We start from the raw sequence: 57,671 nt of genomic DNA on the forward strand, positions 1-57,671 counted from the left end.
GATGGACGGGCGGCTTAATTAAGCCGCGAGCGCGTAGTTTTGAGTGTTCGCGTTTATTTTTTTGCCGCTTTTTTACGAGGCCTGCGGCACCTCGGCTCGCAACCAAAGACGGCATCGACTAGGTCGACACCAATCACCCCCGTTTTCTATCAATACATATACCGTCCAAAAAGCGGAAATGTTCCGCCCGCTCCTAACTAGGGCGGAAATAGGTTAACGCCCCACTCACAAGCCGAAACAGGTAGCTTGCTCTTACCGTACCTGTCATGAGCTCCCGCTCAAGGCATGGGGGTGCTGTTATCTGCAATCTCGGCGACGCCACGTACAGCTGTTCAGAAGTTAATGAAGACCGCATCTAGGCTCCTTTCAAAAAACCTCAAACATTTTTGGCTTTTCGTTGTCTAAACTGCTAGCAGCTCGTTAGGGGATAACCCCTTATGCTCTCCTTCTCTAAAACATCGGAGAGGTTTGGCCGAAAGTCTTTATAGCTCGAGGCTTTCGGCCTCTTTTTTTGCCGGGTTAGGTGCGTTCGTAGAACCGCTTTAACAGAATAAGCCCTCCTATGAGCAGCAGCACGGCCAGCACGCTCACCAAAGTCCCTACAGCCTCCTGCACAAAGGCATGCTGCCCTTCGGTGGAGAGAGAGGCCTGCGCCCCCACCAACAGTATCTTCCGAATGAGCGAGATAATGCCTACCAGCAAAAACTCTTTAAGGGTGGCCTCTATCGAACGCGCAATGAGATAGGTAAGAATGGTGCGTAGCAGCTCCAACAGAATAACCGCAAAAAGCAGCCCGCTCAGCAGTTCCAGGCTGATGTGGAGGAAGCTGTTCTCATGTTGGGCGCTCATTCCCGCCGTATGAATACCGATGGCGATGTGCACCACCTGCAAGAGGAATAGGCCGAAGCTGTAGAGCAGCACCGAAGCTGCAGCCAGAATAAACAGCACGGCAACAGCGATATGGGCGAGGTTATCTAGCCATTCCAAATGGGCTACGGCCTTTAATGTGTTTTGGACGGACGGCTCGTCTTGGGTCAAGGCTGTTCTCCTACCTGCATCTCCATCTCTTTCTTCAGAAGGCGCTTCAGCACCTTGCCGGTGCTGCTACGTGGCAAGCTGTCGCGGAAGAACACCTTACGCGGCACCTTGTAGTCGGCCAGCCGTGCCCGACAGTGGCGAATCAGCTCGCGATCTAGCCCCTCTTGGCTCACCCCCTCCTTGCACACCACCACGGCGACGACCTCTTCTCCGCGTAGGGCATCCGGCAGCCCGATTACGGCCACATCCGCCACAGCCGGATGGGTGATAAGCACCTCCTCCACTTCCCGAGGGTAGACGTTCAGCCCGGCCGTAATCACCATGTCTTTCTTTCTGTCCACGATATAGAGATAGCCATCTTCATCTAAACGGCCGAGATCGCCCGTGTGGTACCATCCGTTGCGCATGGCCTCCCGTGTGGCCTCCGGCTGGTTGAGGTAGCCCATCATCACGTTATCGCCACGCACCACGATCTCGCCCACTTCGCCGGTGGGTAGGGGCCTATCTTCATCATCCACAATGGCGATCTCCACGCCGGGGAGCGGAGGCCCCACGCTGCCCGGCTTTCGTGGGCCTTCTAGCGGGTTGGCACTGGTAACCGGGCTACACTCTGTTGGGCCGTCGCCCTCGATAACGGGCACGCCAAAACGCTTCTCAAGCGCTTCCAACATCGCTACCGGTAGGGGCGCGCCACCGGAAACCAAAAACCGCAGGCTCGAAAGATCGAGGGTGGGATCGGGCGGTAGCTGTAGCAACGCATAGAACATGGCCGGAACGGCCGGCAACACGGTAACCCGATGGCGTGCCACCGATTCAAGCACTTTCCCCGGCGAAAAGCTGTCTAACAGCACACTGCTCGCCCCTACCATCATCGGCAGGTTCATACAGACCGTTCCGGCAAAGGCATGAAACAGCGGCAACACCGTGAGAAGCCTATCTTCCTGGGTAAACTGAAGCCGCCCTAGCACCTGCTCGATGTTGCGGGTGAGGTTGCGATGCGAAAGCATGGCCCCTTTGGGATGCCCTGTCGTTCCCGACGTGTAGAGGATAACCGCACAATCCTCCTCCTGAACCGATGGCAATGCCGCGGAGGATAGCGGCTCGTGGGTAAGCAGATCGGAGAAGAGGATGAGGCCGGGCACGGATTGAGGCGAGATCGGCGTCGAGGTTGAGGCCGGAGCGGAGGCTCCTGTAAGGCATACAATGTGATGCAACTCCGGAAGCTCCTTACGGGCTTCAAGCACATTGGGCAGCAGAGGTTCTGCTGTGAGCACAAGTTTCACCCCGGCGTCGCCCCAAATGTAGGCAAGCTCAGGCGGTTTTAGCATCGGGTTGGCGGGCACAGATACCGCCCCCAAATAGGCTGCAGCATAGTAGCCCATAATAAAGGCCGGGCTGTTAGGTAGGAGGAGGGCTACCCTATCGCCGGCTTCCACTCCGAGCGCGGCATAGCCGGCAGCCAATCGGCGTGTCTGCTCGGAAAGCTGCGCAAAGGTGATGGGCTGGTCACGAAAAATAAGGGCCGTCCGTTCCGGTAGGCGTTGGGCACCGTTTTCTAACAGTTCACGAAGCAGCATCTTTCCTCTTCTCTCCTAGATTCGACATCAGAACAGAATTCTCTTGATAATAAGCGCATAAATCGGTTAGGGGACATACCTCACAGCGGGGACGCGAAGCCTTGCATACACGACGCCCATGTTCGATGAGGGCCACATGAAAGCGATAGATGAGTTCGGGCGGCACAAGCGCCTGCAGGGCATCGTGCGCCTTGGCCTCGCCAATGCGCTTCTCAATAAGCCCTAGGCGCCAGGCCACGCGAAACACGTGCGTGTCCACGGGAATAACCGGGCGCCCCAAAGCAAAGCAGAGCACGATGGCAGCTGTTTTTGGCCCTACACCGGGCAGGGCCATAAGCCATCGGCGGGCCTCGTCATCGGGCATCTGCTGCAAAAGATCGAGGGTATAACCCCCCACTTTTTCACGCAGTGTGCGTAAAACGGCCTGTATGCGCGCCGCCTTGCTGTCCGCCAAACCGCCGCTGCGAATGGTGTCGGCCAGCTCTTTCGTGGGCGCCTTCTCTACTGCCTCCCAAGTAGGAAAGCGCTCCTTTAATTTGCCAAAGGCGCGAAACGAGTTGGCATCGGAGGTGTGTTGCGAGAGGATGCAGGAGATAAGCTCATCCAACGGCGACATCCTCGGTTGCCATTTGGGAACGCCATAGCACGCTTCGAGACGATTCACGATCTCGCGAATGCGTGCTTCTAAAGACATCAAAGGGTTCTTTTGAGCCTCCATAATGCACATTCTACCTAAAGGCAGTCCAAAACCTAGGTTTGCTGCCCGATCTTTTCCCGGCCGCTTAAGGCCGTCTTGCCGTCGCAACCACTTTACGAAAAACGGCCTCTATTTTAGGAGCCTGTTTCTCCACCGTAAAATGGGCGCACACCGTTTCATAGGCTCGCTTGCCAAGCTCAACCCTCCTTTGGGGGTTCTCGTAAAGCTCCACAAGCGCCTTGACAATCGCTTGGGGGTCGGCCGGAGGAATGAGATAGATCGAATCCGGCTCGGCGGCGCACTCCGGTGTGCCTCCCACCGCCGTGGCCACAATGGGCTTTTGCGCCGCCATCGCCTCGAGTATGGCCACCGGAAACATTTCGTCTAGCGATACCAACGTGTAGACATCAAATGCCGCCAACAGCTGGGGCACATCCTGCCGGTAGCCAAGCCAAAGAATCGCCTCCTGCACACCGAGCCGGTTTGCTTCTCGACGTACCTTTTGATAATAGCTCTCCGTGCGAACGCTGCCGGCAAGCGCCAAGCGCAAACGGGGTATTCGCTCCAGAAGCTGGGGCAAAGCCCGAATAAGGTAGAGCTGCCCTTTACGCGGCAGAAAATCGCCAATAGCCCCCACCAAGAAGGTCTCTTCGTCCACACCGAGGGCGGCTCTGGTTTGCAAGCGCGTGAGAGCATCGAACCCGCGGAAGCGGGCCACATCCACGAAGCCATGCACGGTATCAATGCGGTTTGCGCGAACCCGGTTGAACCGTAGGTGGTAGCGCCGAGTCTGTTCGGAAACGGCGATGATGTGATGAGCAAACCACCAATGGGGATGGATTTTGTGAGAGTGTGCCGTCGTTACGCAGGGAATGCCGCTAAAGCGCTCCAGAAAAACCCCGAAGTTGTGGGCACGCGACATATGTGTGTTGATGACCTCGATGCCTTGCTCTCGCGCCAGGGTGGCCACCCGACGCAGCTCATCGGGTGGCCAACGGTGCATATCGCTTTCAACGACCGTTACGTTTGGGGTATGTGCCAACTGTTGGCCGATCCAGGCGTTGTGTCGGCACACCAGCATCACCTCGTTGCCCCGATGGGCCAGCTCTTGCGTGAGCAACAAGCAGTGAACTACAGCCCCGTTAACGCCCACGCCGGAGATGATCTCCATTATTCGCATACGGCCGTCCCGGCCTTATGGCAGGCCACCGCCTCGTCAAAAACCCGCTGGAGGTTAGCGAACGCACGATCCATCGTAAAGCAACACCTTACCCGCTCTTTACCGGCAGTGCCAAGCCGCCTGCAGAGGGCCGAATCTTGCTGAAGGCGACGCAAGCATTCGACCATCGCCTGCACATCGCCTGCGGGCGCCAGCAGGCCGGTCTCCCCTTCTATCACGATCTCCGGAACCCCTCCGGCTCGAAAGGCCACCACCGGCTTCCCCGCTGCCATGGCCTCCAACACCACCAGCCCAAACGGCTCTCGCTGAGAGGGCAAACAGAACACCGTGAAGCGTCGCATAAGGGCAGGCATATCTTCCCAAAACCCTAGCAGATGAAGACGCCCCTTCAAAGGGCCTCGTGCCATCTCCTCTAGCCAAGGGCGCATTCTCCCTTCACCGGCGATCACAAAGTGGGCAGTCTCCAATTGAAGGGCCACCTCCACCAACTCGGCAAAGCCCTTCTTAGGGGAAAGATGCGCCGCCGCGCCCACACAAAACGCCTCGGAGGGAACATCGCCCAACTCGGCAACCGGCCCCTCTTCGAAAGGAGCCGGGTCTATGCCGTTATGCACCACGCGTAGGCGCTCCCGTGGAAGCCCCTGGCGCTCCATATGCGCGGCTACGGCCTCGGAAACACAGACAAGCAGGGGAGCAAACCGGTAGCACAGAGCCGTGTTGAAACCATGAACCATCGCCACACAGGGGATGTGGCACCACCGTGCGGCCAAAGCACCCCATAGCGTCGCACTGGAAAGGTGGGTACATACCAAATCCGGCTTGAACTGCAGAATGGCCTCCCGTAAAACCCGCAGCGCACGCACATTGAATTTGCCCGATATCGGCACGGCCACACAATCTACTCCCTCTTTACGCGCCCTGCTTTCGTAAGCCGCATGAGGTTTCGTCAGCACACGAACAACATGCCCCTGCTGCATCTGGGTGCGTGCAATGCCAAGCACTAAAAGCTCCGCGCCCCCCACATGCGAGGGCGTAATAAGATGAAGAACTCGCATAGCTATCCTTAGTATCCAAAATGCTTCAAACGTTCTCTACAGACCCTGTAGACCCAATCCGGTTCTATGCCGCGCATGCAGTCGTAGCGCCCATGACACGTTGGGTGACGATAGCACGGACTACAAGAGAGACCTAGATGGAGAGTGGTATTTTGTGCGCCATAGGGTCCGAAGCGCTTGGGGTCGGTCGGTCCCATGAGAGCGACAATGGGCGTTCCCACCAGACTAGCGATATGGGTGGCGCCGGTGTCACCTCCCAGAAACAGATCGCAGCGGCTGATGGCGGCGGCAAGTTCGCGCGGTGTGGTACACCCCACGAGGGAGAGGGGTCGCCCTTTCATCTGGTCTCTGATCTCCTTATCGGCCGTGGCTTCGGCCTTGCCTCCAAACAGAATCACACTATAGCCGGCCTCCAAAAACCGATCGGCCAGACGTGCCCAATGGGAGGGTGGCCACGTCTTATTAGGCACCGAGGCGCCTATATGCATCCCGATTCGTGGGGAGGGTGCGCCCTCCAATAGCTCTTCTGCCCGCGCGATAAGCGCCGGATCGCGCGTGAGATAGGCCGGCGGCTCCTCCGGCAGTCTCTCCACACCTAAAAGACGCGCAAAGTTAAAAAGGCATTCCACCGCGTTGAGGTGTTCGGGTGCGGCGACAATAGGGTTTCCCGTCAAGAGGCCGCTGAACTCGCGCCCGCTCTCCCAAGTAAATCGCCGAGAGGCTCCTGAAAGACGCGCCAAACAGCCGCTGATGAACAGCCCCTGCATATCCAGGGTAACATCCGGTCGAAATCTCCTGATGGGCTGCCACATGGCCATAATGGCCTTTATTCCGCGAGGGGCGATAAACAACTCATCTATAGAGGGATTCCCAACGAGCAGATCGGCCAATCCGTTGCGCACCACCCAACCGATCTTCACATGCGGGTATGCCTTACGAATGGCATCCACCGTTGGCACCGTTCGTGCCACATCGCCGAGAGCGCTCATTTTGATCACCAAAAGGCGCTCGACGTTCTGCATATCCACTACCGGAGAGACCGACGTCACCGCTCTTCTCCTGTAAGGCGTTCTGCAGCCGAATTGGGGTGTTCTGGCACTCCCTCGCGCCTTTCAAAAACCCACGGAGAGGCACGCCACCGATCGTGCAACCAGAGCCACTGCGTGGGGTTTTTGCGAATCTGGTCTTCTAAATGCCTGTTTATCATGGTCATGATGGCCAAAATGTCGGCAGAGCGATCGCCTGTCGGCTCATAGACCTCCGGCGGCTCAAACAGAATATGAAAACGCCCATCTTCACGTCGTGTACACCAGCTGAAAAGGAGGGGCGCCTTGGTGTGGAGATGAAGAACGGCCGGGCCGTCCGTTGTGCCTGTAGGAAGCCCGAAAAAGGGTACCACAACATCGCCCGCATTTTGGTCGGGAAGAATGCCTACCAGCTCGTTCTTTCGCAATGACTGCAGCACCGGTCGCACGGCTTCACCGCGCCGGAACACATTCGCCCCGCTTTGGAGCCGCGTGTTGGTGAGCAGCTTCTCGGTTTCAGGGTCTTCCGATCTTCGCGCGATGACGTTGAGGGGGTAATCGTGAGTGGCCAGCCATCGCGCCAAAAACTCCCAATTACCGAAGTGCCCTGTAATGATGAAGGCGCCTCGCTGCCCCGCCAAGGCTTTCTGCAAATTTTCCTCGCCCTCAACCACGACCATGCGGTCTATGGCGGAGCGGTCGAGCTGAGGCAACTTTACAAACTCGGCCACCGCCATGCCGAAATGAAGAAAAACAGCGCGCGCCATGCGGCGCCGTTCTTTCGTCGGCAGGTCGGGGTAGACGAGCGCCAGATTCTTATGCGCCGTGTTCCGATAGCGCCTTAAGACACCGTAGAGCAGGAACCCAACGCCGCGTCCAACCCATCGGGCGGCCGGTAAGGGAAGCAGGCGAAAAAGGCCTACAACCGTAGGCAGTCCAACGCGCCCGGCCAGCCGGGTAAGGCGCTTCTTCATGGGCAGCGGAGAGAGGGCAGCTTCCGGATTTACCATCGCCTGTTTCCCTGTGCCTCCTCCACAGCTTTGAGTACCTCTGTCATGAACTCGTGCTCCGCATCAATATGCATGCTCACCTGCAAAGCGGCCAAAGGCCGTGCAGAGCGCAAGGGCATTAGCTTCACCGCATCCTTCTCGGTGGTAATAACGGCCTCCGCATTCACGGCACATGCCTTTTCCATCACCTGTTCGATCTCTTTAGGAGTATACACATGATGATCGCGAAAACGAAAGCTCGCAGCCAGTATACCGCCCAGTTCGCCGATCATGGTTTCAAAAAGCGTCGGGTCGGCGATAGCCGAAACGGCCACCACACGCCGCCCGGCAAGCCATTGTGCCGGCACATAGACCTGGTCGGCGAGAAAGCGAAGTTGGCCGGGAACGGGGTCTGCCGTGAAGATCGGCTTGCCCGGCACGAGGCGGCGGAGATGCGTCATAAGGGCTTCCAAAGCCTCGATCGCCAAGCGCCCCGCGTTGGTCAGCAAAACGATATGGGCGCGACGGAGGTGAGAGGGTGGCTCCCTCAACAGACCGCGGGGGAAAATCCAGCCGTTATCGAAAGGGTTGAGCGCGTTCACTAACGCAATTTCGAGGTCTCGGTGAAGCTGCCAGAACTGCATTCCATCGTCTAGCACCAACACATCCGGCTGAAACTGGCCGATGGCCAGCGCCCCCGTCACACGACGGTCTTTGCCCACAACAACCGGCACACCGGGCAGATTCCGTGCTAGAAGATAGGCTTCATCTCCGGCCTCTTGAACGCCCAAGCGAACCTTTTGACCATCCGAAACGATAGCGCTGCTGTGCTCGAATTTTCCTCGATAGCCCCTGCTTAGCACAACAGGCTGAAGCCCTTCTTCCTTCAACAGACGGCAAAGCGTGTGGACGGTGGGCGTTTTCCCCGTGCCGCCCACGGTGATGTTACCGATGCTGATCACCGGTCGCGGAAGACGGGTGCGCCGCCGTAGGCCTACACGATAGGCCATAAGGTACAACTCGAGGCCTAGCCGGTGGAGAAGCGCCAGCACGAGCAGCAAGCCTCTTAAAATGAGCGGCACGAACCCACGGCGGCCACGTATAACGGAGAGCACGTAGGCTTCTAAAGACTTTGTGGTTGAGGGTCTCTTTTCTTTCTTCATCGAGAGGCCCCCGCCCCCAGCAGAGGGATTAGGGCCTCAACACATCTTTGCGAGGCCCCACGATTGGCTTGAATGAGTGCCACAGCACGCTGAGCCAGTTTTTCGAGGAGACAAGTGTCTCCTAAAAGCTGCAGCGCCTTGTTTGCTAACTCCTCGGCGCTTGTCACCGGAAAGGCCACACCTGCCTCATTTGCCAATGCCACTTCGGCCCGAATCGTGGCGTAGTGAGGCCCGTGGAGAACAGGTATGCCGTGTGCAAGAGGTTGCAAAATGTTTTGACCCCCTCCCTGAACGACCGGAGGAAACGTGTTGCCGATGAAGGCGACATTGGCGATCGCGTAAACATCCGCCAGTTCTCCCATCGTATCGAGCACAAGACAGTCGGTTAGAGAGCCATTAGGAGATGTGCGCCGCATGGGGTTTAGGTTCGCTTGGCGGAGAATCTGCAGGGTCTCCTCCACACGGTTCAGTTGACGTGGTGCCACCACCAAGCATAGGGAGGGAAGGCGCCGCTTCATTTGCAGGAAAGCCTCCACAACAATTCTCTCTTCGTCGCTGCTTCGCGTGCTGCCGGCAATGAAAACCGGTGCCTCTAACGGCAATCGCAATTCGGCTCTCATCTGTTCTCGCCGTTCTCTGTCGAGAGGTTGTATCTCCTGATCGAATTTCGTGTTTCCCACCACCTTTACACGCCTCTCGATGGATGTTCCTCCCAACGCACATATCCTCTCTGCATCGGCTTGAGATTGCATCAGGAGAAGGTCTACGTGGCCGAGCATCCATCGGAACAGGCCCGGAGCGAAGCGGCGCGCGCGTTCAAAGCTTCGTGGGGTTATTCTGCCGTTGACGAGAGCCGTCTTTACCCCTTGGCGCTTTAGTGTGTGGAGGAGATTGGGCCATAGCTCACTCTCCAAACTAACGTAGAGTTGTGGGCGCAGCGTTCGGACGACGTGCCGTACTACCCAAGGCAGATCGAAAGGGGCGTAGAAAAGCCCTTCAAGTAACGGCGAGGCCTGTTTTACGGCCACCTCATAGCCGGCCGGCGTGATCACGCTGAGAAACAGGGCATAGTCCGGTAAGCTTGCTTTTAACGCACGCAGAATCGGCAGGCTTGCCACAACCTCTCCGGCCGACACCGCATGAACCCATATGCGGTTCGGGGAAAGAGGCTTAAAGGAGGGTAGGCGCCCCCAGCGTTCAGGCCAGCCCGGACGCGATTTGCCTGAAAGGAAACGTTGTGCCAGGTAGAGGGCGAGAAGGGGTGAGGCGGCAGCAAGCAACAGGTTGTAGCGATAGTAGGTAGCGTTGCCGTTTTTCAATCCGCCCCTTCCTCCCTTTCAAACACTCCGTTCCGCGCTCGGTTTCCATATGTAGGGGCGGGTTTGAAACCCGCCCCTACATGCGGTGGCTTGCAGCGGGTTCTATAAGGTCAACAGGCCCTCTAGGCTGTGAGCGATTCGTGGCGGGCCTCCTGAGCGACGGCCACGGGTTCAGGCTGCGGTTTGCCCAACAGATCGCGAGCAGCAGCGGCAAAGTCGTGAGCCGTTAGCATACAGAGCTGGTGGAGAATGGGGATGGCGCCGTGTTCAATGAACTTGTCGGGCACCCCAAAGAGCTTTGCCTTCACATTCGTTACTCCGGTCTCTGCTAACAGCTCGAGGATGGCCGATCCAACGCCGCCGTGAACAACCCCTTCCTCCATCACGAGAATGCAGCCGGTTTTCTTCGCATAGGCCAGGATGGTCTCTGCATCCAGAGGCTTTGCCCATCGCAGGTTAATAAGCGCGGCGTCTATCCCCTCCGCCCGCAGAGTTTTTGCGGCCTCGAAGGCTGGCACCACCATATTGCCGTAGGCAAAGAGGGCGATGTCGCCTCCGTCAAGCAACACCTCCGACTTCCCATATTCGATGGGCGCGCTCTCTACCGGCCACTCCACAGAGGGCGCATTCCCACGTGGATAGCGCACGGCGATAGGCCCTGCATGAGGCCCAACCACATGCTCCTGCACCATATAGCGCAGCATCTGAACCAGCTCCGGCCCATCCTTCGGCGCCAGGAGCGCCATATTGGGAATGGGGCGCATATAGGCTATGTCGAAGACGCCGTGATGGGTTGGGCCGTCGTCGCCTACCAGTCCGGCGCGATCGAGGCAGAAGAGAACGGGCAGGTTCTGGATGGCCACATCGTGAAGGATCATGTCGTAGGCCCGTTGGAGGAAGGTGGAGTAGATGGCCGTGATAGGTTTCATGCCTTCGGCGGCCAGCCCTGCCGCAAAACAGACGGCATGTTGCTCCGCGATGGCCGTGTCGAAATAGCGATCGGGGAACTGCTTGCTAAACGGTGTCAGCCCCGTGCCATCCGGCATGGCGGCGGTTATCGCCACGATCTTTGGGTCTTCCGCAGCCAACTCCAGTATTGTTTTGCTGAAGTAGTTCGTCCAAGACTGGCCGCTCGATTTGCTGCCCGCAGCGGTGCCTTCCGCAGTCTCTTTGAACATGGGCGGGGTTACGGCGTGCCATTTGCGGGCATCCTCCTCGGCCTTTTCATAGCCCTTCCCTTTCACCGTAAGCAGGTGCACAAACACGGGCCCTTTGATGCTCTTAATGGCCGTGAAGAGGTCTATAAGCAGATCGAGGTCATGACCATCCACCGGTCCGATATACTGATAGCCGAGCTGCTCAAAGAGAACACCGGAGTTCTCGGTGGAGACGAGGTGGGTTAGGTTGTGTTTTAATACGGAACCGGCCGCTCGGAAAACAACCTGCCCGGGGGTTTTGTCAATACGCTTTAGCAAGCCGCTTGTCCGGCTCTCAAGGCTTTGATAGAGCGGCGTGACGCGCAGTTTAGCCAGGTATTTGGCCAGCGCCCCCACACTCTCGGCGATGGACATCTCGTTGTCGTTGAGCACAACCACAAAGTTTCGCCCGCTATGGCCGGCATTGTGCAACCCCTCCAGCGCCAGGCCTGCCGTCATGGCCGCGTCGCCGATAACGGCCAGCACATGCTCCTCGTTGCTCTTTCCGGCAAAATCACGGGCGACGGCGAAGCCGTAGGCCGCCGAGATGCTCGTTCCGGCATGCCCTGCGCCGAACAGATCGTACTCGCTCTCCTCACGTCGGAGGAAGCCGCTGATGCCTCCGTATTGGCGCAGTGTGCTGAAGCGATCGAGGCGCCCCGTCAGCATCTTGTGGGCGTAGCACTGATGCCCCGTGTCCCAAATGATCTTGTCCTTAGGAACGGAGTAGACCGTATGCAGCGCGAGAATCAGCTCCACAGCGCCCAAATCGGAAGCGAAGTGGCCTCCCGTTTGTGAAAGATGATCCACAATGGCCTGACGCAACTCGCGGGCGACCTGTTTGAGCTGGTCACGCGAAAGCGTTTTGAGGTCATCAGGGCTTTTTATTTGAGAAAGAATCTCGTACATAGTGTTTATTCCTCGCGGCCCCAAAACCTAGGAGCCGACACTCTCGCCTTAATAACAGACAGATTTTTCTAAGTATACACGATTCATACGATGTGTCGTGCGCCTCCCTCCTCACTGTACGGGCAGAGTTTCAGAGAACTTCAAGGGGAAGGCACCGACAACACGCAACGGCGACAACGCTCAGAGTACAAACGATGATTCTACCTCTTTGTCTTCACGGTGTCAACGTACGGTATGGTTACAGAGCACGACCATACGGACTTCAGAGCCGTTAGAAACGGCCTCCACGGCGCCGTTCTGGTCTGTCCGATAGGTTTTTACCCCGGCCTCCGTCAATCGCTCTATCACGACCGGGGAAGGATGACCGTAGAGATTATGCGCTCCCACCGAGACAACAGCAAACTTCGGATGGGTTGCCTGAAGAAAATTGGGGGTTGTTGAGGTATCACTGCCGTGATGGCCGACCTTCAGCACGTCGCACCCTACGGCTTGACCATCGGCAAGCAGGGTGGCCTCCTCCGGCGCTTCCGCATCGCCCATGAGCAGGAAACGTGTCCTGCCGTAGTCCACACGCACCACAACGCTGGCGTTGTTCGGTGTTCCGGATCGCTCGACGGGTGTAGGTGCCAAAAAGTGCAAAGTTACTCCATCTCCACAATCTATTTGCTCCCCCGGAAACGGCGTTATGCGTGGCACATGGTGTCGGGATGCGGCAGCCACGTAGTTTGCCTCCTCAACGGAGTTTTCGTTTTGCCCGTTATCTAGGAGGGCATCGCAGGGAAAGGCATCGAGGAGAGTGGCAGCCCCTCCGATGTGGTCGGCATGGGGATGAGTAAGGATCATGGCGTCTATGTGGGTAAACCCCTCGGCATGAAAGAAAGGGATCACCACCTCACGTCCCATATCCTCACCGGTCTCCTCGTTGTCACGGCCGGTATCCACCACGAAAATCCGGCCGCTTGGTGTAGCGATAACGGCGGCGTCGCCCTGCCCCACATCGAGAAAATAGACGCGGAGGCCCTTTTTACCCCACCGAGCGAAAGCCCCCCAACCGAGCAGAATCAGGCAAAGGCTCAATAGGAGAACGAGCAGCAGAAGGTAGGTTCGCATCACGATGGAGAGCGCCAAGCTATGGACGGTAATTTTGGAAGGGGAGCGCATTTAAAACTCCTCTTCGACCGGCAATCGGCCTAGGGGTACGGTGTGCCTTAGGAAAAGGATGCCTGCCAAGATAAGCCCGTAGAGCAGCGCGATAAGGGCGACCGGTGGAGAGCCTACAGAGAGTTCGGCCCAGAGGGGTTTTGAGAATAGTGCCGATAGCCCGATAAGGGCTTTCAGACCAGGGGAGATGCCGAGCAGGAACGGCCGCGCCAGAAGAGGGTGGACGGCGGCGGCTAAAACGGCCGCATACCCCAAAAAGAGAAGCGGCAGGGCGATAACCAGCAGGCAGAAGTTGGCCATGGGCGCTATCACGGAGAGTGTGTGGAAGTGATAGGCCACCAGAGGAGTGGCGCCGATCTGGGCAGCAAGCGAGAGGAAGAGAGTGGCGTAGAGAAAACGCCCTAGGGGAATTAGCATCCGCTCGAAGCTGGTGTCCTTCCCCCCGTTGGAGGCTTTGCGAAGGCGGTTTTGGAGCAGATGTTTGAGAGGGTACTCGATGACCGGCGCAAGGAGCGCGATGGTGATGACGACGGCATAAGAGAGCTGAAACCCTGGTGTGAGCAGCATCTGCGGATTCCAAAAGAGCAGCAGCAACCCCGAAGCACAAAGCGCCCCGGTGAAGTCCGGCTCACGTTCAAAGAGGGGGGCTATTAGGTAAAGCCCAATCATTGTGGCGGCACGAAGCACGGCGGGGCGTCCGCCTGCCATAACCACAAACAAGCCAAGGGCACACACGGTGACAAGCAGCGCCATTTTGCGCGGCGCTCCTGCAACCCGTTGGAGCATCCAAAGCAGCAGGAGCGCGAACATCCCCACGTGTAAGCCGGCCGTTGCAAGTAGGTAGGTAGCGCCCGTGCGATCAAAGGACGAGGCCAGCGCCGGCGCAAGGTTCCTGCGATTCCCAAAGAGCAGAGCGCCCAGCAGTTCGGCCTCCGTATTCGGAAGAGAGGCTTTCATCGCGGCAAGAGCACGCCTCTGAAGGAAGAGAGCACAGCGTTGGAAGGGCGCTTGAAGAAGGCGCGGGGGAAGCAGCCTCCATGCAGAGTCGTCTCGTGCTATCAGCACAAACCGCGAGTCTGTGTCTGGATCGGAGTAACAGGCAGGGCAGCCCGGATCGCGAGGCGGTGTGGAGAGGGCGATCTTTCCGTGCACCTCGATGCGATCGCCGTAAAGGGGAAGCGTGATAAGGTTTGGAGGAACCGGAAGGTAAACGCGGATATTTTGAGAGACAGGGCACGAGCCGTGCAGGCCGTTAAGAAGCCGTTCCACCTGCACATCGGCCAGTAGCAAACGAAAGTGACTGGCCGTACGAAGGAGTTCTGGATCGGTTTGGAGGGTTCCCTGGAGGGTTACAAGGCCGCTATTGGGCAAGGGAAGGGATGCCTGTGCGAGCGTTTGAGATTGTCGCGCAGTATGGGCGCGAAGGCCCCCTAAGAGGAAAGCCACGGCCATAAAAGCCGCTAGGATGCCCGCAGAGCGGCGCCAAAAGAAAAGACAGCATGAAGCTACCCAAAACGCGGTAAAGGCCGTAAAAAGGGCGTTTAGAGGCCATAGAAGGCCTATTCCTGCCCCGGCTGTGAAGCTGACCGCGATGTAGGCGATGGGGCGCGGCCTCACGGCTCTTCTAACCTACAGAGGGGGCAGAGCGCATAGGGCGTTTTATGGAGCACCTGGCACTGTTTACAGGCTTTCCAACCGCGCTCCAAACGCCAGTGGTAGAGCCGCGCCTCCATTTCGAGCCGATGCGATATCGCCTGGCGCACGCGCAGATTCGGGATGCTTTCTAAGGCGGCCTGGCGCGCCCTCAACAGCTCCTGCTCCTCATCGGTGAGAACCACCTGGCGTAACTCCTCTGCCGTCGGCTCCTCCTCAGGAAAGGAGGGGTCCTCTCCGTCCACCCCCTGTGCGCGAAACACGATGTCTGTGACGACGCCGGGGCCTAGCAGCCGTGCTAATTTCTGCAGCAGCTTATGTTTGTGAAGGACCAGCTCTTGAGACCAGGTGGAGCTGCGGGTGCGCACAAAAAGCACCCCGTTGTGGATCATCTCTGCACGCGAGGCTTTGGCCGCCTGCTCCCCCACCACACGCGGCCAGCAGACCAAGGCAAGGCTCTGCCGAATGAGAGGCGCGCTCTCTAAAGGGGCGATGGCCTGCATGAGCGCTTCCGCCAAAGGACCTCCTCTCAGCAAAGGAATGAACGGATCGTCTGACTTATCGGGCCGCCTCATAGGGAATGCGCGCGAAACCTTCGGCTTTCAACACACAGAGGAATCGCACTCCTCCTTTCTCTGTGGTGTCTCCTTATGCTAAAACTGTCGGCTCGGCCGTTCCGCTAGGGTAGGCCGCTGCATAACACGGCGCAAGGCCACCTACTGCGCCTCTTTCTCCAAAACCACGGCACTTTCCGATACCGACCGTTCCGGTGCCTCTTTTTGGAGATGCGCCCCGAACCCTTCAAAACAGACGGTTCCCGCCCTCACCTGAAAGACGGCGGCATCCCGCAGCACCTCTTTTGGAAAACTCCGCAGGTTGGTGCAGGTAAGGAAAGTCTGACATCGTCCCTGAATCCATTTCAAGAGCCTGCGGCGCCGCACGTCGTCAAGATCGCTCATCACGTCGTCAAGCAGCATCACGGGAGGCTCTCCCACAAAACTCTCCATAAGGCAAAACTCCGCAAGCTTTAACGAGAGAGCCACCGTGCGCTGCTGCCCCTGCGACCCGTAGATGCGGGCATCCACACCGTTGATCAGAAAGACGAGATCGTCGCGCTGCGGGCCGATAAGGGTTGTGCCCCTTCGCAGCTCCTCCTCCTGCATCTGCTGCAGATGGCGCTCAAAAAGGTTCCTAAGCTGCCTCTCCTCCGCATCGTACACAACCGTAAAGGGCGAGACCTTTTCGGCAGACGCTTCGGCGGTCAGCATTGCAGTGCCGGCTTCCTGTGTTCCCAGAGCGGTATCCGACGCGAGATCGATTCCGGACTGGTAGCGCAGCTCGAGTCGCTCTTTCCCCTCGCTTAGCTCCTCATGGATTTGGGCCACTAAAGGGATGAGACGCTCGATGTAGAACAGACGCCTTCGGATAAGCGACGTTCCGTAGCGAACCAGCTGTTCATTCCATACTTCCAGCCCAGAATCCTTTCGCGCTAGGCGCATCTCTCTCAAATCGCGCAGCAGGCGGTTGCGCTGTTCCAGCACGCGACGATAGTGACCGAGATCGTAGACATAGCGCGGGCTGATCTGCGATATCCCCATGTTGAGAAAATGACGTCTGTCGGCAGGCTCGCCTGAGACGATAGCAAGTTCCGATGCCCCAAAGAAAACAGCGTTGAACTGGCCGAGCAAATCGAGCACACGTTCGCGCTTGAGATGGTTGATCTGCACGCTTTTGCGGTCGGTTTGAAAGAGGGTTAGAAACAGCTCCACTTCCCCTTCACGTTCTCGAACGACCTCGGCATGGATGTGAGCCTGCTCTGTGCCGGTGCGGATCATCTGCGAGTCGCGTCCGGCACGCATGGAGCGCGTGGTTGCCAGAAGCGCTATGGCTTCGAGCACATTGGTTTTGCCTTGGGCGTTCTTGCCGTAGAGGATGTTGAGGCCCTCTGCGGGTTCGAGCGTGAGTTCGGCATAGTTACGAAAATCGGTTAGGTGCAGGCGACGGATGTGCATAGCAACAGTAATTGTAGCAGAATGCGACGGTACAGGTTTTGGATGCCGTTTTTGGCTGTCTCGCTTGCGTCTCCCTGCGCTCTTATAGGACTGGCACTATTATTATATATAAAAAGAATCTTACTGTTATTATTATAGCGCCCCATTTTGGTGGAAAACTTTGTAATAAACTGTTCCTTTGTGTTCCTAAAATTTCGTTATTTACGCTTATTTCAACTCAAAGCACATTATTTTAACTTCGTAAATGTAGACATAGTTCAACTCACTTCTATCCCAGTTTTCCACCAAGATGCCCGATTTTTGGTGGAAAACTTGGTGGAAAACTGCCGATCTTGGTGGAAAACTGCCGATTTTTGGTGGAAAACTTCGGCCCAAAAATTAGGCCGAAAAACGTTTTTTTGAGGTTTTGGTGGATAGTTTTGTTGTACAACGACGTTTTCTTAATATAGTTTTTCTTTCCTTGTCTCATAATAGGGTAATTATGTCGTATTTTGGTTTATTGGTTATTGGTGGATAGTTTTGCTAGTTTGGTGGAAAACTCGCCAATTTTGGTGGAAAACTGCATAGGTTTTGGTGGATAGTTTTGTTATTTAGCTGAAAATGAGAGTAAAACTTCGTTCACCCCAGAATCTCGCTTCCTAACCCAATTATCGGCCTCCGAACCAGGCCTCTTTACCCCCCTTGAACTGAGCCAATAAGCCCCCTTTGGTGCCCTCCGATGAGCTTTTTCCGTAATCTCTTGGCAGAGGCGCTAGGTTTTTTAAACGATGACTCAAGCGCATGAAGCCCCTCAAAGCAGGATTTTGCCGAGAGAAAGAAGAACACCAAACTATGTTTTGCACCCGTAAAGCCCTTTTGCCCGTGCTCTTCCTGTTCGGCCTGTTCCTAACGCTCTGGCCGGTTGCAGGTCAGTCTAGCCCGGAGGGATGGAGCTGGATATGGAGCCCGGATGGAAACCATCCTCCGGAAACGCTTTTTTTCCGGCTCCGCTTTCGCCTACCACGTCGCCCGACCTCCGCAGTGCTTTATATAACGGCCGATGATGCTTTCGAGGCCTACATCAACCAGAGTCGCAAGCCCGTGGCCACAGGGGATGACTGGACGACCGTGCGAAGTTTCGATGTGACTTCCTACTTGCATACAGGGCTGAACCTACTGGCAGTGGAGTGTCAGAACCAACGCGGGCCGGGTGGGCTGCTTTTCAAATTGGTGGTAACGATAAGCCCTAACAACGTGCTTACCCTGGTCTCCGACGGCAACGTGCGGGTAAGTCGGCATCCACCGATCGCTTGGAACTCCCTAAAGCTGAACGACGCCGGTTGGCAGCACGCCTTGGTCGTCGCTCCGGTGGGAGGAGGAGTATGGGGGCCGCTGCACGGCTCACTCTCTTTCGACTACTCCCGCATCGTGCGTGTTTGGGACCTCGCTCAAGGGCTTCCTCAGGGCGCCGATCTCTACCAGGCTCCGCGCCCGCTTGGAGCGCGTATGCCCATGATGTCGAGCATGACGAGTGTGGACGACATGAAGCTCGTGGCCAATGCCGGCTTCACGCTGTTCCAATCCAACTCGGATAACCTCTCTACGGAGGAGGAAGCCCCTGGCAAATGGAACTGGACGGTGCCCGCACAGGCCTGCGCAACGGCTCATCGCCTTGGGTTGGACTGGAGCTATTTCGAGCATGAAGCCTTTCCACCCCCGTGGTATCGCGAGAAGGTGCCGTTTACCCGCATCGAGTGCATGGAGCATCACCTGCCGGTGCAGGCCTTCTCGCCATGGGACCCCACCTGGAAAACGTTTATTGAGCAGGGCTATGCCGCCTTAGCCAAGGAGTTTGGGGAGGCTGCCGAGCCGCAGGGGGCAGGCGCCGACGCCGGTACTCTTAACGTGCTCTGCGTAGGCGTTCACGGCGATTACGGGCAGGCAGGTCTGCTGACTGGCGGGAGGGTACGGGTTCCGGAACAGCGGGAGGACTGGATTAAGCGCTTTGGAAATGCGCATGACCACCTCGGTTTTTGGTGCGCCGACCCCTTAGCTCAGGCCGACTTCCGCAAGTCCATACTGGAGAAGTACCACACGCTAAGCGCCCTGAATGCGGCATGGCATACCCACTACCAAAGCACCGACGACATTGCCTATCCCTCCGATCTCTACGACCCGCCCGATTTTCCCGATCGTCAACACTACCTCGATTTCATCGAGTGGTATCGCGATAGCGTGGGGCGAGCCATTCGATGGAACCTAGAGGCCGCCCGAAAGAACTTCCCCAATACCCTCCTACTGCTGCCTGCCGGCTTCGCCGATGAAGACCTACGCGGTGGAAACGACAACAGCCTTATCCCCAAGTTGGCAGCGCGCTACAATGCCGCCGTGCTTTCGTATCATGGTGGCGCCAAGCCCTTTGCGCAGAATGCGGCCACAGAGTTAGGGCGCTTAGGAAGTGCCTGCCGCTTCTATGGAGCCCCGCTGTGGATAGCCACACCGGGGAGCCTTACACCCGATCAAACGGTGGCACGCATCTATGAGGCCGCATCGCAAGGGGCTGCCGGTTATTTCGACTGGGCGAGTAATGTGCTCTCCGATGCCAACAGGAACGTCTACTATCGTTACGGGCGATTTCTGCAGATTGACCGGCCCATCGTGGATGTGGCCATGTTCTATCCGGCGAAAGCGCAGGAGATAAGGCCTCAGGAGGGCTACAACGAGACCTTCGCACGTGCCTGCGCCGAACTTAGAGACTATGCCGACTTCGACATCGTGGACGATCGAATGGTGGACGATGGCTGTCTCAACAACTACCGCATTCTTGCCCTATGGGAGGGGACGATCTGCCAGCCGCAGACCCTACAAAAAATCAAGGAGTGGGTAAACAACGGCGGGGTGCTCATCGCCTACGATTTCGGCAAGGTGACCGATTTTAGCGGCGATATCTCCTGGTTTAAAGACCTGTTTGGGTATGTCCAAGACCTACAGCCCGCCTATATGCGAGAGCGCTATTTGGGCGATTTACCTAGCACCTACCGCATTCCCGTGGGAGACCCGGAAATGGCCGGATTTCTAGAGGGGCAGTGGGCCGAGCCGGACACCAACGAGGGAACCGCACGAAGGTGGACGGGTGAGACGGCCACGGTGCGCCTACCGCTCGATGTACAGAAGCGCTATGTGTTGGTTGTCCATGCCAGCATTCCACCGGAGGCAGCAAACCTCAAACATGAACTTTTGGTGAACGGCCGGAAGCTAGGCGACCTTGACACTGTAGGCGATGTGCGCTATCGCTTTTTGCTACCTACCGACCTCTTTGAGGACAACCTGCAGGATCGCGTTGCCCTGGTCAGTCTCACATTTCGCTCGCAAACTTTTCTGCCGCCCAAAAGCGCAACAGGTACTGCTGGGCCTGGCCCTTTGGGCATCCACGTGGAGTCGGTGGGTGTGATGGCGCTGGAGGGGGCCGGATCGGAAAGCCCGGAGGAGATCATCGAGAAAGCGCCTGTGCCTCCCGGCCGCATCCGCTCCTATATTGACCTAAGTCACCTCACCTCACCTACATCATCCCAAAGCTGGGTGCGACGCTATGGCAAGGGGCTAACCATCTACTTTCCTGCGACCCGCGATCTCCTCAAAGGCTATCTGCAGGTCATTCGTTTCGCTATTTACCACCTGAGCCAGATCGACCCCGGCCGGAAAGACGCTCTGCCGATAGATGATGCTGCGGACGGGGTCTATGCAACTCTCTTCCCCGACAAAATTCTCTATTACAACTCCACCGACACAGAGAAGACGGAGCATATCGTCATCCCCCCGGAAGATTTCGCCATGTGGAAAGACCAGGTGACCGTTCCTCTACAAAACGAGTGGACACTCCGCCTACCCCCGCACAGCATTGGTGCTATCTACTTCGGCACACCGCCGCAGGAGCTGCTCTACGAGTGCGAAGGCTTCACGCAGCCCAACGGCATGAAACCGCGTACTTCATCCGACTGCAGCCCCGGTGGCCCCGGCCCCACCTGTCTCTTTGTGGCCGCGGGAAAAAGCATCAGCACGCGTTTCCGCATCGAGGTGCCGGGAACCTATAGGGTTTTCTATCGTGCCCTCCATGGAGAACAAGTCGCCCCTGCCCAAATCCAGGTAGATGGCCAGCCCGTCGCCGGAGACGATAGCCTCCACGGCCAGACGCGACTGGCAGGAACGGTAAGTTTAACGGCCGGAATCCACACACTCACCCTAACGGCCCTACCCAATTTGGCCGTGCGGGCCGACTTTGTTCTGCTCTCTAACGACCCAGATGTGGCCGGCTACACGTTTGCCCTACAAGCCACTCCGGTGAACTAAACGCAACTTTCAAGGCAAAAGCTAGCTATTGAACCAAGGAGAATAACCATGTCATCTAGACGACGTTTGTATTCTATTTCAAGATGGTTCGCGATCGGTGTCGCCGCTTTACTCCTTCTCATCCCCTGCCTTGGTTGGGGACAGGGAGGGGCATCATCGCAAGCCCAACTTATCGATCCCTCGCAGCCCTACTGGTTGCAGTGGAAGAGCATGTATCCCGACCGGGTTGCAGCTATTCTACGAACTGCCGACGAGGTCATTGCCCACGGTCCGTTTCAAGCGAACTGGGTCTCTCTAGACCACTATCAGATTCCAAAATGGTACCTAGACGCTAAGCTGGGCATTTTCATTCACTGGGGAGTCTACTCTGTTCCTGCTTTTGGTAGCGAATGGTATCCACGGGAAATGTATCTTCAAGGCAGCGCCACTTTCAAACATCATGTTGCCACCTACGGGCCGCAAAATAAGTTTGGCTATAAAAACTTCATCCCGATGTTTGAAGCGGAGAAGTTCGACCCGATGGCCTGGGCGAAGCTTTTCAAGGCGGCCGGTGCCAAGTATGTCGTCCCCGTTGCGGAGCATCATGATGGCTTCGCTATGTACGACTCCGATCTCACCACTTGGTGCGCCGCCAAAATGGGGCCGAAGCGCGACATCATCGGCGAGCTGGCACAGGCAGTGCGCAAGGAGGGGCTTATTTTTGGACTTTCTACCCATCGGGAGGAGCACTGGTGGTTCTACAATGGAGGAATGCAGTTCGATTCGGATGTGAGAGACCCCAAGTACTATTCCCTCTACGGCCCTGCGGCTCCGGAGAACGTGCCGCCTACCAAAGCCTTCTTAGACGACTGGCTCGCACGTGACTGCGAGTTAGTAGATAAGTACCATCCACAAATCGTCTGGTTCGATTGGTGGATCAACACGCCCGCTTTCCGGCCTTATCTGCAGCGCTTTGCGGCCTACTACTACGACCGTGCAGCACAGTGGCACAAAGGGGTGGTCATTAACTACAAGTACGCCGCTTTCCCCCCACAAGCTGCCGTGCTCGATCTGGAAAGAGGTGAAATGGAGGGGATTCGACCACGATTCTGGCAGACCGATACCTCTATTTCAAATAACTCATGGGGCTATGTAACTCAGCAGGATTTCAAAACCCCAGAGCAGGTTGTGCACGAACTTGTTGACATTGTGAGCAAGAACGGATGCCTCCTACTCAACATCGGGCCGAAATCGGACGGCACAATCCCTCAGGAAGAGGTGGACGTTCTGTTGAACATGGGCAAATGGTTGAAAATAAACGGAGAGGCGATCTACGGCACCCGTCCGTGGGTGATCTATGGAGAAGGCCCCACGAGAGTCAAAGGAGGCGCTTTTAGCGATACCAGCCACAGCGCCTACACGCCGGAGGATATTCGCTTCACAACAAAGGGCAACACCCTCTATGCCATCGTTATGGCATGGCCACAGGACGGTGTGGTGCGCATCCGCTCCCTCGGCACCGATGCGCGCTTCGCCACGGGAAGCGTCCGCTCTATTCAACTGCTCGGTAGTTCGGCTCGATTGCACTGGGAACAGACATCGGACGCGCTTGTAGTTCAACTTCCTTCTCAAAAGCCCTGTGACTACGCCTATACGCTAAAGATAACGGGTCTCCGTCCAGCTCCCCAACTGCCCATCACCGCCAACGGCCTCCGGCTCGATGCCGAACACGCCCAACTCCACGGAAATCAGATACAGATAGAAAATAGCTACGGTGAGTCGGATATAGGGTACTGGGACGATCCTGCCGATTGGGTTTCCTGGAAGGTGCATTTGCCGGCCGGCGTTTATCGCCTAGAGGCGCGCGTTTCGGCGGTGGCTCCCTCGGCCATTACGCTGCAGATAGGCGATAAACGCTTTACCCTGGCGGTGCCCGCCACCGGTGGCTGGGGCGATGCCAAAGAGATGCCGGTGGGAACGCTTACCGTCGCACATACCGGAGATTATGAGCTTACCGTGCGCGCCGCCGATGCTGCCCATTGGAAAGCCGTAAACCTCTTTGAGGTGCGGCTTGTTCCCGAGAAAGGGGCTTCCTAGAGAGTCAAAAACTTTTTGAAAAAGTTTCCCAAAACTCTTGTCAAATCTGGCTAACTGTGTTATAATATCATTGTACATCGGCCGCACGGTGCGTTGGGGGGACGACCGTGAGGCCAGGGAGGCCTCGCTCCCGCAGACCGGATAGGGAGACCGGTACTTCGTGCGGAGCTGGAGCCAAGTGCAGGGCAGCAATTGGGGGGATTGCTGCCCTGCTTTTATGTGGTCTCTAAGATTTCCTTCGTCCGCCGATGCCGGTAAGCAAACAACGCCTCCACCCTGCGCCCCACAACCATGCGCTCCACCCTCGCTCCCAGCCCTCCGAGAGGAAGTTCGTACTCCACCAGGTCGCTAAGGCGGGTTTGATGGGGGCTAAGGGCCTCGAAACGATGGGTGTGCTGCCATCGGCGAAACGGCCCTGCCTCCTGCCTGTCGGTGAAACTGTGAGGTGGGTTGTACTCCACGATGCGTGTTTTCATGGTGATGGGGAGGAAGCCGAGGAGGGAGACGCGGATAAGGTAGAGTGCACCCTGTTGCATGGGGGGACGTTGTCCTAGAATGCGGGGTCGCAGTAGGGGCGGAGTGAGGAGAAGGAGGGAGTCCACTTTGTTGTGAAACTCCCAAACGCGCTCTAGGGGTGCGTTGATCTGGCAGACAAACAGGCGTTGGGGCATGTATGTTGTTCCTCTTTTCAAAGCAGGTACACTGTTGTTACGAACAAGAGGAAGGAAAATTGAGATGCCGGATCGCATTGCGGTTTTGGAAACAACAAAAGGCACTATTCGCTTTCGCCTTTACGAAAGTCTGGCGCCCATTACGACCAGGAACTTTATCGAGCTGGCGGAAAAGGGGTTCTACAACGGGCTAACCTTTCATCGGTATGTGCCCGGCTTCGTCATTCAGGGAGGTTGCCCGCTCGGCACAGGCACGGGAGATGCCGGGCACACCATCCCTCTAGAGGTCACGCCGGAACTAAAACATAACAAGGCGGGAATGGTGGCTATGGCACGTGCTCAAGACCCCAACAGCGCCTCCTGCCAATTCTACATCACGTTGGCACCGGCCTCCCATCTCGATATGAAATACGCTATTTTTGGGGAGGTAATAGAGGGTTTAGAGAACGTGATGGCTCTGCGCCAGGGCGACCGGATGCTGAAGGTGACGATTGAGCCTGGGAGCGAGGAGCAGCCATAGGCCCTCGGTAAAAGATGTCTATAATGCCGAGATTCACGGTCTGGTTCGCATAGTGTAAAGAGAAGGGCAGGGGCGGGTTCATCACCCGAATACGCGGGTCAAAGGGTGGGTTGAGCTGGATGGAGGGAGGTAGCGCCACCACCACACGATACTGCCCCTCCGTAAGGTTCTGTACGCGAAAGGCACCATTGCTATCCGTTACATCCGATCCGCTGATCCATCGAAAGGCGAAAGGAATAGGGTGGAAGGGTGGAAACAGAGGCCCGTTGCCGTTGGGTTCAAGTACCTCGTGAAATGCGTTGGCCAGTAAAACCTCTTGCAGAGGCGGTAAACCGTTGAGCCGCCAAGGCATAATACCCACCCGTACTCCCGCCAAAGGCCGTCCGTTAAGCCTAAGGATACCATAAACGGTTCCGGTGTGGAACAGGGGGCGTTCGGCCCGAATACGAGCCATAAAGGTGGACGGCATATCGGCGGCACGGTACCACTTCAAAGCGTTCTTCACATCGCCAAACCTCCGATAAAGGTCGCCGATCAGATGTTTGCTGAAACGGTCGGGGCAGGCGAAATTCCTCGGGTTTGCCCACTTATCGAGCAGGGCATGATTCTGCGGTGTCGCCGCACAGATGAAAAACAGCGTCGTCACAACCGCTCCCACTCGGCTAAGGTGAGGCCCGTTGGAAAGATCGCTCAACAGCACGTCGAGAGCACTTGTGGTATCAAAGCGCAGGGCACTGCAGTCGAAAAGGTGCTCGGTGGCAACCCACGAGAGCGCCGAATGGTAGTGTTTCTTCAGGAGGAAGTTCCTTACTTTCAAAGCCGATTCGCGAGTGGCGCTGAGGCCATTGATCGTATAGCCCATTTGCGTTACGTTGATGACGTTGCCGCCAGGCTGAAACAAAAGCACGCTGCGGGCCGGCCAGGCCGAGTTTTGTCCTATGGGAAGGTAAAGCCGTCGGGCTAAAGCCTGTACGGCAGCCAGCCCATCCGGCACGCCGGAGCCGGGGCGACGCGGGCTGTAGGGAACCGAGATGGCATTAAGAACGTCGGGCTGGAGGTCGAAACGCTCGGCCAACGTCGAGGCAGAGAAGGGCCGTTGGAGCCAGAACGAGATACAGAAAGCCAAGATGGCCAAAGCGGTTAGCCCGAAACGCGCCTTTGCAACGAGGCCATGTCGGCCCAGAACTAGTAAAAACAGCCCCGCGGCAAACCACGAGGTGCCAACGGAGAAGAGGTAGTGTGAAACCACCCAACGCCATTCCGCGGTATTGAAGGTCCCCAACGCCTGTAGACGGGTAAGCAGCGGCTCAAGGGAACTCGGCACGGTGAAATGGGCAAAAACCCAGGTAACGATTCCCCAAAGCGCCCCCTGCACAAGCAGTGTCTGGTAAGAACGAGAGCCTCTTTTCTCTTTACGAGAATCTTCCCAAAGAAGCCCTTCGGGATGCAGCCCAACCCAGAGCGCCATGCCAAGCGCCATGAGGCGCAATGCCCATAGGGGTGACCAGGGGGCAGCCGCCAACATGTATTTACGAACGGGCGCTGCCGGAGGCATGAACACCCCCACGAGAAGCCAGAATCCGAGCAGGGGCACCCCGCACAGAAGAACAACATGCCAAAACCTTTTCGGTCTGTGAAGGCGCAGTGTGCCCGACAGATGGTTCGTGCCGGCCGGGGAAGAGTTTGCGGCAGGTTCGAGCACGAGCGGACGGTAGGCTGGGTTGAATAGGCACAGGGCTATGTAGAGCAACAGAATGCTTCCCACCAAACCGAGAAGGATGAGGAAAGGGAGCGGCATGTCTCGTAGATCGATAAGGTTTTGAATAGTGGCGAGATCCCAGTTGAGTAGGGCCGGAATAGGAAGCCTATCTGTGACCTCTTGGTAGACGATGCCGGGGTCGGGTGTAAGGATGTGAGGAAGTGTGGCGATGGCAACCGTGCGAAGCCCAATGAGCAACCCAATGAGAGGCAACAGCATCAAAAGCAGGCCATCTCGTAGCCTTAACCGATCGGAGAACGCAGAAGCGATTGTCTCTGGTGGTTTCGATTCGGCGGTTTCTCCGATCTCTAGGCTAGATTCTACATTTTGGGCTGGGTCTATTTCCATGGGAAAGGCGGCAAGAAAATTGCACCGTGCCAAGCACGACGCGGAATCGCCGCGCCTCCTTTCTGCAAGTAGGTGTGCACTCTTTTAAGGGATTCTCTTCTTATACGGCGCCCCCATTGTTTTACCACTCGAACCCTCTCTCGTACAATGCGGTCTTGCTTTGAAGCTACCACGACAGTGCACCTGCACCTTTTAGCTAACCTCGCAAATTCACGGTGCATGAGGTGCTCAAGTTTCTGCAAGCTCCACCCCCTATCAGGAAGGTGGCACCTCGCGGTGGGCGTCCTCGCGGACGGCGCCTTTGCGGCCAGTACAGTTCCCATGATCGTCTATCTCACTGACCGCTGCATCGCGGTGCGCTAGTACCTCCCTAACCGGCAGGAATTGAAATTCAAGATTTCTCGCCTTCGGCTCGAAATGACAGTTGTTCATCTCGTCTTCACCTCGAAATGACAGGCATCTCTCTTACCAGCTCTTCACGGCCACCCCCTACAAGCCCCCACCCCTCAAGGCCGACGCCCTCCCCCTATCAGGGAGAGGGGCACCTCGCAGTGGGCAACTCAGCGGCCTGTGTCGTTTCCTGCATCGCCTATCTCGCTGGCCGCTGCACTGCTGTCTGCTAAGACCGCTGCAATGCTGTCCGTGAGGACGGAAAGGACGGGATAGGGGGCGCACAAAGTAGGCTTGCTTGCTGAATTGCCCCTAGAGCCGCCGAATTGGCAATCTCTACAGCTCCTCACCCCCCAGTCAGCAAGGAGGAAGACCTATTCAAAATAGTCCACGTTCGGCAGCGTAGCGTCTTGCGATAGCTTCAAGCAGGTCGGCAAACTGCAGTTGATAGTAAATTGGGGTATCTATCTCTAGTTTGGCAAGGAGGGGACGTGCGAGTCTATCCGCTGTGCCTGCAAACGCCGCCAACGGCATCGTTTCGCGCCGTGCGAGGAAGCGGCGAATGAGTCGGTACTCCTCCGGGGTAAGCCGATCTAAGTTTTTCACCGCGCCCATAAACCGTTCAACCTCATTCGAAACGGTGTGGGGGGTGTTGGGGGCTAGGTTAAGGTCTTCTTCAACGATCACGAGGGTTCCGGCAGCATAGTCCCCGATTCGTTTGCAGGACGGGCTAAGAAAGAAAAAAAGGAAGGCCGGAAACCCCACAACATATATGGGCGGCAGGATGCCGAGGTCCACAAAAAGCAGGGCATTGCGTATGACGCTGGCCAATAAGGTGATGGGGCGCCCGCCGTCGCGAACAACCCGCAGCCCAAGAAGGCGTTTTCCTGGAGTTCTTCCTCCCCAAAGCATCTCAAAGAAAACGGCATAGACAAACAGGATGGCGAAACTAAGGAGGGCGGCAACCGCCTCGGATATATCGGCAAGTCCTAAGTGCAGCATGTTGAGCCGCCTCTCCACCAGAGAAAAAAGACCGATAACAACAACGAGAAGGAGGACTTGGATGAGGACATCTATGAGCCGTGCAAGAAATCGGGAGGCCAAACCCGCCACACGATAGCGCACATAGATGTTCTCTGGGGTTAACAGCGCGACCTCACGCTGCATAGTCCATTACTCCTCTTTTTGCCCCTTTTGAGGCATCTGGGCACGGCGCACTCCAATAGGCTCGCCCGTTAGCTCAACCGAGACTTGAGGCGCTTTTTGGGGGGCGGTAGAGACGGGCACATTGTGCCAGGCGCGGCCATCGCGCGCGATGAGGGCATCCGCCGCCGCCGGCCCCCAGGTGCCGGCCGCATAGTTGGGAAACGGCTGGAAGGGGCGTGTCGCCGACCAAACCTCCAACAGCGGCTCGATGATGGCCCAAGACAACTCCACCTGATCGGCACGGTTGAACAGCGTGGTGTCGCCGATCATGGCATCCAGAAGAAGCGTTTCATAGGCTGTGGCCGGGCTTACCTTAAAGGTTTCGGAGTAGCTGAAGTTCATCTGAACGGAACGAAGCACCATTTCGGGGCCGGGCACTTTGGCCTCGAAACGCAAAGCAATGCCTTCATCCGGAGCAATGCGTATGATCAACAGGTTCGGCTCTATCTGGTCGTCGGCAGAGAGCTGGAAGAAGAGGTGGGGAACGCGCTTGAACTGAATAACCACCTCAGTGCATTTGGCGGCGAGGCGTTTACCGGAGCGGAGGTAGAAAGGCACGTCGGCCCAGCGCCAGTTATCCACGAAGAGCTTGAGGGCGACATAGGTCTCTGTGTTCGATTGTGGGTTCACGCCCGGCTCTTGCCGATAGCCCACCACCGGCTGCCCGGCGATGAAACCCGGCCCATACTGCCCTCGCACCGCGATGTCGGCCAGGTTTTCGGGGTTGATGGGCACCACGGCGCGCAGCACATCGGCCTTGCGATCGCGCAGGCTTGTGCCCTCATAGCGAACCGGAGGCTCCATGCAGATCACGGAAAGCAACTGGAACAGATGGTTTTGAACCATGTCGCGTAGACAGCCTGCCGATTCGTAGTAGGCGCCACGATGCTCCACACCCAGCGTCTCCGCTGCGGTAATCTGAACGTGATCAATATAGCGACGGTTCCAGATCGGTTCGATGATGGAGTTGGCGAAGCGGAACGCCAAAATGTTCTGTACCGTCTCTTTGCCGAGATAGTGGTCAATGCGGTAGACCTGCTCCTCTTTGAACACCTTATGAATGCTGGCGTTGAGGGCTTGAGCGGAGTGCAGATCGTGCCCGAAGGGTTTCTCCACCACGATGCGCGTCCATTGCGTTCCACTGGCATAGTCGGGGGTTACAAGGCCGTGCTCTCCTAGTTTGCTGACGATCAGCTCGTAGAAAGTGGGCGAAGTGGCAAGATAGTAGAGGCGATTGTCGGGGATGTTTTTCTCTTTCACATAGGAGGTTATTTTCTCTTGAAGCTGCTTATAACCGTCGGGCGCCTCAAAATCGGCGGTAATGTAGTGCAGCCTCTTTGCAAATCCGTGCCAAACCCGTAGGTCGAAAGGACTAGCCTCCTTGCTGTTGCGCACGGCCTCTTCCATATCTTTACGGAACGATTCGTCGTTCATTGGGGTGATGGCGAAGCCGTAGACCTGAAATTCGGGAGGGAGCAGGTTGTCGCATGCGAGGTTATAGAGGGCAGGGATAAGTTTGCGATGGGTGAGGTCGCCGGAGGCGCCGAAGATGATAAAGCTGCAAGGCTCTTCCGGTCGCTTCATAATGGAGCGCGCGTTCACAACGTTGACGTTGAAACCATCTTGCGGAGAAGGCACTTGAGCAGCAGGCCTATCCATAAGCCAAACGTCCTTTCTCTTAGGGCTAAACCCTGTCTGGTAAAGTCAGGTCATCAAAATTATCGGTTTTTCGTCCACACTTCCTATTTTACCATTCTGATAAGCCAACTGCTTAAAGTTGATAGACAGCTACGGATGGTCATTAGCGCCCAAGCTAGTTTCGATAACAGCGGAGTGGCGTATCAAGAGTCCTTTAGAAATTTATTGTCTATCCGATGATATAATTAATATTACATTTATCGAAGTGTCATGTGGTTGGCAACGAAAGCAGCAGAGAGAACACTGTTGGTAGAAGCTTCATGTGACACATTAGCAATTACAACATCTCTTAAAAACATTACGAAAGGAACCTAGTTCTATGCCGTCAACAAAGCGCCGCACCGGGTTTACGCTCATCGAGCTGCTCGTTGTCATTGCCATTATAGCGGTTTTGGCAGCGATTCTCTTTCCCGTTTTTGCCAAGGCACGCGAGAAGGCGCGACAGATAACCTGTCTCTCCAATATGAAGGAGTTGGGGCTGGCCTCCCAGATGGATCTACAGGACTAGGACGAGGACTACGCTCCCTTTGTAGACATCTATTAACGTGCAGCATCCACTGACTCCACGATACGCATGGGCGAGCCTTCTCTACCCTTACATTAAGAACCTCCAGATATACCAATGCCCCTCCAATCCGAATAACGGCCTAACCAACACTCTCGTCTCTTTCAGTTTCAACGTCTCCTATGCCGTTAACGTGCGGATACATCCGGATAGCTGGCTGGGGGTAATAAGGAATGAGGCCTACATACAAGAGCCTTCTCAGAAGATCGAGTTTGGCGAGTGCAAAGCGCAAGGTTACTATGAGATCGGCTCGCATTGGTTTCTCATATCGAGTAGCCCTTCAAGCGACCCTTGGCGTGACGTCGGTTTTGCCGGACATAATGGCACCTTCAACTGCACTTTTGCCGATGGGCACGCCAAGCCGCTCAAGCCCACTGCCACCAACGCACCTTTCAACATGTGGGGCACCTATACCGACATCCTCTCCAACACGGTGCCGTTCTGCGGTGACTACTACGATCCAAACTGTGATGAGCCTTCACCTGGGGCTGCACAAGGCCTGCAAGACCTCGAAAACGCCTATAACTAGTCTGCTGCACCCAAACCGATCTCTTCTGCTATTGGCTACCCTCGCGCATTCCGAAGTTGTCGCGGGTAGCTGTTTGTTTTTGTAGGCCGGAGACTTTCTGTCGCTTAGGTTGGCATTGAGATAGGGATAGAACACTCTTGAAATATTACGAAACATATGTTATAATGGATTCAGCCTACAAGCTACGAATCATGTTTCGGCTTTTAGGTAACGAACAGTCAACTTTTAGGAACTTAGAAAGGAGTTTGTGCCATGCAACCACAAAAGAAAAGCCCTGCTTTTACGCTCATCGAATTGCTTGTCGTTATCGCTATTATAGCGATTCTGGCGGCGATTCTCTTCCCTGTTTTCGCTAAAGCCCGTGAGAAGGCCCGTCAAATCTCCTGCCTCTCCAACATGAAGCAGATAGGGCTTGCTTCGCAGATGTACCTGCAGGATTACGATGAGTGTTATGTGCTCGACTACGAGGATGATGGCAGTCTTTGGGGCGATCTCCTATACCCCTACATTAAAAATCCCGATATGTTCAAATGCCCGTCTAATCCGCTAAACAACCAACTCGTGCCTTCCTGGAACCCAGCCTCTCACTACTTCATCTCCTACGGTACGAACCCGCGTGTGCAGCCTATGCCGTGGATGGGAGTACAGCGACAAGCCCTAATAGACAAACCGGCACAGAAGATAGAGGTTGCAGAGACTGAACTACCTAACTCTCCCGACGTGGGCACCATGTGGTGGACGACTGCCTGTAACAACCACTTTTTCCGAGATGTTGGTTTTGCTGGTCATAATGCGACCTTCAATTGCGTGTTTGCCGATGGGCACGCCAAAAGCATGAAGCCGTCTGCAACCGAAGCGCCCTTCAACGTGTGGGGTACCTTCTGGTGCGGTGATAATAACGCGAACCAGGGACCGGGGTGCGATCCGGGCGGAAGTATGCTGCAGTATATCAATTGCGATGCGACCGCACCGGGCGCCCTTCAAGACCTGAAAGACCTTGAAGATCGCTACTCCAAGTGAGGAATCCGAAATGCCGACCGTTTCAGAACCTAAGCGGCCAAGCACTTCCAATAAGGTTAGTGGTGCGGAAAGTAGGCTGCAACAGAACGTAGGCCCTCTGCAGATAGCTATCGCTGTTGTGGTCTTGGCCGGCGTGCTCTTCGGAATATACAAACTGACTTTTCGCGGTCATCCTGCACCGAGCACGCCTGCCGTCAAACCTGTGCCGCCAATGAACCTGCGCCAGCTCGCCATCCAGTGCCAGGGCGACTTCACCAAGCTGTCGCCGGAGCAGCAAAAGCAGGTTAACGCGGCAACAGGCAACCAAGGAGCCTATGTGCTGCGTGCCATCTACATCTCAGCCCTTCGAGGCCCACACTAAACCTTGCTTCATCTCCTAATAGGTTGTATGTTGAGGGGAGAGGGCACCTCTCCCCTTTTTTTCTCTCTAAAAAACAAGACGGTGAGAACCTATGACCACACTAAAGATATCTTCCAACAAAATCCAGCTAGAAACCGGCGATCAGGTTCATACATTTGAAAAAGACGATAGCGGCGCATGGCACTATGCTTCGGTAACCGTACGTGGAGTGGTGGTGGCACGTCCTGTAAGTCGTGAAGATAGCTTCTTCTTGGGCGGTGGGATGGCCTCACACTATAGGGTTCTCGAAAACAACGCCCATCGAATCGCCATCGCCTTTACTTTGCCTGCAGGAGAGGTAGTCTATCGCCTTAATTCGGACGATAGGCTGCCCCTACTGCATGTCGCCATTTCCGGGCCGCACGCCGCGTCTGTGGCTTTTCGTACGCCCCAGACCGATGCGCGTCCGCATGGCGCCTGGATTACGCGCGGTGAAACCGCTGCCGATGCCGAGAACAGAGAGGTTTTTATTGACGGCACCGGCCCTGTGGTTGTAGGGCACAGCAAGGCGGGAAATGTAGACACGGCTTATGTCTTCATTGCCAAAGTAAACCCCCATGTTCAACCTAACGGTCGCACCGAACAGCGCAGTAACACCCACTTTAAAAGCGGCCAGATTCGGGCGGAACAGCAGAGGGCTTATGGCTATTGGCAGTTACGTATGGGAGAGGGGGAACCCAAAGAGTGCGCGGTTCTCTTCGATAGAGATTTGGGAGGGCGAGTGCACCATGTGTGTGAGAAATACTATGCCGATATTGTCTCTTCTTTCCTCGACTTTGAGCAGCTCCGTTTTGACTACGATCCCTATCGTGCGTTGGAAAAGATGCCCCTACGGCATGCTGCACCCGATGCTTTTGTGCCCGGCTATGGCTGGACTATGGAGGAGTATCCCAACGCGGCTTACCCTTATGGGCACGAAAGCAGCCTGCAAATCGGGTGTTTTCTCGTTTATGAAGGCCATGCCACGCAAAGGCTGTGGGAGCGTAATTTCGGCAAATACATTCTCGACAAGACTCCTATCCTAGGCAAGGACGGCACGAGCTACTTTGTAAGGCGCGATGGAGGGGTTACCCGATGGGGCTATTTTAGCGACTATGCTCATCCGTTCCCCCGTCTCGACGGAGGCAATTGGGGAGCGTCCGAAGCCCTCTACACGGCCGCACGCATAGCCGGCGACGACTCCTTGAAAGAGATCGCTCTTGATATGATGCGGCATGACATTTGGAAAAAGCTAAACTTAGACACCATGATCTTTGCGCCTTGTTGGGATGTTGAACGAGCGGCCCCGGGCGATCACCGAGACGATTGGGCCATAACCACTCTGCTTGCCTACTCCGCAGAAATCTGTTCTCAAGTGCTCTATCCAGAAACCAAAGACACGACTTACCTCAAAATTGCCGACCGCATCTGCGCCTGGTTTAAGGAGATGTTGGAACCTGAAGATCGCATGAACTATCTGCATGAAGGCGTGAATATGTACAACTGCTGGATAGGGTGGATACCACGTGCCCTTATCCACAAATATGAGCGCTCCGGCGATACAACCTATCTCGATATCGCCAAAGACCTCATTTGGGTACAGATACTCACCTTAGGAATCACTCTCGACAAAGACCCGTCGGGACAGCCTTTTACCGGCGTAACCTGTGTGGGGGTACGTGGCTGTATAGACTACGACTGTGCCCCAAACCTTTGTCAGGAAAAAGACCTTGTTTTTGTAGAGGTGATCGGAGACCTTCTAACTTATGCCGAGGGACCGGCCTATGCTACCTACCTTGTGTTACAAAGACTGGCACTGCCGCGAGATCGTTGGAACGATGCTTTTGGGGTTCAAGAACTGCGCGATCTGAACTTGCGCACCATGTACGACACCTATGCTAGAGGAATGGCTAATCTCATCTATGCGCTTGAACGAAGTGAGGACGGCTTTGTTGTGGCAGCAGATCAGACGGTATCGCTGCGTTGCTTAGACATAGTCCATCACCGTAGAATCGTTCTGGCCAATGCCACTCGTCAAACACGCAAGACCCGTCTTCAAATTCGCTATTTGGCACCCGGAACTTATCGCATCCGTTTTAACGGGCACGATATGGGCACGAAAACTCATGCGGAGCTAGAGGATGGGCTGTGGGTTTCCGTCCCTGCTGGTTCCACGAGCCGTATAGAGGTCAAGGCAATTGTATTGGAACGGAAGGAAGCGTCTGCTCCCCCATCGGCAGACACGATAACCTATCTTAGCGACCTTACCGAGGCCGATTCTCAACGTGGTGTGGGGCTTCCACAGCCGGTATTCACAAAAGATAGAAGTTTCAACGGAGGCCCCATTGCTTTGCACGGGCAGCGGTTTGCTAAGGGCTTGGGCTGCGCAGCCAACACGGTGATTCTCTACAGGCTGCATAAGGGGTATCGCCGTTTTCAGGCGCTCATAGGGATTGACGATAGTGTTGCTAAGGCCAAAAACCCACCCCCCTCTGTTAACTTCACCGTTTTTGTGGACGGAGTTTGTATGTATGACAGCGGGCCTGTTTACGCCCACACCATACCCAAAGCCATTGATATAGACGTGGCTGGTGCCGAAACCCTTCTGCTACGCGTCTCCGATAACTGGGACAACGACGGGCAACGCGAGAACGACCTCGCTAACTGGGCCGATGCCAAGCTGATCGGTGGCAAGCACGCATAAGGAAGGCCTTCAGACCCTATCCACACTAACCCTTCGCATTATGGGCGGAAAGCTGAGCGGAGGTTTGCTTGGAAAACGGTAGAATAAGCGTAAACGCTTGTCTTGGCAGAGGACTTGCTTATGCTCGATTTCCGGCAAGTGGCCGCACAGTTGCAGGATTTCACCTTAGAGGTGTCTGAGCTTCGACCGAAACGCCTCACCGCTTTGGAAGAGGCTCGGCGACGCATGCAGAGGGCAGCGGACGAATGGCAGAGCTTGCAACAGCGGCTACAGTTAAGCCGAACCTCCTGGCTGCTGCCGAATCTGCTGGATGCACCGCATGGCAGCATCGCCCCACCCGATGCACCATCCATCTATACCGCTATCGCCGTGGATGGCTCTCAGATCGTGGCCGATCGGCACGATATTCTATTGTGCTATCTGCTGAACATCGGCTCGGCCATTATTCGCTATCGCCCCGACCCTCATGCGGAGCTTTCCTCCTTTCCCTCTCTCTCCTTGCTGGAAGGCAATGAGGAGGTGCAGGCGGATGGCCTCGAAGCGTTTTTAGGTGCCGAGCAGGGAGCGGTGCTGCCACGCCGTTTTGCCGTCTATCGGTTTTTAAACGAGATCGAGCAACTCGCGTACCTTGCCGAGAAAGAGACGGAACCGCTGCTGCTCATGGCGGATGGCAGTCTCATTCTTTGGCCCATCGAGTCGGAGACCCCTCACTTTCGAGAGCATGCCTTGCATCGGTTCATGAAGGCGTTCGAGCGGGTGCAAGCCAGGGGCGCACCGATAGTGGGCTACATCAGTGCACCCCAAAGCCGTGAAGTCATCAACATGTTGCGTGTTGCTCGATGCCCCCATCCTACAACCGACTGCGACCATTTCTGTCCCAAAAGGTTGCGCACGGCTCCGCAGTATGAAGAGCCGGCCTGCGCCGGCGTGGAGGTGCTTACGGATGCCGACCTCTTGGCAGCGCTGTTGCAACCCGGCGAACGTTCGGCCCTCTTTGGCTCGCGTTCAAAGGTTTTGCAGTTCTATGGAGAGAAGCAGCGCATTCACTTCTTCTACTTGAACACCGGGGCGGAGATCGCCCGCATTGAATTGCCCGCTTGGGTGGCGGAAGATAGAGCGCTGCTAGAGAAGGTGCATGCTCTCTGTTACGATCAGGCAAGGAAGGGAGCAGGCTATCCGGTGGCACTCGCCGAAGCACATGAACAGGCTGTTGTGCGGGCTGCAGAAAGAGAAACCTTCTTCAGGCTGCTGGAGGCCCAGCTCGTCGCCAAGCGTGTGCCCGTGGAATCGACTCGAAAGGCGATGAGCAAGCGCATTCGGCGTATCTAGGCGCGCCGACGTGTCAGCTCCACCCCCACAGCCGCCACAATGCAGGGAAAGGGCGGTAGCACCTTGCGAACGGTTAGTGTCACCTCTTGCACAGCAGGAAAACCCTCCAGCAGTTTGGCGCAGAGGGCCTCTGCAAGCGCCTCCACAAGCAAAAAGCGCTCCTTTGTGGCCGTCTCTACGATCATTTGAGCTACTGCGGCATAGTCCACCGTGCTCCTGAGGCTGTCGGTCTTGCCGGCCTCGCCCAGGTCGAGTCGAAGCCGTGCATCTATCCGATAGCGGTGCCCGATTTCGCGCTCCGCCTCCGGCACGCCATGATAGGCATAGAGTTCCAGCCCCTCAATGAAAACGGTGTCCTCGTTCAATCTGCCTCTGTTTCCTGCCGTGTGTAGCTAAATTGTACCTCTCCAATCTGTGAAGTTAGCAGGCGATAGCTTGACAAGAGCTGCTTTTGCGGCGTATACTACATAGTGAAAAAGGGGCTGTGGCTCAGCTGGGAGAGCGCTTCGTTCGCATCGAAGAGGTCGGGGGTTCGAATCCCCCCAGCTCCATTTCCCCCTCCTTCTTTTCTCATTTCCCCTTATGTGCGTGCATTTAGCTTGATGTATGATGAATCCAATCAATGTGCCTGTTCTTGCACGGCTTCAGCAGTTTCTTGAGTAGCTGCCGACCGGCACGATCATCGTGCGTCCACCTTTTAGGTGTAGGCCTTATTGGGAAAGGGTAGGCACAAGGCCTACCCCTACAGCTTTCCGTGTGCGTGAAACCGGCCTCTGAGAAGCAGGAATCAAATCTATCCTATTTGGGCATGATTTGAACAACTGTTGTTGTAGAAACTGCCGCACCGGACGTGCGGGTATAATAGAGGCGACCTGGGAGTTTCGCACAAACGACCAACCCCTAACTGCTTCAAAAGGAGACATTCAGATATGACATCCCGTGCCCCGCTGCCGTACCTAACGGAGTCGTTTCTGTGCCGCCTCGATGCGGCCATCGCAACGAAACATGTACTTACCCATCCCTTCTATCAGGCATGGAACCAAGGAACACTGTCTCTGGAGGCACTTCAAGATTATGCCTGCCAGTACTATAATCATGTCGCGGCCTTCCCCACCTATCTCTCTGCCCTGCATGCTCGCATCGCCGACCCAGAGCTGCGCAAGCCCATCTTGCAGAACCTCATCGAAGAGGAGGGAGGCTCCCCGAACCACCCCGAACTGTGGCTTCGATTCGCTCAGGGACTTGGCCTAACGAGAAGCCAGGTACTCAACGCTGCAGTTCAACCGGAAACGGCCAACTGTGTGGCAACCTTTCGAGCGCTCTGTAGCCAAGGCCATTTCACGCGTGGACTAGCAGCACTCTACGCCTATGAGAGCCAGATACCGGAGGTCTCTGAAACTAAGATAGAGGGCCTCAAGCAGCACTACGGCGTTCGCGATGCAGAAACCTGGCGCTATTTTGCCGTGCATGTCGAGGCCGATAAAGCCCATCGAGAGCAGGAGAAGCAGCTTCTCGCACAGACGGTTTGCGATGCGGGGGTAGCTGAGGAGGCACTAGCAGCGGCTCAGCAGGCGCTCGAAGCCCTGTGGAACCTGCTTTCGGGTGTGTGCCAGCGGCATCATATCCCCTGTGCAGCAGGAAATGAGGTCGCCCTGCTCTAAAGTCGTTTTTCCGGTGCATCAGCCCGCCCCCGATGCCTAAGTTTGCTCGGTCCTTTTTCGTCGGGCTGATGCACAGAGCGTTCTCCACCCTGAAATTATGACGCGGTGAAGACATCCAAAAACCATCTCACGTTGCTCCGCCCCTCTCGCCATCCACTCTTCGCGGCCTAGCTTAACGGGATGCCCCGGGGGCCAGGGCAGGCTAATTCGGTAAAATAGAGTGGTTCTGCCGAAACTGTTGAAGGAGTGGAAAGACCATGCGCATTCAGGATTATGTGGCGCAGCATACACGTGCCATAGCGGAATCGTTGGCGCACTTTGTAAGAACCACTGCACCCGATAAGCTCAATTGGCGCATTCAGGTGTCGGACACGGTTGCCACACGCTCGGTGCTTGACCTCATCGCCGAATGCGTGGCCGTGAACTACTCGTTCGCATCCTATCTGCGAGGCGAGCCGCGCGATGTGGAGACCCCTGTGTTTCAGGAGGCGGAGCCGGCCCTGCAAGCGCTGTTGGAAAGCGCCGATGCCCTGGCAAAAGCGATCGAAAACCTATCGGATGCCGACCTCGAACGGGAGTACGAGCGTCGCAACGCGCGCATACCGGGGCATCGTTTCATCCTTATGGGCTATCGAAACATGGCCTACCATGCCGGCCAGGTCAACTTCATTCAAACGCTGTACGGAGATACTGAGTTTCATGTGCCCCCCAACTGGCGATAGCGACCCTCTGGCCCTCTCCATAGATGTTGGCACCTCCTCCACCCGTGTAATGCTTTGGGACCTTCAAGGGCGTGCAGTAGAGAACGCCCATGCGCAGGTGGCCTATCGCATGAACACGACCCCGGAGGGCGGTGTGGAGATGGATATGGAGGAGCTTGCCACGCATGTGGAGCGTTGCCTCGATACCGCTCTGGCCAATGCAGGGGAGAAGGCCAAACGGGTGGCTGTGGTGGGGGTCTCTACCTTTTGGCACTCCTGTTTGGGCGTGGACGCCAAAGGACGCCCTGTAACGCCGCTTTATAACTGGGCCGATATGCGAGCGGCCGCCGCTGCCCAGCGTTTACGTGAACGGCTGGATGCAGAGGCCATCCATCGGCGTACCGGTTGTCCGCTTCATCCCTCCTACTATCCGGCTCGGCTGGCCTGGCTTCGAGAGAGCTTTCCCGATACGTTTTCTAAAGTCGCTCAATGGCTCTCGCCGGGAGAGTTTCTTTACCGGCGTTGGTTTGGCCGAACAGACGTGCCGATCTCCATCTCCATGGCTTCGGCCACGGGGCTTTTCAACCAAAAACGCTGTGTTTGGGATGAGGAGCTGTTGAACCAAGTGGGGCTTTCGGCAAAGCATTTAGCCCCGATTGCCGCCGATGGCGAAAGGCTGGAGGGGCTACAATCCGCCTATGCTTCACGGTGGCCGGCGTTGGCCAACAAGCCTTTCTGCTTGCCCTATGGAGATGGTGCCTGCAGCAATGTGGGGAGTGGATGTGTGGATAGCACGCACATGGCGATTAATCTGGGCACTTCGGGTGCCATTCGGGTTTTATGGGATATTCGTCGGGAAGCCCTAGACCCCGACCCGCCCGCGGGGCTGTGGCGATATCGGGTAGATGGGTATAGGCCGCTTATCGGGGCGGCGTTCAGCGATGGCGGAATTGTATACGACTGGATGCAGCGCACTCTACGCCTTCCCGAAAATGCCGAGAACCTGCTTGCTGGCAGAGAGCCAGGCGCCCATGGGCTGCTGTTTCTTCCCTTTCTAGCAGGAGAGCGAAGTTTTGGTTGGAGCCTATCCGCGAGGGCCTCTTTGATGGGGCTACAGCTTGATACCGCTCCCTTAGATATCCTTGCGGCTGGGATGGAGGCTGTGGCCATGCAGTTTGCCGAGGCCGTCGAGCGCCTGAAACCGCTCTTCCCGAAGGCAAGCCGCATCGTAGCTTCCGGTGGGGCACTTGGACACTCGCCTTTATGGGCGCAGATGATGGCAGATGCTATAGGGCATCCCATTGTTTTGTCGAAGGAGGCAGAGGCGAGCAGCCGTGGAGCCGCTCTCTTAGCTTTGGAAACCATGGGGTTCATAGCGGATTTAGGACGTATTACAGCAGACCCTCAGAAGACCTACCGGCCTCACACTGCCCATCATCAGGTATTTATGCAGTTGAGGCAGCGTTTTAAAGAGGTACTTGCCCAAAGTCTCTAACTTGTCTTTTCCTCCTTGCAGTCTCAGCCGCACTGATGGATTGTATTCCCTATAAGAACGCTTCTATCTCCCCTGTTGAAGGAAAGAATGGTACTTGGCCTCCTAAGTGCTTGCCCAATAACGGTTATCAACAGTACACTCAGACCAAGCGTGGTTACCTCACATCGAGTCCGTGAGATGAGAAAGTAATGATCGAATTCTATCTACAGAGATAAGTTCACATAAAAATTTGATTTTCATATAACCAAACGAATGGTCAACAAAAAAGAGATAAATTTTCAAAGAATTGACCGAACCTTTGGTCAATTTCTGGCAACAGCAGCTCCATTTCACTCTCATAATCGAGAGCTTTAGATGATTCTTCGTATTCCAGAAAAATGGCATATTCTCAAGTTATATTGAGAAACTTTAAGGCATCTGTGGCGTAAGTTATGGTATAATAGATATAGTGAATCTGTAGACTGCCCTTTGCTGGCTACAGGCACTGGAACCTTACTTTGTTCAATGATGCATCTAGGAGGAATTGACGACACAATGCGAAAGGCCTTTACACTGATTGAGCTGCTTGTCGTTATCGCCATTATAGCGATTCTAGCAGCAATTCTCTTCCCTGTGTTCGCTCAGGCGCGAGAAAAGGCGCGCCAAACTAGCTGTCTCTCTAACCTTAAACAGCTCGGTATGGCCAGCCAAATGTACATTCAAGACTACGATGAGCACTTTATGAACGAGTGGCAGAACTATAACAACGATGGATGTACCGGCTTTTGGCCCTGCCAGTATGGCACTTTCATCGGTGCTCCTCCCGCTGGCGTGCTTGGATGGTATACCGACCCACAACAACATCCGGAACATGGGCTGAACTGGGCCTATGATCTGCAGCCCTACATTAAGAACGCTCAGATTATGACATGCCCTTCTACCTCGCCTGGAGCGCATGGTTCTACATGGAATGAGGCCACCAACACCGATAGTGCCTCCTATATGTATAACAGCAACGTGGGTGATGGCACCGTCTACCTAGGCTCGCCCATCGGGGAGGCACAAATTCCCGAACCGGCTCAGCTCATCGTCCTGTGGGATTCTGGAAAGGACGACCGCGTGGTGGAAATACAGGGCTTTAACGGCCCCAACCTCGCCAACATCGTTAATGGGGCTTGCCCCGTAGTGAGAAAGTTCAATCCGACTTTCACCTGCCCAGAGTGCTACCCAGACTGGGTACCTCCGCACTTCAATGGGCGTAACTATGCCTTCATAGATGGCCATGCTAAATATGCTATCGACTCGGCCATGTATAACACGATTCATCCGGACTACTGGTTTTATCAGTGCCAGCACTAAAATCCGTTCCTTGCGGGCCTTATCTGCCCGAAGGTCTACCGGCGGGGGTGAATACATTCACTTCCCGCCGCTCTGTTTTTCTGCTGCTATAAAGCTCATCAAGAGCGAGGGAATGCAGGTAGAATGAAAGAGACAAAGCCGACCTCAAAAAGGAGTGTGAATGGAACGTATTCGCTGCCCCCATTGCGGGGCGGTTAATCAAGATGCGACCCCTCAAGACCCCTGTTGGCAGTGCGGTAAACCCTTGGGTGCCCCACCGGATGAGGGCGCTTCCCCACCTCAAAAAGAGGCGCCGGTAAAGCTTACCCTGGAGGAGCGCGTAGCGCTTCGGAAAGCTCAGAAGCAGCGCTCGTCGGCTGTACCAGCCCTTCTTCTCATAGTCGTTCTTCTGGTGATCGCACTGATCGTTCTTTTCCTTATCCATCCCTGGCGTTAGCCGGGCACTTTGTACCTTTCCTATGGGAGATAAACGATGAAGCTCGTGCGTTTTCGCTATCAAAATGCGGTTCGACTGGGTGTTTTGCAAGACGAGGCCACCGTGGTGCCGCTCTCAGAGGCCTATCGGGGGAGCATGACCGCCTTCCTTGCAGAAGGAACGGCGGCGTTGCAACGCGCTCGGGAATCTCTGGAGCGCACCTCTGTGCCGCTCTCTGAAGTGCAGTTGCTTGCCCCCATCGCCGACCCTCCAAAAATCCTCTGTGTAGGGCAAAACTATCGAGACCATTGCGAAGAGCAGAACCAGCCTATTCCCGAACGACCCATTCTCTTCAGCAAATATGCCACGGCCATCAACGACCCAGAAGGCACCATTTCCCTGCTCCCTGGCATCTCAGACCAGATAGACTATGAAGCGGAGCTGGCCGTGGTGATCGGCAAACAGGGACGTCATATCTCTGAGGCGGCTGCAATGGAGTACGTGTCTGGCTATCTCTGCGCCAACGATGTAACGGCACGCGATATTCAGTTCGGCGACAAGCAGTGGGTACGAGGCAAAACGCCGGATGGGTTCTTTCCTATCGGGCCCTATCTGGTTACCGCCGATGAGATACCAGACCCGCACACGCTCGATATTTCACTTACCTTAAACGGGCACGTCATGCAGCGCTCCAACACATCCAACCTCATCTTTCGTATTCCCTACCTCATCTCCTACTTCTCACGCACCATGACCCTGCAGCCGGGCGACATCCTCTCGACGGGCACGCCCGGAGGCGTGGGCGTTTTCCGAAACCCGCCGATTTTTTTAAAGGCCGGCGATGTTGTGGCGGTTACCATTCAAGGCCTGGGCACGCTTAGGAATTTTGTGCATAATCCATCCCAAGCTTAGGCTTGACCGAGCAACTGAGCGTGGCGTGACCAAGAGGTTTGCGAAGGCATAAAAACGGCCTTTATGGAGGTTGAAGGAGTAGGAGACAGAGCGCAGCTGATAGTTTGGCTGCGCTCTAGGAAAAGAAACGGCCTTTTCTGGCCGCTTATACCTCCATGACCACAGGGATGACCACAGGATGCCGATTGGTTCGCTTGCGTAAGAAGCGAGCAACCGTGTCGTGGATGGTGACACGCAGGGTATCGAGATCGAAGAACTCGTGCTCGTCAAGCTCTTCAAGGGCTTGACGTACGCGCTCGGCGGCCTCCTCGAACAGCTCACTGCTATCTTCTGGGTGCAGAAAGCCGCGTGAGAGAAGGTCGGGACCCGAGACGATCTCGCCGGTGTCGCGTTCTAGACCAAGGGTCACGATGACCGTGCCGCCTTGGGAGAGATGCTTCCGGTCGCGCAGCACCACATCGCTCACGCCCCCTGTGGAGATGCCATCTACCAGCACGCTGCCGTGCGGAATAGGCTCCTCGCAGCGTCGCACTCCTTCCGCATCCATTTCAAGCGCCTGGCCTGTTTCAAAGGTAAGAATCTGCGCCTCCGGGTAACCCATTTCACGCGCTAAGCGAACATAGGCGGCGTAGTGCCTCGGCTCGCCGTGATAGGGCACGACGAACTCGGGGCGCGTGAGAGTGATCATCATCTTCAGCTCTTCTTGATAGGCATGACCCGAGACATGCACGTTGTGGATGTGATCGTAGATCATGCGGGCGCCGATACGGCAAATACGATTGACCACACGCCATACACTATCCTCGTTGCCGGGAATCGGGGTGGAGGAGAGAATGACGGTGTCGGAGGGTTGGATGCGAAGCGGGGAATGTTCATCGCGGCTCATGCGGGTCAGGCCGGCTAAAGGCTCGCCCTGGCTTCCGGTAGTGAGGATGACGATCTCATTGGGAGCGTAGTTGGAGAGGTCCTCTACACGAACCAGCAGCGAGTCTTCTATTTTGAGGTAGCCCAGTGATCGCGCCGTCGCCACATTTTGCTTCATGCTGCGGCCATAAATGGCCACCTTCCGCCCAAGGCTTGCGGCCACATCGCAGACCATCTGTACCCGATGGAGGTTTGAGCCGAAGGTGGCCAGGATGAAGCGGCCTTCGGCCTCACGCATAAACTGCTCGAATGTGGGGCGCAGCGTACGCTCCGAAGGGCACCAACCTTTGCGCTCTGCGTTTACACTGTCGGAGATCAGCAAAGTGACGCCCTGCTCGCCGATCTCAGAGAATCGCGCGAGATCGCAAATGCGATTATCCACCGGGGTCTGGTCAATTTTGAAATCGCCGGTATGAACCACTGTGCCGACCGGTGTGCGCAGCACGAGGCTAACCGTGTCCGGCAGGGTGTGGGTAACGTGGATGGCCTCCACAGAAATAGGCCCGAAGTTTACCGGCTCTCGATCGGGATAGTTGTGGAACTCTGTCGCTGCGGCAAGGCCGTGTTCGGTGAGCTTTTCATGCACCATCCCAAGGGTGAGAGGGGTTCCGTAGATGGGCACGGGCAGCTGCCGAAGCACGAAGGGAAGCGCACCGATGTGGTCTTCATGGCCGTGAGTGAGGCAGATAGCCTTCACCAAGTCGCGATGTTCTAGGAGGTAGGTGATGTCGGGGATAATGAGATCGACTCCGGGGTGCTCTTCGGTGGGGAACATCACACCAGAATCCACGACCACGATGGCGTCTTCTGGGCCTGCTCCGTCTGCGGTGTAGTGAAAAACGAGCATGTTTTTCCCGACCTCACCGCTGCCACCAAGAGAGATGATCTTTAATTTTGACGGCATAGTCTCTTTACTATAGTTTCTTCCTTGTTTCTCTATTTGAAATCTGCTGTGCGTTTATTGGGTATTCAAACCAATTTTGCATTATAGTTAAATACGAACATTTCGAGGCAAACATAGGCGCAGAATGCATACGTAGCCTCCTATCGAGAAACTATTATTCCATAAGGAACACAACCTTGCCGCAAAGCCCCTCGCGCATCAAGGCCATGCCCTTATCGAACTCCGTAATGGAGAGCTGATGGGTAATGGCAGGTGCGATATCGAGGTGCCCCGACGCCAGCAGCGTCTGCATGGTGTTCCACGTCTCGTAGAGGCGGCGCCCCACAATACCGTAGACGCTGAGGCCTTTGAAGATCATCTCTTCGGCCAGATCGAGTTCTACGGGTTTGGTGGGAATGCCCATCAGCGAAACACGCCCGCCACGGCGACAGATGCGAAAGGCTTGTTGAATGGCGGAGGGAGCGCCCGACATCTCTAGGGCCACATCCACACCCTGCCCATTCGTCTGTCGGTTTATGAAATCTTCTACGCTTGCCCGAGCCACGTTAATAGTGGCGTCGGCGCCTAACGTTTTGGCCAGTTCAAGACGATAGTCATGTGTATCGGTTGCGTAGATGGCCGCGGCACCCGCCGCTCGTGCCACCGCCACCGCAAAGATGCCGATGGGGCCGCAGCCTAAAACGGCCACGGTACGCCCGACGACCTCCTCTACCAGGGTGGCATGAACGGCGTTCCCAAGTGGGTCTTGCACGCAAGCGAGGTAAGGCGGCACCGAGGGTTCGTTTTTCCACAGATTGCTTTCTGGAACAACCACGTAGGGAGCAAAACAGCCGTCCACATCCACCCCGAGAATGCGTGTGTTGGCGCACACGTGGCGTTGATTGAGGCGACATTGAAGGCATTTGCCGCAAACAAGGTGGCTTTCACCGCTCACATAGTCCCCAACCTTCAGCTCGGTTACTTCGCTCCCGACTTCGATCACCTCCCCGGCAAACTCGTGCCCCATAATGCGCGGTGGTATCACCCGGTGTGCCGACCAGGCATCCCATGTATAGATATGATAGTCGGTTCCACAGATAGAGGTGGCCAGTACGCGAATTTTCACCTGATTAGGGGCTGTCAGCTGCGGCTCGGGCACCTCGATGAGGCTCGCTCCGGGACCGGGAGTTGCCTTTACTATGGCCTTCATTCACCCTGTCTCCGTTCACGAAAACTTTTCCACTTGCCGGTCATCTGTGTTACTGCAGCTTTGAACATCCTTATCAGCCCAGAAGGTAGCAACGAGTGCGTTGTAGCGGCGGACTTGATGGAGATATCTTCATACAGATGATAGGGAGGGGCTTGTGTAAGGCGCGGAAACAAGTAGCTAAAAACGATCTGGATGGAGGCGGCCACCGGTGTTGCCAATAACATGCCCCATATTCCAAAAAGCGTTGCCCCTGCAGTTAGGGCAAACAAGCTTAGCAACGGATGCAGCCCTACCGAGCCTCCCACCACCCGTGGGTAGACAAGTTGGTCGAAAATAACTCCGGCAAGAAGACCGAAACTCCCTCCCACAATGAGGGCAAACGGAAACGAATTGGCGTGTACATGTAGAATGCCGAGGACGTTGTGAGGGCTTAGAAAGGCCACAATGGCGGCGCTGAGCGCCGTAATGATGTTTCCGATGTAGGGAACCGCATAGAAAAGCCCGGCCAGTAAACCGAGAAACAAGGCATACTGCACATCGAGTGCCGCAAAGAGAATGGTGGCGCAGATGCTGAGCAGAATACAGATTTTGACCAGCCCGCGTAGGTAGGCGCTGAACACGTCTACCACCTCGCGCGAAATGCGATCCACCTGCTCTTGAACGGGTTCTGGGAAAAACCAGATGAACTTGGCCCGTAGCTTGGGGTAGTCGCGCATGATGAAAAAGGTGGCAACGGGTATGATGATGAGCCACGTGATCTTGTCGAGTAGCGCCTGAATGATGTCACGAACCCCTGTTAAAAAAGCGGTAATGGCTTTTTGGGCCGGCCCTGAACGGTCATTCAGGAGGCTTTGCAGGTTGGTTTGTTTAACCCCGAAATAGCGTAAGAGCTTCTCATGATGCACAAGAAACTTGTTAACACTGCTTTGAATGCTGGCGTAGTATTGGCTTAGGTTATGGCTAATAGAGGTAAACTGGTCGCTTGCCAAAGGAAACACTTTTATGGCAAGGACAATCAAAATCGCTGCGGCGAACAGATAGTAGGCTAAGATGATCTGGGTTCGTGAGCGAAAGAGATGTCCATGCTGTTCTTGATGGCGAATGGAGGGTTCCAGGAGAGCCGCCAAAAAGAAGGCGATGAGAAAAGGCGGCAAAATCGCGCGCACCTCATACAAAAAGAGGAGAACAAGCCCTGTAAGGGCTGAGAGACCGAAGAATCTTCGTAGGCTTTTCCGCGACCAGCCAAAGGGGTAGGTAGCGTAGGAAGGCAAAAAAGACCCCTCCCCGAGGTCCCCTGTTTCCGCAGGAGCAGGGAGGGTATGTTTTGGCGGAACAGGGGACTCGTTCGTGGAAGGTTCTGGCACAGGCTCGTTCATGCTCTAGCCGGCGGCCTCTTCTTCCTCTTTCACGCCCTCATCAATTTTTTGAGCCATCTGCGTACGCAGTTTGTCGCTGGCCGCGGCCACCTTTTGGCTGAGGGTACGTCCTAAGTCGGTGATTTTATCGTTGAGGTCTTTCACGGCGCGTGAAAGGTCATCACGTGTCTCCTCTCCCGATTTAGGAGCCAGCAGCAGCCCCACGGCCGCTCCAACAAGCACGCCCATCCCGATGCCGGCCAGCACGCTTACCAGCACGTTTCTATCGTCACTGCCATTTGCCATTTGCTTTCCTCCTGGTTCTTTTATTTTACTAGAGATGGATGAACCGCCCAAACGGTTCCACACCTTGTGGCTTTTTGGGTTCTCTACTTTCCAAGAAGCCAACGTCGTTTTGATTTACGGCTTTTTTCCTCTTCAGGCTTCGTTTTTTCGGCAGCCTGGCGTCTGCGCTGAATAAGGGCACCGGCCAGAGCGCTTCCTGCGGCAAGGAGTTGCCCAACGCCGGCCGCAGCCTCCGCTTTGGCCACTACAGCCCGTAAAGCCGTGGCACTCTCCACCACCGTACGGGTGGCCGATTCCACGTTTGCGACCGCCTCTTGAGCCGTTTGCAGGGTAGGCTCAATGCGTTGATGGAGCATCGCATCTACCTGATCTACGATGCCGTTCGCCCTTTCTACCACCACCGTTACCTGTTGTCGAGTCTCCTCTAGGCCTTGTATCGTCTTCTTGAGGGTACCTAGGAGGTCCCAAAGCCGATAGGCCACGAAGAGCAAAGCAAGAAGCAACAAAAAGGCAACTATCTGTATCGCTTGTGTCATTTGTTCTCTCTACGGCTAAGGTGATTGTTCTTTATTTGAGTGAGAATGGGTAGGGAAGCAAATCCTTCAGGAATTTGCGACCTACCCCATCAATAAGCAGCGGAGCCTCCATGGGGAGGAATTGAGCGATCACTTGTAGGCAAGCTCCGCATGGCACGCGCGATTCGAAGGGCGCCCCCGGCACCGTTTGTGGGCAGGAGACCGCCAGGCGTAGAAAACGCCGCGCCCCCTGCGCGATGGCCGAGAAGAGGGCGACTCGCTCGGCACAGCACGAAAGCCCATAGCTGGCGTTCTCGATGTTACATCCCACAAAGATGCCCATGTCCGTCTCTACCGCTGCGCCTACGGGGAAGTGCGAATAGGGACAGTAGGCATTTTGCGCAGCGCGTCGGGCCGCCTCCACCAAGGGCAGTTCGTCGTTGGAAAACGGCTCTGCTTGTTTCATGAACTCTGCTTGAGAGCACCTGCGAGGATGCCCCCTCCTAACACCACTTGTCCGGCCTCCTCTCCCTCTCCACCATAGAAGACGGCAGATTGTCCTGGCGTTACAGCGCGTTGCGGTTGCGTAAAACAACCGACAATGGTTCCTCGCGCATCGCCTTCCCTGATGAGGGCGGAAGCTGCTTGTCCATTATAGCGAATTTTCACCTGTACGGCAAGAGGGGCTTCCTGTGGCGGGCCGGAAAGGGCGATCCAGTTGCATTCCGAAGCGAGGAATCCGGTGGCATACAGCTCCGATTCAGGCCCAACAACCACCGTGTTGGTCTCTGCATCGAGGGCCACCACAAATAGCGGCTCCTTCTGGCCGGCAGGCAATCTTTTGCGCTGGCCTATGGTGTAAAAAGCCACTCCCGGATGCTCTCCTATCTTACGCCCTGCGGTATCCACAATAGGCCCCGGACGTAGCGCTGTGGGAGCCTTCTCTTTAAGAAAGGCAATATACCCCTCCTTCGGCACGAAGCATATCTCTTGCGAATCGGGCTTATTGGCAAGCGGCAGCCCAAGCTCTCGGGCAATGCGCCGGGTCTCTTGCTTGCTTTCGATGTGGCCGAGAGGGAAAAGCGTTTTCGCCAAAGCCTCCTGGCGCAACGTGTACAGTGCATAGGACTGGTCTTTGTGGCTATCACGCGCTCTTAATAGCTCGTAACGCCCGGTCTGCTCATTAAACCGAACACGGGCATAGTGGCCTGTGGCCAAAAAGTCGGCGCCTAGATTTTCGGCCTGGCGTAACAGCTCCTCGAATTTTACCGTGCGGTTGCACTCAACACAGGGGTTTGGGGTTCGGCCACAACGGTACTCCTCGATGAAGCGATCGATCACCTTGTTGGCGAAATAGTCGCGAAAATTGAGCACATAGTGAGGGATGCCGATCTTGGCCGCGGCGCGGCGTGCGTCTTCTACTGCACCGAGCGAACAACAGCCGCCGTACTTGCCCTGTTCACTATGCTCTTGCCATATCTGTAACGTGATGCCGATAACCTCATAACCCTCTTGCTTTAAGAGGGCTGCTGTTACCGCGCTATCCACACCGCCGCTCATAGCGGCAACCACAACTCCCTTACCCATAGCAGTTAAGTTTACTGCATTTGTCGCTCTGTTGTTCCTGAAAACGCATCGAAAAAGTTTTTTGTTGAGCTGCCCTATTGGATGGATTGTCACCCGTTGACAAATTTATACGTTAATGAGCTGTCCTATAGCTAGTTCGGTAATGTGCCGGAATGCAGGGAACGTTCACGCGCGGAATTCTGAGGTAGGAGTAGGCCTTGTGCCTACCCTATCCCTACAGTCCTATTTGGGCATGATTTGAACAACGGCAGGAAATGGAGGGCGCGAAGGGGAAACTTCCTACCAAATCCTCAAGTCGTGAAGGAGATTTGGATATGCCTTTTTCACGCCGTGCTCTATTGCAAGGCGCCCTCGGCGGGGCGGCAACCCTGGCTTTAGACGCTTCCAAAAGCGAGTCCGCCGAAAGCGTCAACTCCCCCTACGGCCCCTTCAAGATGGGCATCCAATCGTACTCGCTAAGGCACTTTAATCTCGATGAGGCCCTCGACATCACACAGCAGCTTGGCTTGCACTATTGGGAGGGCTTCATGTCGCACATCCCTCTAACCAACGATTCGCAGCAGATCGCCTCCTTTAAGCAGAAACTAGCCGCCCATAATATCCGCATGTTGGCCTATGGGGTGGTAGGCTTTAGCAATAACGAGGCGGAGGCGCGTCGCATTTTCGAGTTTGCCAAGGCCATGGACATCCCTGTTTTGTCAGCCTACCCGGCCCCGGACTCCCTGCCTTTGCTCGACAGGTTGACCCGCGAATACCGCATCGCCATAGCCATCCACAACCACGGGCCCGGTGACACCCTCTATGGCCATCCCGATCAGGTACTAAAAGCGGTAGCAGGTCGCAATCCGCTTGTAGGCGCTTGTGAGGATACCGGCCACATGATTATGGCTAAAGAAGATCCGGTTGCTGCGGAGGTGCGCTATGGCAAACGCCTGCTGGATGTGCATCTCAAGGCTGCAAAAGTATCGCCTAACGGGGGGCGCGAGTTTGCCGATATCGGAGACCCAGACAGCTTGCTCGACACCATCGGCTTTCTCGATATCCTGCTACGGCTTCGCTATAATCGGCTTGTGGCGCTCGAATATGAGCTCCATGAGAGCGACCCGGTGCCCTCCATACAGAGCTGCTTAGAGTTGGTACGCCATGCTTGGGCGCTTTTGCAGACCGTGGTGGCCTAAGCGAAGAACCTATCCTTCCACAATCGGCTCGGTTAGCTCCGCCGTTGGAGGCGATTCTTGGTTGGCCTGCAGGCGCAGTTGGTAACGCCGGAAGACGACGTAAAGGGTGGGGGCGAAGACGAGGGTAAAGATGGTCGAAAAGCTAAGCCCTCCGATAACCGCGATGGCCAACGGCTGCTGCATCTGAGCGCCGGCCCCAATGCCGAAGGCAAGCGGCACCAGACCAAGTAAGGCGGTGAGCGTGGTCATAAGAATAGGCCGGATACGAATAACGCCGGCCTGCGCCACCGCCTCTTCCGGCGTTAGGCCTTCTCGCTCGGCACGTTGCGCCTGGTCGAGCAGAAGAATGCCGTTTTTTACCACAATGCCCACCAACATAATGGCGCCCATGAACGAAGAGACGTTGAGGGTAGTGCCCGTAGCCCAAAGCCCAAAACTCACCCCGAAGAGTGCAAGCGGCATGATGAGTAGAAGCACGGTGGGCGATGTAAACGACCCGAATTGGAACAGCATAACGGCATAGACCAGCACCACAGCAAGCACCAACACTTCAAGAAGATTGCGGAACGACTGCTGTTGGCTTTGATATTGCCCCCCAAGTTCATAGGTAATGCCGGCCGGCAGCGGCGTACGCCGCATAAGGGCTTGTACGTCCTTCATAACGCTGCCGAGGTCTCTGCCGGAAAGACGCGCTTCAATGGAAACCATGCGCCGCTGGTTCTCGTGGGTTATCTCCACCGTGCCCACTACCCTTTTGGTAGACCCCAGTGTGGCCAGAGGGACATTGTAACCATCTGGGGTATGGATGGGCAACATCTCGATGGCGCTTTTATCGGAGCGATAGGCCTGTGGGAGGCGCACCCTTACCCCAATTTGACGTTCGCCCTGCAGTATCTGGGTGGCAACATCGCCGAACATGGCGGCATTCACCTGATTAGCCACATCTTCGGGCGTAAGCCCCACGGCGCCGGCTTTCACCGGGTCTACCCGCACAGTAAGTTCCGGCCCCATCTCTATCACCCCGTTTTGCACGTCCACCACGCCCGGAATCTTAGCAAGCTTGTCGGCCACCGAGCGCGCAACGCCATCCAGTTGATTTTGGTCTTCCCCAAAAAGTTTTACTTCGATGGGGGCCGGTGCTCCCGATAGATCGCCGATAAGGTCTTGTAAGACTTGCGAGAAGTCTATGTTTACTCCGGGCACTTGGCGCTCAATGCGGTCGCGCACATCGGCGATCACCTCGTCAATGCTGCGATGGCGATGCGAGTGCAACATAACGGCAAAATCGCCGCGGTTCGGCTCGGTGATGGCAAACCCTAGCTCGGTTCCTGTGCGTCGCGAGAAGGATTTCACTTCGGGAGTTGTTTCCAAAATATGCTCGATCTGCATCAGCAAGCGGTTGGTCTCTTCCAGAGAGGTGCCCGGCGGTGTGCGGTAATCGAGTACGAAAGCGCCCTCATCTATAGAGGGCATGAAGTCGGAGCCGAGATGGGTTGCAAAAAAAATGGTGGCCACAACCAGTACACCGGCCGCTACAGCTAACCAACGCGGATGTCTTACACAGAACTGAAGGCCTTTTTTATAGACAGCGATAAGCTTTTCAAACAACCTACCGTGCTCTGGGGTGCCGGGACGTACTTTGAGAAAGGCGGCACAAAGGCTGGGGCTTACGAAAAGCGCCAGCGCCAGGGAGACCATAAGCGCAATGGTAAGCGTTACGGCCAGTGCGGTGAAGAAGGCCCCTGCAACCCCTTGTAGTAGCACAAGGGGTAAAAACACCACGACGGTAGTAAGTGTAGATGAGATCATAGGAAGCGCGATCTCGGAGGAGGCCAGCCGGATCGAATCGAAACGAGTCGCTCCTTCGGTAAGGTGTCGAAACACGTTTTCCACAACGACAATGGCATCGTCTATCACGAGGCCGATGCCAACGGCGAGAGCGCCCAAAGTCATTAGGTTGAGTGTGAGGCCTGAAAGGCGCATAAGGAGAAACGTGATGAGCACTGTGGCCGGAATGATAACTGCCGTAACGAGCGTAGCACGTAGATTGCCCAGAAATAGCATGAGCACAACGACGGCGAGAATGGAGCCGATGACCACCGCGTCGCGCACGCTGCCAACAGCCTCTTTAATAAGCAGCGACTGGTCATAGAACACATGAAGCTGAGTACCGGGCGGCAACGTGGGTTTTAACTGCTGAAGGGCCTGTTCTACGTCGTGCACCACCGTCACCGTGTTGGCTCCCGGCTGGCGCACAATATTGATAAGCACCGATTCAGCTCCGTTAGCGGTTACAATAGTCGTGCGGTCTTGCACAGAGGGATAGATGTGGGCTATCTGCCGCAGCAAAATGGGCACCCCTTGCCTTTGAGCCACCACCACGCGGCCAAGTTGGTCGGTGTCGGTGGCCTCGGCGGAGACAATGGCCTGGTACTGCTGAAACTGCCGATTGAGGAGGCCAACCGACTTGAAGATATTTGTGTTGGCAATGGCCTGCTCAACCTCCGGCAAAGAGAGATGATAGGCCATAAGGCGCTGCGGAGAGATATCTACGGCGATCTCCGGAATCCGTCCACCCTGCACCTCCACCAAGGCGACGCCCGGCACACGACTTAGGGCGGGGCGCAGCGTGTAGGTGGCGAGAGTCCAAAGCTGGGCCTGAGAGAGATTTTTGGATTGGAGCGAGAGGCCGAGGATGGGAAAAACCGTGGGGTTCATGCGCTCAACCTCGACATCGGTTTCCGGCGGCAAAGAGGAGCGAATCTGATTGATTTGCGTGTTGACAAGTTCAAGAGCGGTGAGCATATCGGTGCCCCACGCGAAATCCACCGATATCTCTGTGTCTCCACGTTGCGTCTTGGAACGGATACGAATAACCCCTGGAACGGTCGCGATGGCCTGTTCGATGGGGCGAGTCAAGGCCACCTCGGTCATACGAATAGGGCGTTCCCCTGCATGGGCGATCACAACGAGGCGCGGAAAGGTGACCTCAGGCAAGATGGCAACGGGAAACGACCCCACCACACCTACCCCGATAACGCAAAGCGCTATGGTAACGAAAAGAATGGCTTTGAGGTTCTGCGAGACAAAGCGACTAAGGTTCACGAGTTATTCCCTCCCGTTTCGTTCTGCCCTTGTGAGACCACCTTCACCTTTTGCCCATCGGAAAGCTCATATTGGCCCAGCAGAATCACCTGTTCGCCCGGAGCCACCCCCTGAAGCACCTCAACGAGGTTGCCTTGTTCGGGGCCTAAACGAACATCTCGTTGATGCGCTTCCCCATCGTTGCCGACCACAAAGACCAGGGACTTGTTTTCTTGGGTAAGAACGGCCTGTTTAGGGATAACCACGGCGTGTGGGGTAACGGCAAGAATGATGTCGGCGGAGGCAAAGCCTCCCACCCGTAAAAGCCCTCTCGGATTGGCTACGGCGATCTGCACCTCTTGAAGGTTGGTTTGTGGATTTACTTGTCCAACGCTGAGCACTCGACCGGCAAGCGGCTTGCCAGGAAGCATGTCGGAGAAGACCTCTGCCTCCATGCCCTTACGCACACGCGCTCCATCTTCTGCCGGCAGTTGGGCCACCAAAATAAGGCGATTGGGGTCGGTTATCTCCAGTACGGGTGTGTTGGGGTCGGCCATATCGCCGGGGTTGAGGTTTCGAGCGGTTACCACCCCACTAAGCGGCGCACGAAGCACTGCATAGTCCGCCGTGGCCTCAGCGGCTAGCAGGTCGGCCTGTTTCTGTTCCACCGTTCGCTGCATGGCGATGGCCTCCTGTTTCTTCGCCAGCACCTGAAGAGCGCCTTGTTGGGCTTGACGAAGGGCGGTTTTTGCCTCTTGCACTTTGGCATCTCCATCGGCTTGGGCGCGTTGCAAAGCCTGCTGAGCCTGCTGAACGCGCAGCCGCGCAGCTTGGATGTCCTCCGGTCGTGCCCCTGCGCGGATAAGACTATCTTGTTGCTGGGCGCTCGCTAGGTTGGCCTCGGCCACTTGCAGCGCGGTTTGCGCATCGTCGAGGTCGCGCTTGGAGTCGATACCGTGCTCATAGAGGAAACGTACCCGCTCCAGCTCTGCAGCGTCCCGATCGCGCGTGGCTTTTGCCTGAACAACGGCCTGATCGGCTTGGGCGATCTCTTGAGGGCGGGCGCCGGCCAGTAGCTTCTTCAGTTCGGTTTGGGCTGTTTCTAGGTCAATCTTTGCCTGTTGCACCGCATTATCCCTATCGAGTTTGGCGGATTTAAGGGCGAGTTGCGCAAGCTGTACGGCATTGGCCTGATCGGCTTCTGCTGCTTTCAGGGCCAAATCGGCCTGTTGTGCCTGAGCCTGTGCCGCGCGCAGTGCTGCAGCCGCGCTGAGAGATTGAGCCTGTTGGGGCCGCTCATCTACGATAGCGACGACCTCGCCAGCTTGCACCGAGTCGCCTTCGCGAACGAATACAGCTCGTAGCCTTCCGGCAAGGGGAGAAGCTATTTTCGCATCGGCACCAGGGGCCGGCTCTAGCCGTCCGTGCGCGTGAACGATAGAGGCCATAGGATGGATAGTCGCCACAGTCGTCTGAACGGCCACGGCCTCAAGTGGTGGGTTTGAGTCGCTCTCATCCGTACTGTTGTGCGAGCAGCCGGCCAAGCCCATGAGGAGAGCGATGCCTAAAAAAGCAATATGGTGGGTCTTCATCTGAGATCGCCTCCTACAGCATGTTGTAAAGCTGCAACGGCCAAATTGCAGTCGGCCAAAGCGTGTGCGAAGTTCTCTTCTTCTGTAAGATATGTTTGCTGTGCATCTAACAGTTCGAGGTAAGAGACGGCTCGGTTAGCATATCCCGTACGTTCCATATTTAAAAGCTCCTGCGCCCGTTGTAGACGGCCCGTTTGAAACGAGGCCAACACCGTAAAGGCCTCTTGGAGATTTCGATAGGCAGTTTCGACTTCGAGGCGTACGCTGCGCTCCTCATCGGCCAGCAGCGCCTCTTGTTCATTATAGGCCGCTAAAGCGCTCTGACGGTCAGCTCGGTTTTTGCCCCAATCCACTAACGGGAAGGTGACCCCCACGCGCACCGAGTCGCCTTCTGGGTCGGGGCCGCCAAGAGGGTTATGTCGAAACTCCACGAAGAGATCGGGCTGAGTTGCTATGCGCGCCCCATGCAGTGCGGCAAGTCGGGCCTGCAGGAGCGCCTGGGCCGAACGAATCTCCGGTCGGTTCTGCAATGCCCTTGTTTCCAAATCCGCCAGGCGCGCCTGAATGGGGGCTGGCGCTACCAGTTTATCGGTCAACAGCAGGGGGGTGTTGGCCGGCAGGCCGATCACATTGGCCAGAGCCGCGTAGGCGTTCGCCCTTTCGGTTTGCGCCACGGAGAGCGTTTGTTGAGCACTTGCCAGGGCAATTTGGCTCCGGATCACGTTGCTATGGGCCACATCACCGGCCTGAAACTGGGTTTGTGCTGTTTTGAGGAACTCCTGCGCCAAGTGAAGCCCTTCGGTGGCGATATTGTTGTCGGCATCGGCACGGAGCGCCTGATAGTAGGCTGTTGTAACGTTGTAGATGATGTCTCGGCGAACGGCTGCCTGGTCGGCAAGCGCCGCCTCCAACTCGCCGCGTGCAGCATGGATCGCCTGGCGTTGTTTATCGCCCAACGGAATCGTCTGTGTCAGCAGCACGTCTTCATCTAGCCCTCCGGTATTCCTTCCTTCGTGATGCACAAGGCTCAACACGGGGTCGTCAACGGAGGAAGCGCCGGAGAGGATGGCACGAGCTTTCGCCACACGCGCCGCTGCGGCCAATGCCTGGGGATTGTGTGTCAGCGCCTGCTGAATGGCCTCTTGCAGAGAGAGACGCATAGGCTCTTGCGCCCGGCTAAGGCAGGGCAGCAAACACCACCCCAAAAGAACGATGGCTGTTCGTAGATAAACTCGCAAGAAACCCTCCTCAAGGATGGTTAGTGCGTGATGTTGAAGCTTCTCATCGCTTCGGATGACAACAGTATTGCACGCCTACCCTTAAAGAGTCCTAAAAAGCAACTTAGAGTTTTCTAAGAAATGGCGTGAAAAAGGAAGCTCGCCTGGCTTGCAACGTGCACAGCGGGTTAGGGTATAATGCGTCTCCGCATGTTCGGGCGTTGCGCTCGGCAACCCGTTCATAACCATCTTAAAGGAGGTAACCTTTGAAACGAGCCTTTACCCTTATCGAATTACTCGTCGTTATTACTATTATCGCCATCCTTGCTGCTATTCTGTTCCCGGTTTTCGCCCAGGCTCGCGAGATGGCTCGTAAAACCACCTGCGCTTCCAATCAACGGCAGATCGCCCTAGCTTTTAAGCTCTACACTCAGGACTACGATGAGGGGTATCCAAACACGAACGATCCCTATCTTTTCGCGGGGCGCCACTGGCGCTGGCCTATTATGCCCTACCTAGGCATTGGCCAGAAGCAACAGAGCGGCAGCTTCAATGCCGCCAACGGGTCGCCGTCTATCTTATTATGCCCTTCCGACACGCGCTCGCTAAAGCAATTTAACGGAACCTCTTACGACTATTCCGCCAGCTTCTACCACACGCCCGATCAGATTAACCAGATGCACTTCAGCGATCTGCTCAACAACCCTTCTTGGCTGACGTGTGTGACGCAAACGGAGGCGGCGGTGGTCTCTCCGGCTCAGAAGGTTTTGATTACAGAGTGGTACAACAGCCACGATCATACCG

The 57,671-nt window shown here is 56.0% G+C and carries 46 protein-coding genes, 1 tRNA gene, 1 other RNA gene and 1 pseudogene (1 of these 49 running past the window's edge); 18 read left to right on the forward strand and 31 right to left on the reverse strand.

The features are described 5' to 3' along the window. The 15 genes from ssrA to recF all read right to left on the reverse strand — a co-directional run. Positions 1-141, reverse strand: a transfer-messenger RNA (tmRNA) gene (gene ssrA / locus VKV29_RS06595); the annotation flags it as partial. Positions 142-519: 378 nt separating this feature from the next. Continuing rightward, positions 520-1,038: a hypothetical protein gene (locus tag VKV29_RS06600; protein WP_324200512.1), complete on the reverse strand. Its 519-nt coding sequence runs from the start codon at positions 1,036-1,038 to the stop codon at positions 520-522. Then, positions 1,035-2,615: a long-chain fatty acid--CoA ligase gene (locus VKV29_RS06605; RefSeq protein ID WP_324200513.1), complete on the reverse strand. Its 1,581-nt coding sequence runs from the start codon at positions 2,613-2,615 to the stop codon at positions 1,035-1,037. The genes VKV29_RS06600 and VKV29_RS06605 overlap by 4 nt, the downstream gene beginning before the upstream one ends. Next, positions 2,602-3,309, reverse strand: coding sequence for an endonuclease III (locus tag VKV29_RS06610; RefSeq protein ID WP_324200514.1), 708 nt, complete (start codon positions 3,307-3,309; stop codon positions 2,602-2,604). The genes VKV29_RS06605 and VKV29_RS06610 overlap by 14 nt, the downstream gene beginning before the upstream one ends. An 88-nt stretch (positions 3,310-3,397) precedes the next feature. Continuing rightward, entirely contained in the window at positions 3,398-4,492 is a 1,095-nt protein-coding gene (locus VKV29_RS06615) for a glycosyltransferase family 4 protein (RefSeq protein WP_324200515.1), read from the reverse strand. Beyond that, complete coding sequence (locus tag VKV29_RS06620; protein WP_324200516.1) at positions 4,483-5,547, reverse strand: glycosyltransferase family 4 protein; 1,065 nt, start codon at positions 5,545-5,547, stop codon at positions 4,483-4,485. The genes VKV29_RS06615 and VKV29_RS06620 overlap by 10 nt, the downstream gene beginning before the upstream one ends. A gap of 8 nt (positions 5,548-5,555) precedes the next feature. Continuing rightward, complete coding sequence (locus VKV29_RS06625; protein ID WP_324200517.1) at positions 5,556-6,596, reverse strand: glycosyltransferase family 9 protein; 1,041 nt, start codon at positions 6,594-6,596, stop codon at positions 5,556-5,558. Further along, positions 6,593-7,582 carry a lysophospholipid acyltransferase family protein gene (locus VKV29_RS06630; RefSeq protein WP_324200518.1) on the reverse strand — a complete coding sequence of 330 codons (990 nt, stop codon included), beginning with the start codon at positions 7,580-7,582 and terminating at the stop codon, positions 6,593-6,595. Before VKV29_RS06630 ends, VKV29_RS06625 begins: the two co-directional genes overlap by 4 nt. After that, a complete protein-coding gene (gene lpxK, locus VKV29_RS06635) occupies positions 7,576-8,724 on the reverse strand; it encodes a tetraacyldisaccharide 4'-kinase (protein ID WP_324200519.1) in 1,149 nt (382 codons plus the stop codon). The genes VKV29_RS06630 and lpxK overlap by 7 nt, the downstream gene beginning before the upstream one ends. After that, positions 8,721-10,043, reverse strand: coding sequence for a 3-deoxy-D-manno-octulosonic acid transferase (locus VKV29_RS06640; protein ID WP_324200520.1), 1,323 nt, complete (start codon positions 10,041-10,043; stop codon positions 8,721-8,723). Before VKV29_RS06640 ends, lpxK begins: the two co-directional genes overlap by 4 nt. 122 nt (positions 10,044-10,165) lie before the next feature. Further along, positions 10,166-12,148, reverse strand: a complete 1,983-nt coding sequence (dxs, locus tag VKV29_RS06645) for a 1-deoxy-D-xylulose-5-phosphate synthase (RefSeq protein WP_324200521.1) — start codon at positions 12,146-12,148, stop codon at positions 10,166-10,168. Between the two features lie 222 nt (positions 12,149-12,370). Continuing rightward, a complete protein-coding gene (locus tag VKV29_RS06650; RefSeq protein ID WP_324200522.1) occupies positions 12,371-13,309 on the reverse strand; it encodes a ComEC/Rec2 family competence protein in 939 nt (312 codons plus the stop codon). Then, the gene (locus VKV29_RS06655; RefSeq protein WP_324200523.1) at positions 13,310-14,926 is read right to left on the reverse strand and encodes a ComEC/Rec2 family competence protein; all 1,617 of its coding nucleotides are present in this window, start codon (positions 14,924-14,926) and stop codon (positions 13,310-13,312) included. Continuing rightward, entirely contained in the window at positions 14,923-15,480 is a 558-nt protein-coding gene (locus tag VKV29_RS06660; protein WP_324200524.1) for a DUF721 domain-containing protein, read from the reverse strand. Before VKV29_RS06660 ends, VKV29_RS06655 begins: the two co-directional genes overlap by 4 nt. 198 nt (positions 15,481-15,678) lie before the next feature. Next, entirely contained in the window at positions 15,679-16,974 is a 1,296-nt protein-coding gene (gene recF / locus VKV29_RS06665) for a DNA replication/repair protein RecF (RefSeq protein ID WP_324200525.1), read from the reverse strand. 831 nt (positions 16,975-17,805) lie between these two features. Here recF and VKV29_RS06670 point away from each other — a divergent pair. Together VKV29_RS06670 and VKV29_RS06675 are read left to right on the forward strand one after the other, a co-directional pair. After that, complete coding sequence (locus VKV29_RS06670; protein ID WP_324200526.1) at positions 17,806-21,300, forward strand: hypothetical protein; 3,495 nt, start codon at positions 17,806-17,808, stop codon at positions 21,298-21,300. Positions 21,301-21,348: 48 nt separating this feature from the next. Next, positions 21,349-23,376: an alpha-L-fucosidase gene (locus VKV29_RS06675; protein ID WP_324200527.1), complete on the forward strand. Its 2,028-nt coding sequence runs from the start codon at positions 21,349-21,351 to the stop codon at positions 23,374-23,376. A 215-nt stretch (positions 23,377-23,591) separates the two neighbouring features. Here the strand turns inward: VKV29_RS06675 and VKV29_RS06680 are convergent, their stop codons facing one another. Continuing rightward, a complete protein-coding gene (locus VKV29_RS06680; RefSeq protein ID WP_324200528.1) occupies positions 23,592-24,047 on the reverse strand; it encodes an SRPBCC family protein in 456 nt (151 codons plus the stop codon). Between the two features lie 64 nt (positions 24,048-24,111). On the opposite strand from VKV29_RS06680, the gene VKV29_RS06685 reads away from it, so the two are divergent. Continuing rightward, positions 24,112-24,567, forward strand: coding sequence for a peptidylprolyl isomerase (locus VKV29_RS06685; protein ID WP_324200529.1), 456 nt, complete (start codon positions 24,112-24,114; stop codon positions 24,565-24,567). Here VKV29_RS06685 and VKV29_RS06690 read toward each other — a convergent pair. The 4 genes from VKV29_RS06690 to zwf all read right to left on the reverse strand — a co-directional run bounded on the left by VKV29_RS06690 (position 24,461) and on the right by zwf (position 29,929). After that, complete coding sequence (locus VKV29_RS06690; RefSeq protein ID WP_324200530.1) at positions 24,461-26,707, reverse strand: hypothetical protein; 2,247 nt, start codon at positions 26,705-26,707, stop codon at positions 24,461-24,463. The genes VKV29_RS06685 and VKV29_RS06690 overlap by 107 nt on opposite strands. Positions 26,708-26,929: 222 nt before the next feature. Continuing rightward, positions 26,930-27,106, reverse strand: a complete 177-nt coding sequence (locus VKV29_RS06695) for a hypothetical protein (protein ID WP_324200531.1) — start codon at positions 27,104-27,106, stop codon at positions 26,930-26,932. A 336-nt stretch (positions 27,107-27,442) separates the two neighbouring features. Next, the gene (locus VKV29_RS06700) at positions 27,443-28,231 is read right to left on the reverse strand and encodes an RDD family protein (RefSeq protein ID WP_324200532.1); all 789 of its coding nucleotides are present in this window, start codon (positions 28,229-28,231) and stop codon (positions 27,443-27,445) included. Between the two features lie 6 nt (positions 28,232-28,237). Beyond that, complete coding sequence (zwf, locus tag VKV29_RS06705) at positions 28,238-29,929, reverse strand: glucose-6-phosphate dehydrogenase (RefSeq protein WP_324200533.1); 1,692 nt, start codon at positions 29,927-29,929, stop codon at positions 28,238-28,240. Between the two features lie 358 nt (positions 29,930-30,287). On the opposite strand from zwf, the pseudogene VKV29_RS06710 reads away from it, so the two are divergent. The 6 genes and pseudogenes from VKV29_RS06710 to VKV29_RS06735 all read left to right on the forward strand — a co-directional run. Beyond that, positions 30,288-30,473: pseudogene (locus tag VKV29_RS06710) on the forward strand (prepilin-type N-terminal cleavage/methylation domain-containing protein); the annotation flags it as partial. Positions 30,474-30,513: 40 nt separating this feature from the next. Beyond that, complete coding sequence (locus VKV29_RS06715; RefSeq protein ID WP_324200535.1) at positions 30,514-31,062, forward strand: hypothetical protein; 549 nt, start codon at positions 30,514-30,516, stop codon at positions 31,060-31,062. 252 nt (positions 31,063-31,314) lie between these two features. Next, a complete protein-coding gene (locus VKV29_RS06720) occupies positions 31,315-32,082 on the forward strand; it encodes a prepilin-type N-terminal cleavage/methylation domain-containing protein (RefSeq protein WP_324200536.1) in 768 nt (255 codons plus the stop codon). A 10-nt stretch (positions 32,083-32,092) separates the two neighbouring features. Continuing rightward, on the forward strand, positions 32,093-32,443 hold the full coding sequence (locus VKV29_RS06725; RefSeq protein ID WP_324200537.1) for a hypothetical protein: 351 nt from the start codon (positions 32,093-32,095) through the stop codon (positions 32,441-32,443). A 91-nt stretch (positions 32,444-32,534) separates the two neighbouring features. After that, positions 32,535-35,165: an NPCBM/NEW2 domain-containing protein gene (locus VKV29_RS06730; protein WP_324200538.1), complete on the forward strand. Its 2,631-nt coding sequence runs from the start codon at positions 32,535-32,537 to the stop codon at positions 35,163-35,165. Between the two features lie 120 nt (positions 35,166-35,285). Beyond that, entirely contained in the window at positions 35,286-36,494 is a 1,209-nt protein-coding gene (locus VKV29_RS06735) for a DNA double-strand break repair nuclease NurA (RefSeq protein WP_324200539.1), read from the forward strand. Here VKV29_RS06735 and folB read toward each other — a convergent pair. After that, the gene (gene folB, locus VKV29_RS06740; protein ID WP_324200540.1) at positions 36,491-36,859 is read right to left on the reverse strand and encodes a dihydroneopterin aldolase; all 369 of its coding nucleotides are present in this window, start codon (positions 36,857-36,859) and stop codon (positions 36,491-36,493) included. The two genes, VKV29_RS06735 and folB, sit on opposite strands and share 4 nt — an antisense overlap. A gap of 113 nt (positions 36,860-36,972) precedes the next feature. Here folB and VKV29_RS06745 point away from each other — a divergent pair. The 7 genes from VKV29_RS06745 (at position 36,973) to VKV29_RS06775 (ending at position 43,016) form a co-directional block, all read left to right on the forward strand. Then, positions 36,973-37,045 (forward strand) — tRNA-Ala (locus VKV29_RS06745). 378 nt (positions 37,046-37,423) lie between these two features. Beyond that, a complete protein-coding gene (locus tag VKV29_RS06750) occupies positions 37,424-38,155 on the forward strand; it encodes a CADD family putative folate metabolism protein (protein ID WP_324200541.1) in 732 nt (243 codons plus the stop codon). 257 nt (positions 38,156-38,412) lie between these two features. Then, a complete protein-coding gene (locus tag VKV29_RS06755; RefSeq protein WP_324200542.1) occupies positions 38,413-38,877 on the forward strand; it encodes a DinB family protein in 465 nt (154 codons plus the stop codon). Then, positions 38,855-40,351 carry a gluconokinase gene (locus VKV29_RS06760; protein ID WP_324200543.1) on the forward strand — a complete coding sequence of 499 codons (1,497 nt, stop codon included), beginning with the start codon at positions 38,855-38,857 and terminating at the stop codon, positions 40,349-40,351. The genes VKV29_RS06755 and VKV29_RS06760 overlap by 23 nt, the downstream gene beginning before the upstream one ends. A gap of 534 nt (positions 40,352-40,885) precedes the next feature. Continuing rightward, a complete protein-coding gene (locus tag VKV29_RS06765; protein ID WP_324200544.1) occupies positions 40,886-41,689 on the forward strand; it encodes a type II secretion system protein in 804 nt (267 codons plus the stop codon). 160 nt (positions 41,690-41,849) lie between these two features. Next, positions 41,850-42,125, forward strand: coding sequence for a hypothetical protein (locus VKV29_RS06770; protein ID WP_324200545.1), 276 nt, complete (start codon positions 41,850-41,852; stop codon positions 42,123-42,125). A gap of 36 nt (positions 42,126-42,161) precedes the next feature. Further along, a complete protein-coding gene (locus VKV29_RS06775; protein ID WP_324200546.1) occupies positions 42,162-43,016 on the forward strand; it encodes a fumarylacetoacetate hydrolase family protein in 855 nt (284 codons plus the stop codon). Positions 43,017-43,161: 145 nt separating this feature from the next. Here the strand turns inward: VKV29_RS06775 and VKV29_RS06780 are convergent, their stop codons facing one another. The 7 genes from VKV29_RS06780 to mnmA all read right to left on the reverse strand — a co-directional run bounded on the left by VKV29_RS06780 (position 43,162) and on the right by mnmA (position 49,796). Continuing rightward, positions 43,162-44,844 (reverse strand): ribonuclease J, encoded by a 1,683-nt coding sequence (locus tag VKV29_RS06780; protein ID WP_324200547.1) that lies wholly within the window; start codon positions 44,842-44,844, stop codon positions 43,162-43,164. Positions 44,845-44,998: 154 nt separating this feature from the next. Continuing rightward, on the reverse strand, positions 44,999-46,033 hold the full coding sequence (gene tdh / locus VKV29_RS06785; protein WP_324200548.1) for an L-threonine 3-dehydrogenase: 1,035 nt from the start codon (positions 46,031-46,033) through the stop codon (positions 44,999-45,001). Next, positions 46,030-47,304, reverse strand: a complete 1,275-nt coding sequence (locus tag VKV29_RS06790; protein WP_324200549.1) for an AI-2E family transporter — start codon at positions 47,302-47,304, stop codon at positions 46,030-46,032. The genes tdh and VKV29_RS06790 overlap by 4 nt, the downstream gene beginning before the upstream one ends. A 108-nt stretch (positions 47,305-47,412) precedes the next feature. Continuing rightward, the gene (locus tag VKV29_RS06795) at positions 47,413-47,694 is read right to left on the reverse strand and encodes a YtxH domain-containing protein (protein WP_324200550.1); all 282 of its coding nucleotides are present in this window, start codon (positions 47,692-47,694) and stop codon (positions 47,413-47,415) included. An 83-nt stretch (positions 47,695-47,777) separates the two neighbouring features. Continuing rightward, positions 47,778-48,230 carry a hypothetical protein gene (locus tag VKV29_RS06800; RefSeq protein ID WP_324200551.1) on the reverse strand — a complete coding sequence of 151 codons (453 nt, stop codon included), beginning with the start codon at positions 48,228-48,230 and terminating at the stop codon, positions 47,778-47,780. A 31-nt stretch (positions 48,231-48,261) separates the two neighbouring features. Then, on the reverse strand, positions 48,262-48,675 hold the full coding sequence (locus VKV29_RS06805) for a cytidine deaminase (RefSeq protein ID WP_324200552.1): 414 nt from the start codon (positions 48,673-48,675) through the stop codon (positions 48,262-48,264). Continuing rightward, a complete protein-coding gene (gene mnmA / locus VKV29_RS06810) occupies positions 48,672-49,796 on the reverse strand; it encodes a tRNA 2-thiouridine(34) synthase MnmA (protein WP_324200553.1) in 1,125 nt (374 codons plus the stop codon). Before mnmA ends, VKV29_RS06805 begins: the two co-directional genes overlap by 4 nt. Before the next feature lie 314 nt (positions 49,797-50,110). Between mnmA and VKV29_RS06815 the strand changes: the two genes are divergently transcribed. Then, complete coding sequence (locus VKV29_RS06815; RefSeq protein ID WP_324200554.1) at positions 50,111-50,974, forward strand: sugar phosphate isomerase/epimerase; 864 nt, start codon at positions 50,111-50,113, stop codon at positions 50,972-50,974. A 9-nt stretch (positions 50,975-50,983) separates the two neighbouring features. Here the strand turns inward: VKV29_RS06815 and VKV29_RS06820 are convergent, their stop codons facing one another. The 3 genes from VKV29_RS06820 to VKV29_RS06830 are packed head-to-tail and all read right to left on the reverse strand — an operon-like array spanning position 50,984 to position 56,888. Next, positions 50,984-54,079 (reverse strand): efflux RND transporter permease subunit, encoded by a 3,096-nt coding sequence (locus tag VKV29_RS06820; protein WP_324200555.1) that lies wholly within the window; start codon positions 54,077-54,079, stop codon positions 50,984-50,986. Next, complete coding sequence (locus VKV29_RS06825; RefSeq protein ID WP_324200556.1) at positions 54,076-55,650, reverse strand: efflux RND transporter periplasmic adaptor subunit; 1,575 nt, start codon at positions 55,648-55,650, stop codon at positions 54,076-54,078. Before VKV29_RS06825 ends, VKV29_RS06820 begins: the two co-directional genes overlap by 4 nt. Next, positions 55,647-56,888, reverse strand: coding sequence for a TolC family protein (locus tag VKV29_RS06830; RefSeq protein ID WP_324200557.1), 1,242 nt, complete (start codon positions 56,886-56,888; stop codon positions 55,647-55,649). Before VKV29_RS06830 ends, VKV29_RS06825 begins: the two co-directional genes overlap by 4 nt. Positions 56,889-57,133: 245 nt before the next feature. On the opposite strand from VKV29_RS06830, the gene VKV29_RS06835 reads away from it, so the two are divergent. Then, positions 57,134-57,671: the 5' portion of a type II secretion system protein gene (locus VKV29_RS06835; RefSeq protein WP_324200558.1), read on the forward strand. Its footprint extends 188 nt past the window's final position; 538 of the gene's 726 nt are visible here — the first part of the coding sequence; the start codon lies at positions 57,134-57,136; its stop codon lies off the right edge, out of view.

This window comes from Chthonomonas sp. (assembly GCF_035294165.1).
In the GTDB taxonomy this organism is placed as follows: Bacteria; Armatimonadota; Chthonomonadetes; order Chthonomonadales; family Chthonomonadaceae; genus Chthonomonas.

Bases quoted from the DNA above. Each gene is read 5' to 3' on its own strand.
- VKV29_RS06605 (WP_324200513.1), bottom strand. From the start codon at position 2,615: ATGCTGCTTCGTGAACTGTTAGAAAACGGTGCCCAACGCCTACCGGAA.
- VKV29_RS06610 (WP_324200514.1), bottom strand. From the start codon at position 3,309: ATGTCTTTAGAAGCACGCATTCGCGAGATCGTGAATCGTCTCGAAGCG.
- VKV29_RS06615 (WP_324200515.1), bottom strand. From the start codon at position 4,492: ATGCGAATAATGGAGATCATCTCCGGCGTGGGCGTTAACGGGGCTGTA.
- VKV29_RS06620 (WP_324200516.1), bottom strand. From the start codon at position 5,547: ATGCGAGTTCTTCATCTTATTACGCCCTCGCATGTGGGGGGCGCGGAG.
- VKV29_RS06630 (WP_324200518.1), bottom strand. From the start codon at position 7,582: ATGGTAAATCCGGAAGCTGCCCTCTCTCCGCTGCCCATGAAGAAGCGC.
- lpxK (WP_324200519.1), bottom strand. From the start codon at position 8,724: ATGAAGAAAGAAAAGAGACCCTCAACCACAAAGTCTTTAGAAGCCTAC.
- dxs (WP_324200521.1), bottom strand. From the start codon at position 12,148: ATGTACGAGATTCTTTCTCAAATAAAAAGCCCTGATGACCTCAAAACG.
- VKV29_RS06650 (WP_324200522.1), bottom strand. From the start codon at position 13,309: ATGCGCTCCCCTTCCAAAATTACCGTCCATAGCTTGGCGCTCTCCATC.
- recF (WP_324200525.1), bottom strand. From the start codon at position 16,974: ATGCACATCCGTCGCCTGCACCTAACCGATTTTCGTAACTATGCCGAA.
- VKV29_RS06670 (WP_324200526.1), top strand. From the start codon at position 17,806: ATGTTTTGCACCCGTAAAGCCCTTTTGCCCGTGCTCTTCCTGTTCGGC.
- VKV29_RS06675 (WP_324200527.1), top strand. From the start codon at position 21,349: ATGTCATCTAGACGACGTTTGTATTCTATTTCAAGATGGTTCGCGATC.
- VKV29_RS06680 (WP_324200528.1), bottom strand. From the start codon at position 24,047: ATGCCCCAACGCCTGTTTGTCTGCCAGATCAACGCACCCCTAGAGCGC.
- VKV29_RS06685 (WP_324200529.1), top strand. From the start codon at position 24,112: ATGCCGGATCGCATTGCGGTTTTGGAAACAACAAAAGGCACTATTCGC.
- VKV29_RS06695 (WP_324200531.1), bottom strand. From the start codon at position 27,106: ATGAACAACTGTCATTTCGAGCCGAAGGCGAGAAATCTTGAATTTCAA.
- VKV29_RS06700 (WP_324200532.1), bottom strand. From the start codon at position 28,231: ATGCAGCGTGAGGTCGCGCTGTTAACCCCAGAGAACATCTATGTGCGC.
- zwf (WP_324200533.1), bottom strand. From the start codon at position 29,929: ATGGATAGGCCTGCTGCTCAAGTGCCTTCTCCGCAAGATGGTTTCAAC.
- VKV29_RS06720 (WP_324200536.1), top strand. From the start codon at position 31,315: ATGCAACCACAAAAGAAAAGCCCTGCTTTTACGCTCATCGAATTGCTT.
- VKV29_RS06725 (WP_324200537.1), top strand. From the start codon at position 32,093: ATGCCGACCGTTTCAGAACCTAAGCGGCCAAGCACTTCCAATAAGGTT.
- VKV29_RS06730 (WP_324200538.1), top strand. From the start codon at position 32,535: ATGACCACACTAAAGATATCTTCCAACAAAATCCAGCTAGAAACCGGC.
- VKV29_RS06735 (WP_324200539.1), top strand. From the start codon at position 35,286: ATGCTCGATTTCCGGCAAGTGGCCGCACAGTTGCAGGATTTCACCTTA.
- VKV29_RS06750 (WP_324200541.1), top strand. From the start codon at position 37,424: ATGACATCCCGTGCCCCGCTGCCGTACCTAACGGAGTCGTTTCTGTGC.
- VKV29_RS06755 (WP_324200542.1), top strand. From the start codon at position 38,413: ATGCGCATTCAGGATTATGTGGCGCAGCATACACGTGCCATAGCGGAA.
- VKV29_RS06760 (WP_324200543.1), top strand. From the start codon at position 38,855: ATGTGCCCCCCAACTGGCGATAGCGACCCTCTGGCCCTCTCCATAGAT.
- VKV29_RS06765 (WP_324200544.1), top strand. From the start codon at position 40,886: ATGCGAAAGGCCTTTACACTGATTGAGCTGCTTGTCGTTATCGCCATT.
- VKV29_RS06770 (WP_324200545.1), top strand. From the start codon at position 41,850: ATGGAACGTATTCGCTGCCCCCATTGCGGGGCGGTTAATCAAGATGCG.
- VKV29_RS06775 (WP_324200546.1), top strand. From the start codon at position 42,162: ATGAAGCTCGTGCGTTTTCGCTATCAAAATGCGGTTCGACTGGGTGTT.
- VKV29_RS06780 (WP_324200547.1), bottom strand. From the start codon at position 44,844: ATGCCGTCAAAATTAAAGATCATCTCTCTTGGTGGCAGCGGTGAGGTC.
- tdh (WP_324200548.1), bottom strand. From the start codon at position 46,033: ATGAAGGCCATAGTAAAGGCAACTCCCGGTCCCGGAGCGAGCCTCATC.
- VKV29_RS06795 (WP_324200550.1), bottom strand. From the start codon at position 47,694: ATGGCAAATGGCAGTGACGATAGAAACGTGCTGGTAAGCGTGCTGGCC.
- VKV29_RS06800 (WP_324200551.1), bottom strand. From the start codon at position 48,230: ATGACACAAGCGATACAGATAGTTGCCTTTTTGTTGCTTCTTGCTTTG.
- VKV29_RS06805 (WP_324200552.1), bottom strand. From the start codon at position 48,675: ATGAAACAAGCAGAGCCGTTTTCCAACGACGAACTGCCCTTGGTGGAG.
- mnmA (WP_324200553.1), bottom strand. From the start codon at position 49,796: ATGGGTAAGGGAGTTGTGGTTGCCGCTATGAGCGGCGGTGTGGATAGC.
- VKV29_RS06815 (WP_324200554.1), top strand. From the start codon at position 50,111: ATGCCTTTTTCACGCCGTGCTCTATTGCAAGGCGCCCTCGGCGGGGCG.
- VKV29_RS06825 (WP_324200556.1), bottom strand. From the start codon at position 55,650: ATGAAGACCCACCATATTGCTTTTTTAGGCATCGCTCTCCTCATGGGC.